Source organism: Streptomyces sp. NPDC001070, from assembly GCF_053598835.1.
The window spans coordinates 169,026-222,693 of record NZ_JBSFLB010000010.1; the positions used below are offsets into that span (position 1 = coordinate 169,026).

The 53,668-nt window shown below is 73.0% G+C and carries 53 protein-coding genes and 7 pseudogenes; 26 read left to right on the top strand and 34 right to left on the bottom strand.

The window, feature by feature from the left end:
• The first annotated feature begins 141 nt into the window (after positions 1-141).
• Positions 142-594, top strand: a complete 453-nt coding sequence (locus ACWDAS_RS14860) for an ATP-binding protein (protein WP_450389931.1) — start codon at positions 142-144, stop codon at positions 592-594.
• 403 nt (positions 595-997) lie between these two features.
• On the opposite strand, the gene ACWDAS_RS14865 is transcribed toward ACWDAS_RS14860, so the two are convergent.
• The 3 genes from ACWDAS_RS14865 to ACWDAS_RS14875 form a co-directional block, all read right to left on the bottom strand.
• Positions 998-1,186: a bleomycin resistance protein gene (locus tag ACWDAS_RS14865; RefSeq protein WP_450389933.1), complete on the bottom strand. Its 189-nt coding sequence runs from the start codon at positions 1,184-1,186 to the stop codon at positions 998-1,000.
• 559 nt (positions 1,187-1,745) lie between these two features.
• A complete protein-coding gene (locus ACWDAS_RS14870; RefSeq protein WP_450389936.1) occupies positions 1,746-2,804 on the bottom strand; it encodes a zinc-dependent alcohol dehydrogenase family protein in 1,059 nt (352 codons plus the stop codon).
• Between the two features lie 323 nt (positions 2,805-3,127).
• Positions 3,128-3,571: a hypothetical protein gene (locus ACWDAS_RS14875; RefSeq protein ID WP_450389937.1), complete on the bottom strand. Its 444-nt coding sequence runs from the start codon at positions 3,569-3,571 to the stop codon at positions 3,128-3,130.
• 131 nt (positions 3,572-3,702) lie between these two features.
• On the opposite strand from ACWDAS_RS14875, the gene ACWDAS_RS14880 reads away from it, so the two are divergent.
• Positions 3,703-4,593, top strand: a complete 891-nt coding sequence (locus tag ACWDAS_RS14880) for a LysR family transcriptional regulator (RefSeq protein ID WP_450389940.1) — start codon at positions 3,703-3,705, stop codon at positions 4,591-4,593.
• Positions 4,594-4,805: 212 nt separating this feature from the next.
• Here ACWDAS_RS14880 and ACWDAS_RS14885 read toward each other — a convergent pair.
• A pseudogene (locus ACWDAS_RS14885) lies at positions 4,806-4,994 on the bottom strand (class I SAM-dependent methyltransferase); the annotation flags it as partial.
• A 77-nt stretch (positions 4,995-5,071) separates the two neighbouring features.
• On the opposite strand from ACWDAS_RS14885, the gene ACWDAS_RS14890 reads away from it, so the two are divergent.
• Positions 5,072-5,338, top strand: a complete 267-nt coding sequence (locus tag ACWDAS_RS14890) for a hypothetical protein (RefSeq protein WP_450389943.1) — start codon at positions 5,072-5,074, stop codon at positions 5,336-5,338.
• On the opposite strand, the gene ACWDAS_RS14895 is transcribed toward ACWDAS_RS14890, so the two are convergent.
• The 7 genes from ACWDAS_RS14895 to ACWDAS_RS14925 all read right to left on the bottom strand — a co-directional run bounded on the left by ACWDAS_RS14895 (position 5,339) and on the right by ACWDAS_RS14925 (position 12,074).
• On the bottom strand, positions 5,339-6,178 hold the full coding sequence (locus tag ACWDAS_RS14895) for an oxidoreductase (RefSeq protein WP_450389945.1): 840 nt from the start codon (positions 6,176-6,178) through the stop codon (positions 5,339-5,341).
• A gap of 228 nt (positions 6,179-6,406) precedes the next feature.
• Positions 6,407-6,967: a TetR/AcrR family transcriptional regulator gene (locus ACWDAS_RS14900; RefSeq protein WP_450389948.1), complete on the bottom strand. Its 561-nt coding sequence runs from the start codon at positions 6,965-6,967 to the stop codon at positions 6,407-6,409.
• A gap of 141 nt (positions 6,968-7,108) precedes the next feature.
• A complete protein-coding gene (locus tag ACWDAS_RS14905) occupies positions 7,109-7,537 on the bottom strand; it encodes a MarR family winged helix-turn-helix transcriptional regulator (RefSeq protein WP_450389951.1) in 429 nt (142 codons plus the stop codon).
• A 30-nt stretch (positions 7,538-7,567) separates the two neighbouring features.
• Positions 7,568-9,412 (bottom strand): asparagine synthase (glutamine-hydrolyzing), encoded by a 1,845-nt coding sequence (gene asnB / locus ACWDAS_RS14910; protein WP_450389954.1) that lies wholly within the window; start codon positions 9,410-9,412, stop codon positions 7,568-7,570.
• A gap of 151 nt (positions 9,413-9,563) precedes the next feature.
• Complete coding sequence (locus ACWDAS_RS14915) at positions 9,564-10,301, bottom strand: polysaccharide deacetylase family protein (RefSeq protein ID WP_450389957.1); 738 nt, start codon at positions 10,299-10,301, stop codon at positions 9,564-9,566.
• Positions 10,301-11,236, bottom strand: a complete 936-nt coding sequence (locus ACWDAS_RS14920; RefSeq protein ID WP_450389960.1) for a DMT family transporter — start codon at positions 11,234-11,236, stop codon at positions 10,301-10,303. The genes ACWDAS_RS14915 and ACWDAS_RS14920 overlap by 1 nt, the downstream gene beginning before the upstream one ends.
• A 4-nt stretch (positions 11,237-11,240) precedes the next feature.
• A complete protein-coding gene (locus ACWDAS_RS14925; RefSeq protein ID WP_450389962.1) occupies positions 11,241-12,074 on the bottom strand; it encodes an SDR family NAD(P)-dependent oxidoreductase in 834 nt (277 codons plus the stop codon).
• Positions 12,075-12,361: 287 nt separating this feature from the next.
• Between ACWDAS_RS14925 and ACWDAS_RS14930 the strand changes: the two genes are divergently transcribed.
• Both ACWDAS_RS14930 and ACWDAS_RS14935 read left to right on the top strand, forming a co-directional pair.
• Positions 12,362-13,495 carry an MGDG synthase family glycosyltransferase gene (locus tag ACWDAS_RS14930; RefSeq protein WP_450389965.1) on the top strand — a complete coding sequence of 378 codons (1,134 nt, stop codon included), beginning with the start codon at positions 12,362-12,364 and terminating at the stop codon, positions 13,493-13,495.
• Between the two features lie 61 nt (positions 13,496-13,556).
• Positions 13,557-13,907, top strand: a pseudogene (locus ACWDAS_RS14935) (permease); the annotation flags it as partial.
• Positions 13,908-13,959: 52 nt separating this feature from the next.
• On the opposite strand, the pseudogene ACWDAS_RS14940 reads toward ACWDAS_RS14935, so the two are convergent.
• A pseudogene (locus ACWDAS_RS14940) lies at positions 13,960-14,181 on the bottom strand (alpha/beta hydrolase); the annotation flags it as partial.
• Between ACWDAS_RS14940 and ACWDAS_RS14945 the strand changes: the two are divergent.
• The 6 genes and pseudogenes from ACWDAS_RS14945 to ACWDAS_RS14970 all read left to right on the top strand — a co-directional run.
• Positions 14,176-14,304 (top strand): annotated as a pseudogene (locus ACWDAS_RS14945) (AraC family transcriptional regulator); the annotation flags it as partial. The pseudogenes ACWDAS_RS14940 and ACWDAS_RS14945 sit on opposite strands and share 6 nt — an antisense overlap.
• 58 nt (positions 14,305-14,362) lie before the next feature.
• On the top strand, positions 14,363-14,755 hold the full coding sequence (locus ACWDAS_RS14950) for a helix-turn-helix domain-containing protein (RefSeq protein WP_450389968.1): 393 nt from the start codon (positions 14,363-14,365) through the stop codon (positions 14,753-14,755).
• An 80-nt stretch (positions 14,756-14,835) separates the two neighbouring features.
• Positions 14,836-15,246 (top strand): VOC family protein, encoded by a 411-nt coding sequence (locus tag ACWDAS_RS14955; protein ID WP_450389970.1) that lies wholly within the window; start codon positions 14,836-14,838, stop codon positions 15,244-15,246.
• A 719-nt stretch (positions 15,247-15,965) separates the two neighbouring features.
• A pseudogene (locus ACWDAS_RS14960) lies at positions 15,966-18,289 on the top strand (glycosyl hydrolase 2 galactose-binding domain-containing protein); the annotation flags it as partial.
• A 94-nt stretch (positions 18,290-18,383) separates the two neighbouring features.
• Positions 18,384-18,953, top strand: coding sequence for an N-acetyltransferase family protein (locus ACWDAS_RS14965; RefSeq protein WP_450389973.1), 570 nt, complete (start codon positions 18,384-18,386; stop codon positions 18,951-18,953).
• A 32-nt stretch (positions 18,954-18,985) separates the two neighbouring features.
• Positions 18,986-19,762, top strand: a complete 777-nt coding sequence (locus ACWDAS_RS14970; protein WP_450389975.1) for a hypothetical protein — start codon at positions 18,986-18,988, stop codon at positions 19,760-19,762.
• Here the strand turns inward: ACWDAS_RS14970 and ACWDAS_RS14975 are convergent.
• The 3 genes from ACWDAS_RS14975 to ACWDAS_RS14985 are packed head-to-tail and all read right to left on the bottom strand — an operon-like array spanning position 19,743 to position 22,500.
• Entirely contained in the window at positions 19,743-20,303 is a 561-nt protein-coding gene (locus tag ACWDAS_RS14975) for a cysteine hydrolase family protein (RefSeq protein ID WP_450389977.1), read from the bottom strand. The genes ACWDAS_RS14970 and ACWDAS_RS14975 overlap by 20 nt on opposite strands.
• Positions 20,279-22,054 carry an MFS transporter gene (locus tag ACWDAS_RS14980; protein ID WP_450389979.1) on the bottom strand — a complete coding sequence of 592 codons (1,776 nt, stop codon included), beginning with the start codon at positions 22,052-22,054 and terminating at the stop codon, positions 20,279-20,281. The genes ACWDAS_RS14975 and ACWDAS_RS14980 overlap by 25 nt, the downstream gene beginning before the upstream one ends.
• On the bottom strand, positions 22,051-22,500 hold the full coding sequence (locus tag ACWDAS_RS14985; protein WP_450389982.1) for a MarR family winged helix-turn-helix transcriptional regulator: 450 nt from the start codon (positions 22,498-22,500) through the stop codon (positions 22,051-22,053). Before ACWDAS_RS14985 ends, ACWDAS_RS14980 begins: the two co-directional genes overlap by 4 nt.
• 258 nt (positions 22,501-22,758) lie before the next feature.
• Between ACWDAS_RS14985 and ACWDAS_RS14990 the strand changes: the two genes are divergently transcribed.
• From ACWDAS_RS14990 to ACWDAS_RS15005, 4 genes are all read left to right on the top strand, one after another.
• Positions 22,759-23,814 (top strand): ABC transporter substrate-binding protein, encoded by a 1,056-nt coding sequence (locus tag ACWDAS_RS14990; RefSeq protein WP_450389985.1) that lies wholly within the window; start codon positions 22,759-22,761, stop codon positions 23,812-23,814.
• 118 nt (positions 23,815-23,932) lie between these two features.
• Positions 23,933-24,937, top strand: coding sequence for a FecCD family ABC transporter permease (locus ACWDAS_RS14995; RefSeq protein ID WP_450389988.1), 1,005 nt, complete (start codon positions 23,933-23,935; stop codon positions 24,935-24,937).
• Positions 24,934-26,025, top strand: coding sequence for a FecCD family ABC transporter permease (locus ACWDAS_RS15000; RefSeq protein ID WP_450389991.1), 1,092 nt, complete (start codon positions 24,934-24,936; stop codon positions 26,023-26,025). The genes ACWDAS_RS14995 and ACWDAS_RS15000 overlap by 4 nt, the downstream gene beginning before the upstream one ends.
• Positions 26,025-26,834 (top strand): ABC transporter ATP-binding protein, encoded by an 810-nt coding sequence (locus ACWDAS_RS15005; protein WP_450389994.1) that lies wholly within the window; start codon positions 26,025-26,027, stop codon positions 26,832-26,834. The genes ACWDAS_RS15000 and ACWDAS_RS15005 overlap by 1 nt, the downstream gene beginning before the upstream one ends.
• Before the next feature lie 119 nt (positions 26,835-26,953).
• On the opposite strand, the gene ACWDAS_RS15010 is transcribed toward ACWDAS_RS15005, so the two are convergent.
• Positions 26,954-27,523 carry a hypothetical protein gene (locus tag ACWDAS_RS15010; protein ID WP_450389996.1) on the bottom strand — a complete coding sequence of 190 codons (570 nt, stop codon included), beginning with the start codon at positions 27,521-27,523 and terminating at the stop codon, positions 26,954-26,956.
• A 203-nt stretch (positions 27,524-27,726) separates the two neighbouring features.
• A complete protein-coding gene (locus ACWDAS_RS15015) occupies positions 27,727-28,875 on the bottom strand; it encodes a HEAT repeat domain-containing protein (protein ID WP_450389998.1) in 1,149 nt (382 codons plus the stop codon).
• Between the two features lie 167 nt (positions 28,876-29,042).
• Here ACWDAS_RS15015 and ACWDAS_RS15020 point away from each other — a divergent pair, with 167 nt between their 5' ends.
• Entirely contained in the window at positions 29,043-29,660 is a 618-nt protein-coding gene (locus ACWDAS_RS15020) for an LAETG motif-containing sortase-dependent surface protein (RefSeq protein ID WP_450390001.1), read from the top strand.
• A 113-nt stretch (positions 29,661-29,773) separates the two neighbouring features.
• On the opposite strand, the gene ACWDAS_RS15025 is transcribed toward ACWDAS_RS15020, so the two are convergent.
• Entirely contained in the window at positions 29,774-30,370 is a 597-nt protein-coding gene (locus tag ACWDAS_RS15025) for a GNAT family N-acetyltransferase (RefSeq protein ID WP_450390004.1), read from the bottom strand.
• Positions 30,371-30,564: 194 nt separating this feature from the next.
• Between ACWDAS_RS15025 and ACWDAS_RS15030 the strand changes: the two genes are divergently transcribed.
• Positions 30,565-31,437 carry an alpha/beta fold hydrolase gene (locus tag ACWDAS_RS15030; protein ID WP_450390007.1) on the top strand — a complete coding sequence of 291 codons (873 nt, stop codon included), beginning with the start codon at positions 30,565-30,567 and terminating at the stop codon, positions 31,435-31,437.
• A 113-nt stretch (positions 31,438-31,550) separates the two neighbouring features.
• Positions 31,551-32,477: a pyridoxamine 5'-phosphate oxidase family protein gene (locus ACWDAS_RS15035; RefSeq protein ID WP_450390009.1), complete on the top strand. Its 927-nt coding sequence runs from the start codon at positions 31,551-31,553 to the stop codon at positions 32,475-32,477.
• A gap of 6 nt (positions 32,478-32,483) precedes the next feature.
• Here the strand turns inward: ACWDAS_RS15035 and ACWDAS_RS15040 are convergent, their stop codons facing one another.
• Both ACWDAS_RS15040 and ACWDAS_RS15045 read right to left on the bottom strand, forming a co-directional pair.
• The gene (locus ACWDAS_RS15040; RefSeq protein WP_450390011.1) at positions 32,484-32,699 is read right to left on the bottom strand and encodes a hypothetical protein; all 216 of its coding nucleotides are present in this window, start codon (positions 32,697-32,699) and stop codon (positions 32,484-32,486) included.
• Complete coding sequence (locus tag ACWDAS_RS15045) at positions 32,696-33,373, bottom strand: RNA polymerase sigma factor (RefSeq protein WP_450390013.1); 678 nt, start codon at positions 33,371-33,373, stop codon at positions 32,696-32,698. The genes ACWDAS_RS15040 and ACWDAS_RS15045 overlap by 4 nt, the downstream gene beginning before the upstream one ends.
• Before the next feature lie 145 nt (positions 33,374-33,518).
• Here ACWDAS_RS15045 and msrB point away from each other — a divergent pair, with 145 nt between their 5' ends.
• Together msrB and msrA are read left to right on the top strand one after the other, a co-directional pair.
• Positions 33,519-33,986: a peptide-methionine (R)-S-oxide reductase MsrB gene (gene msrB, locus ACWDAS_RS15050; RefSeq protein WP_450390016.1), complete on the top strand. Its 468-nt coding sequence runs from the start codon at positions 33,519-33,521 to the stop codon at positions 33,984-33,986.
• Position 33,987: 1 nt separating this feature from the next.
• Positions 33,988-34,500 (top strand): peptide-methionine (S)-S-oxide reductase MsrA, encoded by a 513-nt coding sequence (msrA, locus tag ACWDAS_RS15055; protein ID WP_450390018.1) that lies wholly within the window; start codon positions 33,988-33,990, stop codon positions 34,498-34,500.
• Positions 34,501-34,591: 91 nt separating this feature from the next.
• Here msrA and ACWDAS_RS15060 read toward each other — a convergent pair whose 3' ends face one another.
• The 4 genes and pseudogenes from ACWDAS_RS15060 to mdlC form a co-directional block, all read right to left on the bottom strand.
• Positions 34,592-35,107 (bottom strand): CGNR zinc finger domain-containing protein, encoded by a 516-nt coding sequence (locus ACWDAS_RS15060; RefSeq protein WP_450390021.1) that lies wholly within the window; start codon positions 35,105-35,107, stop codon positions 34,592-34,594.
• Positions 35,108-35,156: 49 nt separating this feature from the next.
• A pseudogene (locus tag ACWDAS_RS15065) lies at positions 35,157-35,402 on the bottom strand (hypothetical protein); the annotation flags it as partial.
• A gap of 65 nt (positions 35,403-35,467) precedes the next feature.
• Entirely contained in the window at positions 35,468-36,145 is a 678-nt protein-coding gene (locus ACWDAS_RS15070; protein WP_450390022.1) for a GAP family protein, read from the bottom strand.
• Positions 36,146-36,311: 166 nt separating this feature from the next.
• Positions 36,312-37,922 carry a benzoylformate decarboxylase gene (gene mdlC / locus ACWDAS_RS15075; RefSeq protein WP_450390024.1) on the bottom strand — a complete coding sequence of 537 codons (1,611 nt, stop codon included), beginning with the start codon at positions 37,920-37,922 and terminating at the stop codon, positions 36,312-36,314.
• Positions 37,923-38,447: 525 nt separating this feature from the next.
• Between mdlC and ACWDAS_RS15080 the strand changes: the two genes are divergently transcribed.
• Positions 38,448-39,059 carry a TetR/AcrR family transcriptional regulator gene (locus tag ACWDAS_RS15080; protein WP_450390025.1) on the top strand — a complete coding sequence of 204 codons (612 nt, stop codon included), beginning with the start codon at positions 38,448-38,450 and terminating at the stop codon, positions 39,057-39,059.
• Positions 39,060-39,684: 625 nt separating this feature from the next.
• On the opposite strand, the gene ACWDAS_RS15085 is transcribed toward ACWDAS_RS15080, so the two are convergent.
• The 6 genes from ACWDAS_RS15085 to ACWDAS_RS15110 form a co-directional block, all read right to left on the bottom strand.
• Positions 39,685-40,053: a hypothetical protein gene (locus tag ACWDAS_RS15085; protein WP_450390027.1), complete on the bottom strand. Its 369-nt coding sequence runs from the start codon at positions 40,051-40,053 to the stop codon at positions 39,685-39,687.
• Between the two features lie 155 nt (positions 40,054-40,208).
• Complete coding sequence (locus ACWDAS_RS15090; RefSeq protein ID WP_450390028.1) at positions 40,209-40,586, bottom strand: hypothetical protein; 378 nt, start codon at positions 40,584-40,586, stop codon at positions 40,209-40,211.
• Positions 40,587-40,633: 47 nt separating this feature from the next.
• The gene (locus ACWDAS_RS15095) at positions 40,634-41,389 is read right to left on the bottom strand and encodes a ferredoxin reductase (RefSeq protein ID WP_450390030.1); all 756 of its coding nucleotides are present in this window, start codon (positions 41,387-41,389) and stop codon (positions 40,634-40,636) included.
• Positions 41,359-41,958 (bottom strand): sulfite oxidase-like oxidoreductase, encoded by a 600-nt coding sequence (locus ACWDAS_RS15100; protein ID WP_450390033.1) that lies wholly within the window; start codon positions 41,956-41,958, stop codon positions 41,359-41,361. The genes ACWDAS_RS15095 and ACWDAS_RS15100 overlap by 31 nt, the downstream gene beginning before the upstream one ends.
• A 174-nt stretch (positions 41,959-42,132) precedes the next feature.
• Entirely contained in the window at positions 42,133-43,188 is a 1,056-nt protein-coding gene (locus ACWDAS_RS15105) for an aldo/keto reductase (protein WP_450390035.1), read from the bottom strand.
• A 90-nt stretch (positions 43,189-43,278) separates the two neighbouring features.
• On the bottom strand, positions 43,279-44,772 hold the full coding sequence (locus tag ACWDAS_RS15110; RefSeq protein ID WP_450390037.1) for an MFS transporter: 1,494 nt from the start codon (positions 44,770-44,772) through the stop codon (positions 43,279-43,281).
• Between the two features lie 249 nt (positions 44,773-45,021).
• Here ACWDAS_RS15110 and ACWDAS_RS15115 point away from each other — a divergent pair, with 249 nt between their 5' ends.
• Positions 45,022-45,669 carry a TetR/AcrR family transcriptional regulator gene (locus tag ACWDAS_RS15115; protein WP_450390040.1) on the top strand — a complete coding sequence of 216 codons (648 nt, stop codon included), beginning with the start codon at positions 45,022-45,024 and terminating at the stop codon, positions 45,667-45,669.
• A 20-nt stretch (positions 45,670-45,689) separates the two neighbouring features.
• On the opposite strand, the gene ACWDAS_RS15120 is transcribed toward ACWDAS_RS15115, so the two are convergent.
• Both ACWDAS_RS15120 and ACWDAS_RS15125 read right to left on the bottom strand, forming a co-directional pair.
• Entirely contained in the window at positions 45,690-46,952 is a 1,263-nt protein-coding gene (locus ACWDAS_RS15120; RefSeq protein WP_450390042.1) for an FAD-dependent oxidoreductase, read from the bottom strand.
• Between the two features lie 172 nt (positions 46,953-47,124).
• A complete protein-coding gene (locus ACWDAS_RS15125; protein WP_450390045.1) occupies positions 47,125-48,366 on the bottom strand; it encodes an RNA-guided endonuclease InsQ/TnpB family protein in 1,242 nt (413 codons plus the stop codon).
• A gap of 172 nt (positions 48,367-48,538) precedes the next feature.
• On the opposite strand from ACWDAS_RS15125, the gene ACWDAS_RS15130 reads away from it, so the two are divergent.
• A complete protein-coding gene (locus tag ACWDAS_RS15130) occupies positions 48,539-49,690 on the top strand; it encodes a serine hydrolase domain-containing protein (protein WP_450390047.1) in 1,152 nt (383 codons plus the stop codon).
• Between the two features lie 145 nt (positions 49,691-49,835).
• On the opposite strand, the gene ACWDAS_RS15135 is transcribed toward ACWDAS_RS15130, so the two are convergent.
• Positions 49,836-51,278 (bottom strand): hypothetical protein, encoded by a 1,443-nt coding sequence (locus tag ACWDAS_RS15135; protein ID WP_450390050.1) that lies wholly within the window; start codon positions 51,276-51,278, stop codon positions 49,836-49,838.
• Between the two features lie 60 nt (positions 51,279-51,338).
• Here ACWDAS_RS15135 and ACWDAS_RS15140 point away from each other — a divergent pair, with 60 nt between their 5' ends.
• Positions 51,339-52,079: a TetR/AcrR family transcriptional regulator gene (locus ACWDAS_RS15140; protein WP_450390051.1), complete on the top strand. Its 741-nt coding sequence runs from the start codon at positions 51,339-51,341 to the stop codon at positions 52,077-52,079.
• Between the two features lie 95 nt (positions 52,080-52,174).
• Positions 52,175-52,366 carry a DUF4236 domain-containing protein gene (locus ACWDAS_RS15145; protein ID WP_450390054.1) on the top strand — a complete coding sequence of 64 codons (192 nt, stop codon included), beginning with the start codon at positions 52,175-52,177 and terminating at the stop codon, positions 52,364-52,366.
• Positions 52,367-52,462: 96 nt separating this feature from the next.
• On the opposite strand, the gene ACWDAS_RS15150 is transcribed toward ACWDAS_RS15145, so the two are convergent.
• On the bottom strand, positions 52,463-53,065 hold the full coding sequence (locus tag ACWDAS_RS15150) for a GNAT family N-acetyltransferase (protein ID WP_450390057.1): 603 nt from the start codon (positions 53,063-53,065) through the stop codon (positions 52,463-52,465).
• A 141-nt stretch (positions 53,066-53,206) separates the two neighbouring features.
• Here ACWDAS_RS15150 and ACWDAS_RS15155 point away from each other — a divergent pair.
• A pseudogene (locus ACWDAS_RS15155) lies at positions 53,207-53,610 on the top strand (YybH family protein).
• Positions 53,611-53,668: the final 58 nt, after the last annotated feature.

A 53,668-nucleotide genomic window follows, 5' to 3' on the forward strand; every position in this document is an offset into this window, starting at 1 on the left:
ACCCTGTCAGCGATCCCGCCGAGCGCCGACGCGACGGTCAACTCCCTTCTTTACAGGCGGAGTTGACCGAGCCTGGATGCTCGGGCCACAGATCCGCCGGATCCTGTCACGGCGCACGTCCCCCGATGGAAGGCGACCACCGTGTCCCCCCACACGACTCCCTCCCCCCACCTCCTGGGCGCCGCGCCCCCGCCCGCGGACAGAGCGCACTGGCTGGAGCTCCCCGCGGAACGGGCCGGCGTCAGGCTCGTCCGGCACACGATGGGCGAGCGGCTCGCCTCGTGGCGCGTGCCCGGTGAGGCCCGCGCGGACGCGGTCCTGATCCTGTCCGAACTCGCCACCAACGCCGTTCTCCACACCCTCAGCACGCGGATCCTGTGCGGCGTCGAACTCTCCGTGGACGGCTTCCTCCGCCTCGAGGTGCACGACCGCGACCACCGGAACCGCAGTCTGCCCCCGTGCACCCCGAGCCCGGAGGACGAGAGCGGCCGCGGCCTGCTCCTCGTCCGGCAGATCGCCCACAGATGGGGCGTGGCCCGCTCCATCCGCACCGGTGGCAACGTTGTCTGGGCACTCCTGCGCGCCGCGGCCTGAACACGGCCCGCGTTCCGGCGCTCCCGCCCGGGTTCCCCGCCGGAACCCCGCTCCTCAGCTCCCCGGCGCCGGGGCCGCGGCCGCGGGCCTCCCGCTGCGCTGGACGGACCGCATCACCTGTTCGCACTCCGCGCCGGCGGCGTTCGAGCGGCTCGCCGCGAACCGTCCGGAGGCCGGCGGCGATGCGGACGGCTACGCGCCGCGGGGGACTCCGCGGCGCCGAGCCACGCGTTGACCCGGTCGGAGGCCCTCACCCGCGCTCTACGGCGTCACCGGCACACCCACCTGGGTCATCGCGGACCGGGCGATCTCCGGACTGTGCCTCGGGCAGTGGTTCCACGACCGGGCCGCCGCGCTCACGCCCTGAGCGCCGGGGGCGCCACGACGACATCGCGGACGTTCGTCATCGCCTCAGGGTCTCCATGTGGGCCGCGGCGTCGGCGGCAGCCTCGTCGGGAGTGCGACCCTGCTCACGGGCGACCATGTACGCGGCATACCAGTCCGACCAGTGGTGCTGGGGGGCGGTCGCCTCGTAGGAGCCGTGGTGCTCCTCGGTCTCACGCAGGAGCGCTGCCAAAGCGGAGATCTCCATGGTGAACCTCCTCGGTCGTGCGGGACTCGTCGCTGTCCGGGGCATCGCATCCGGCCTCACCGTCCACGCCGCCTTGCGACCACCCGGAGTCTCACCGTCCGCGAGGACGACGTGCCCGCGCAACTCGGGACGCCGGTGACCATCACGCCCCGTCATGTCGTGGGCATGAAAGCTCCTCGTCAGCCGCGGTCTGCATCGCCCGGCGGGGCAGCGAAGTACTGGGCGTACCGCGTCCCGGCGAAGTGCTCGCCCAGCGGACGGGAGAAGAGGGACCGACGACAGCGGACGGTGGTTCACCACAAGATGGCACCGTGCGAACGTCCTCCGCCCCCCCACACGACCCTGTCAGCCATCTTCCAGCCTTTCCGGCAAGGGGACGGCTCCCTGCCGGGAGCGGCCCCCACGAGGCAAACGAAATATCGCGTACGACGAGCCGAACCTGATCGCGGACGCCGGCCGGGTGCCCCTGTCCGGCTGACCGAGCATCGCGGCGCTGCGGGCGTTGCCTGCCTTGTCCCGCCGCAGCCGCACCGCCGCCGGCACCGGCAAGGGCCGCGTCCTACCTGTCGTCGTTGTCCCGGACGTCTTCGAAGACGAAGAATGGCTTGGCTCCACGTGCGGGTGTTTCGGCGAGCGCGATGGCCTCGGCGAAGCGTTCGAGCGGGAACGGCCGACCCCGGGGGATGCTCAGCACTCCATCAGTGACGAGACCGCGAACCTGGGACAGTGCGCGCAGCGCATCCTCTGGTGAGGCCGTGCCGAACCAGCGGTTCAGCCAGAAGCCACGGACTGCTTTGGTCTCGTAGATGACCGAGCGTGCCTGCAGCGGGATCGTCAGCGCTGCCGGGTCCGTCTGCCGATGGGTGGAGAGCGCGCCGTAGACCACGACCTCTCCTCCCGGAGCCAATGCCCGGGATACCTGGGCACCCACGTCGCCCGCGACGCAGTCGATGGCCTTGCGCACGCCGGCCGGTCCCGCGATCTCAGCCACACGCTGCGACAGGTCCTCGTCCTCGGTGCAAATGACCTCGTCGCCACCGAGCGCCCTGATCTCCTCGACGGCATCGCGCCGCCGCACGACATTGATCGTGCGAATACCCAGATGCCCGGCCAGCTGAATGACGAGCCGGCCGACGGTGGAGCCCGCGGCCGTCTGCAGCAACCATTCACCCGGCTGTACGTCGAGTTCGTGAGTCACGAGGAGCAGCGCGGTCAACGGGTTGACGGCGAGTTGACAGGCCTCGGAATCGCTCAGATGATCGGGGACGGGCAGGAGCCTTCGCGTATCGGCGACAAGGTATTCCTGCCAGGTGCCGGCCACCTGCGGCCCGGGTACCGCCGGGATCGCGACGTGCACCACGCGCTCGCCGATCTTCAGCCCGCTGGTATCCGGGCCCAGGGCCTCGATACGGCCCACGCATTCCATGTGACCACCGACAGTGGGAAACTCGGGGGAGAAACCGTAGCGGCCACGCAGTACGTGCAGATCGCTGGCGTGAATCGGTGTCGCCTTCACACGGATCAACGCCTGCCCGGCTTCCGGCGTGGGAACAGGCCGGGATTCCAGCCGCAGGACATCGGTAGGCTCGCCGACCTTTCCGGCTACGAGCGCGCGCATTGATTGAGGCATGAGTGACCTTTCGTCTCTCAGCGCCCGACGAACTCGTCGGGCGTTCTCGGCAAAACGATGCTGGTGCTGGGTTCGCGCGGCCCACTGAGGTCCGCGAGGCCGCTCGCCGCAGCGCACTACTCCAAGTTGGGATTATCGATCTGTCTTTTCGGGATCGCTCTGCCCGGCCCCGGAAGGATTCCCGGCGGCGGATAATTCCGCGTGGCGCGAATGCCAGCCGCGCCGGTTCGGGGCCCAGGAGGCCGCCGGGTCGAGGCCGTCGATCAAGTGACGTGTCCTCCCCATCACAGCAGAAATGGGCGGGAATCCGTTCAGTCGCGGTCGCCGTCCGACGCGTCAGCGACGTACTTTGCGTACTCCGTGCCGGCGAAGTGTTCACCCAGCTTCCGTGAGAAGTAGTTGAGCATCTGCAGCGGACGGTGGTTCATCACAAGATGCTGCGTCTTCCCCTCTTCGTTGAAGTAGACAACGGCGATGTTTGCGATCGGCTTACCGTCTACCGTTGCAGCGTAGTCCTCGACGAAGCCGTTCTCCCCGTACTTGCCGATATAGATGAAGTCCTGGAAATCGTACAGAGTGCGCGCGTAGGACAGAATCGCAAAGACGTCCTTCGCCCCGTGGACGGTCCCCTTGAAGACCCCGGCCTCCAGCGTCACATCGTCGGCAAGATTGTCCAGCCAAGGGGGGTAGTAGTCCGTGCGCTGCCGCGCCGGGTCGCCGCTGCCCAGATATGTCGGTGGCGTCTTGTAGGTCATCTTTCGGCCTCCTGTATCGGTTGAACTTCCAACAGAATCGCCGAACGCAGCAGGCGCGGTCCAACGAAAGTCAGAGACTGCCGCCATCTCGCCGAGAGATACCTCGGGGCTCGCTGAGGGATACTCGGAGGGTGGAACTGCGCCAACTCGAGTACTTCGTCGCCGTCGCCGAGGAAGCGAACTTCACCCGTGCCGCCGCTCGGCTGCACGTCGTCCAGTCCGCGGTCTCCACCACCATCAAGAACCTCGAGCGAGAACTCCGCACGCCGCTGCTGGAACGCACCCCCAAACGCGTGCTGCTCACCGATGCCGGTGCCGCCCTGCTACCGCGCGCCCATGCCGCTCTCGACGCCGCCCGGGAGGCCGCGGACGCGGTGGGCGAGGTCCGCGGCGGACTGCGCGGCACACTGCGACTGGGCGCGACAACCACGGTGGGGCTCATCGACCTTCCCGTGTTCCTCGGCGAATTCCACCGGCGTCATCCCGGCGTGTTCCTGCAGACCAGCGCCGCCCCCTCCGGCTCCCAGGGCCTGGTCGAAGCCCTCCTCGAACGGCGGCTCGACCTCGCCTTCGTTTCGGGGCCCGGACCGCGCCCGTCAGGCATCACGCTGACCGCCCTCGCCACCTCGGTGCTCGACCTCGTCGTGCCGGCCGCCCATCCGCTCGCGAAACGCCGCGCCGTGTCGATCACCGAACTGGCCGGCCTGGACTTCGTCGACTTCCCCGCGGGCTACAGCAACCGGACCGTCGCGGACCGGGCCTTCGCCGCCGCCTCCGTCCCCCATCGCGTCGCCATCGAGATCACCGACCTCACCACCGGCGTGGCCTACGTGCGAAACGGCCTGGGTGTGGCGCTGCTGCCACGGGTCGCCCTCGGCCGGGGACAGGACGTCGCCACGCTGACCGTCGACGACGCCGACCTGGAATGGCAGTTCTCCCTGGCCGCCCCGTCCGAGCGCACGCCCGGTGCTGCGGCACGTGCCATGATCGCCATGGCGCACGAGTTCCTCCGGCAAGGGTGAGCATCGCCTCGGCGGGCGTTGTCGGTTGTCGGTTGTCGGTTGGAGGGGTGTCCTGATCGTGGACGAGACCGGCTTCCCGATGAGGGGCCGCGCCTCTGCACGCGATCCGGGCCATGGCCTGGTCGAACAACGCCGGCCGGGCGAGCCGGATCCACGCTGTGGCCCGCGGCCACCGCGCGATCTTCAAGAGTCCGCACAACCCTGGGCGGCCACTGCAGGTCCGCACCCTCATCGAGCCGACGCCGGGCCAGCTCCAGCATCCCGACACTCGCATCGAAGCCGCTCACGAGGGCGCCACGGTCACGCAGCGCCGCGAACAGGGGCCCGGAGCCGCCGCCGGCGTCGAGGATCCGCCGACCGGCCACGTCCCCGGCGAGGGCCAGCATCGCGGGACGCTCGTAGCTGGTCACGCCTGTCTGCGGGGCGTCTGGGCGTGCTCTCCGGGTGCGTGACGTTGTCGATGCCGAAGATCGCCTAGATGGTCGGCGGCGACTGTGCGAGCCCCCGTGCCCCGATCCGCATCGTGATGGACATCGCCGGCCCCGGCGTCGAGTCGCACATGAACGCCGTGCCCGGTCACGTTCGCTTCGTGGTGCAGCCCGTCCTGAGAGAAGACCTCACCCGGTGCAACGCGTACGGGCCGGTACTGCAATTGGCGATGCCGGACGCGGGTGTCGTCCCGAGTCGGGAGGCCGTCGAGGATGCCCGCGGCCGTCTGCGGCGGGCCCTGGCCGCCGGCCGGTAGTCAGCCGCGCGCGACGTAGTCCGTCGAGACGGCCAGTTCGCGCCAGGTGGCGAGTTCGGCGGCCACGAAGTCGAGCTTGTCCTCCATCGCGGCCACCGAGTCCGTGCCGAGGGGGATGCGCAGGGGCGGGTGTTCCGCCTCGGTGATGTCGAGGATCGCGGAGGCCGCCCTGGCCGGGTCGCCGGGCTGGGCGTGGTTGACCTGCTGGGCGACGTTCCGCATGCGGCCGGAGGTCTCGGCGTAGTCCTCGATGACCCGCGTGCCGGTGGTCAGACTGGTCCCGTCGAGGAAGTCGGTGCGGAAATAGCCGGGTTCGACGATCGTGACGTGGATGCCCAGGGGCCGTGCCTCGACCGCGAGGGCCTCGGAGATCCCCTCGAGGGCGAACTTGGTCGAGGCGTAGATGCCCCAGCCCTCCGCGCTGCGGAAGCCGCCGACGGAACTCATGTTGACGATGCGCCCGCCGCGCTGGGCGCGCATCACCGGGAGCACGCCCCGCAGCATGTTGAGCACGCCGAAGACATTGGTCTCGTAGACCGCGCGCACGGACGCGGCGTCCGCCTCCTCGACGGCGCTCAGCAGCCCGTGGCCGGCGTTGTTGACCAGGACGTCGATGCGCCCGAACCGCTCGGTCGCCGTCATGACGGCGGCGCGCACCTGGTCCTCGTCGGTGACGTCCAGGGCGACGGCGAGCAGGGCGTCGCCGGCATAGAGGAAGCGGTCGCGAACGCTCTCGGCCCTGCGAGCGGAAGCGACGACCTGGTGCCCCCGGGCGAGGGCTTCGCGAACGATCTCGGCGCCGAATCCCCGGGAGGAGCCGGTCACGAAGTAGACAGCCATGGTGCTTTGTCCTCCGGTCGTGTGACGGGGCCCTCCGTCGCTCCGCGGGCCGCCATCGGCGGCCTCCGCGACGTCGTTCCGTCGTTCCCGCACCCGACGGCCGGGACGCGTACTCGGCGCGGGCACGCTCCGACCGGCCCGGCCGCGGATCCCGATGTCTCCAGTCAAGCACCGGACGGCGGGACCTTCAGGGCGGCGGCCTCCGGGCGGGGCCGACCGGCCCGTGCGTCAGGTGGAGGGGCGCAGTCCGTCGACGACGAGCTCGATGACGCGGCGTCCGCGTTCCCGTCCCCGGCTGTCGCCGCCGACGCGCCATAGGAATCCCATCAGGAGGAGGACGTCCTCGGGGTCGAGCCCGGGGCGGACGCCGCCGTCCTCCTCGCAGGCGCGCAGCAGTGCCCCCACCGCCCGCACGACCGGGGCGTACGTCTCGTTGGCGGCGTCGTGCGCCGCCGCGGTGTGCAGTGCCTTGCCGAGTCCGTGCTTGACGCGGACGTAGTCGGCGAGCGTCTCGAACCACGTCCGGAAGGCGTCGAGCGGGGTGTGCGCGGCCAGGACGTCCTCCACCGAGTCGACCAGCCGCTGGACATCGTGCCGGTACACGGCCAGGATCAGGTCCTCGCGGGTCGGGAAGTGCCGGTACATGGTGCCCGCGCCGACGCCGGCCCGCTTGGCGATGACGTTGAGCGACGTGCCGCCCGACTCGGCGAAGGCTTCGTGGGCCACCTGGAGGATGTGCTCCCGGTTCCTGAGCGCGTCGGCGCGCCGGCGTCCGTCAGGACCGGTCACGGGCCCTCCCCATCGCGTCGTGGTGGCCGGCGCGGCCTGCTCCGCCGTGGCCGCGCGTCCTTGGAGGACTCCCCGCCCGGAGCGCACTCCAGGCCCCCTCCAGGGCCGGGATCACGCGGCCGGACGATGCCCGTGCGGTTGTCAGTCGGCGTCCGTGAGCCGGCGCAGCAGGTGGCCGACCTCCAGGACCTTCCGCACGTCCTCGGGCGGCAGGGCACCGAGGCGGCCGGCGAGCGCCTCGGCCTCGCTGTGGGCGACCCTGGACAGCGCCTGCGCGCCCGGGTCGGTGAGGACGACGCGGATGGCGCGGCCGTCGGCGGGGTCGGGTTCCCGGCGGACCAGCCCCGACGCCTCCAGTTGGGCCACCGCGGCGGTGACCGTCGGCTGGGTGCAGGCGGCGCGGCAGGCGAGGACGCCGATGCGCGCGGGACCGTGCTGGTGCAGCAGGGCCAGCACGATGAGCGGGGTCGGTTGCAGACGCGGCTCGGGGCGGGCCCTGCGCAGGATCCGCAGCAGGCGGTGGAGGGACACCACGAAGTGCAGTGCCTCGTCCTCGTTGACCGCCGCCATCGTCCTGCCCCTCTCATCGTCGTCCTCGGGTCAGGGAATCCCGATCGTGGGCGAGTACAGGTCCATCCACAGCGCGAGGTCGAGGGCGCGTTCCAGGCCGTGCCGGGAGGCGAAGCTGCTCCCGGAGGTGTCCGTCCTCACCGCGTCCTCCAGCCATGTGCGGCTGACCAGGTCGAACACCGGGTGGGAGGGCTGGGCCAGCAGGTCCTTCGCGTTCTCCTGGAGCGCGCCGGCGTACGCGGGGTCCTGGGTGGAGGGGTAGGGGCTCTTGACCCGGTCGTAGACAGAGCGGGGCAGCAGGTCCGCGGTGGCCTCGCGCAGCAGGCTCTTCTCCCGGCCGTCGAAGGACTTCAGCGCCCACGGGGCGTTGTAGACGTACTCGACCAGGCGGTGGTCGCAGTACGGCACCCTGACCTCCAGGCCCACCGCCATGCTCGCGCGGTCCTTGCGGTCGAGGAGGATGCGCACGAAGCGGGTGAGGTGGAGGTGGCAGATGACGCGCATCCGGTACTCGAAGTCGCTCTCGCCGTCCAGGCGCTGGACGCCGGAGACCGCCCGGCGGTAGCTGTCGTGGATGTAGCCCTCCAGGTCCAGGGACTTGGCGACCTGGTCGGTGAGGATGCTGCCGTCGTCACCGAACTGCTGGGCGTACCGCACCAGCCAGGGGAAGGTGTCGGCCCTGCGGGCTTCCTCGTCGAAGAACTGCTGGTAGCCGCCGAAGACCTCGTCCGCCGACTCGCCCGACAGGGCGACGGTGGAGTGCTGCCTGATGGCCTTGAACAGCAGGTACAGGGAGGCGTCCATGTCGCCGAGCCCGGCGGGGATGTCCCGGGCGCGGATCACCCTGGCCCGCACCTCGGGGTCGGCGAGCTGGTCGGAGTCGAGGACGATGTCCTGGTGCTCGGTCCCGCAGAGGGCGGCGACGTCGTGGACGTAGGGGGTGTCGGGGGTGCCGCGCAGGGCGTCGGGGACGAAGTTCTCGGTCCGGCCGACGAAGTCGACCGCGAAGCTGCGCACGGTCTCGCCCTGGCCGGCGAGCCGGCGTGCCGCGAGCGCGGTCATGGCCGAGGAGTCCAGGCCCCCCGAGAGCAGGGTGCAGCGGGGCACGTCGGAGACGAGCTGGCGGCGCACGATGTCCTCCAGCAGTCCGCGCACGTGCGCGATCGAGGTCTCCTTGTCGTCGGTGTGCCGCTCGGTCCGCAGGGACCAGTAGACGTGGGTGCGGAGGCCGTTGCGCCCCACGGTGACCACGGTGCCGGGCTCGACCTCGCGCATGCCGTCCCAGATCGCGTGGCCCGGCGTCTTCACGAAGGCGAAGAGCTCGCGCAGCCCGTCCAGGGTGACCTGGCGGGGGACGAGCGGATTGGCGAGGATCGCCTTGGGTTCCGACCCGAACAGCACTCCGTCGTCGGTCGGGTAGTAGTAGAACGGCTTGATCCCCATGCGGTCGCGGACCATGACCAGCTTCTGTTCGCGGCTGTCCCAGATGGCGAAGGCGTACATGCCGTTGAGCCGGTCGGCGACGCCCTCGCCCCACTCCAGGTAGCCGCGCAGCACCACTTCGGTGTCGGAGGTGGTGGTGAAGCGGTGGCCGCGTGCGCTCAGTTCCTTGCGGAGCTCGGTGAAGTTGTAGGCCTCACCCGAGTAGACCATCGCCACCGCGCCGCCCCCGGCGGCCTCGGCGCTCATCGGCTGCCGGCCGCCCGGCAGGTCGATGATGGCGAGCCTGCGGTGGCCGAGCGCGGCCGGCCCGTCCACCCAGGTGCCGCGATCGTCCGGCCCGCGGCAGGCCATCGTCTCGGTCATCGTGTCGACCGTTGCTTGCTCGTTTCGCAGGTCCCGCTCGAACGAGATCCATCCGGCGATTCCGCACATGCGTCTGCCTCCGGCTGTAGCCGTGCCCGACCGTCGTCGGCGGCGTCACGAGTCGGTGGGCCCGGGCCGGCTCCGCGGCGCGAGTGTGTTCACTCTCGGTGATATGTATCGGGCATCTATCAATCGAGTCTCCGTCGGTGCGGGTCGGCCGTCAAACGCCCGTGCTCCGGCCGTGCCGTGCGAGGGGACCGACCGTCAGGCCGGCCTCCTGGCAGGTCCTGACCAGGGCGGGGAGGGCCGCGAGGGTGGTGCGCCAGGAACCGGGGGCCGATGCGTGGTCGCTGTCGTGGAGCAGGACGGTGGCGCCGCCGCGCAGGTCGGGCCTGAGCGTCGCGAGCACCGACTCCGGCGTGGCGCCGGCCGTCCAGTCGCGGCCCCAGGCGCTCCACAGCACCGGGGTCAGTCCGACGCGCTCGGCCGCCGCCCAGCGGCCGCCGGTGAGGATGCCGTACGGCGGCCGGTACCAGACCGGCGCGGTGCCGCAGGCCTGGCGGATCGTGCGGGTGGCACGCGCCAGGTCGGCCAGGTCGCGCGCGGGCCCGGGGAGCCACGGGCGGTCGTGGGTCCAGCCGTGAACGGCGATCTCGTGGCCGCGGCGGGCGGTCTCGCGCACGATCCGCGGATCGCTGTCCACGCGGGCGCCGAGGACGAAGAAGGTGGCCCGCACCGAGAGTTCGTCCAGGGCGTCCAGGAAGCGCGGGGTGGAGTACGGATCGGGCCCGTCGTCGAAGGTGAGGGCCACGTGGTCGGCGCGCCCGAGGCCGGCCAGGGCGGGGAAGGCCCGGCGGCGCAGGCCGGGCAGCCAGGTCGCGGCCGGGACCACGTGGGTGGCCGCCAGGACTCCCGCCGCCGCGGCGGCGCGGCGCGCGGTGCCGCCGCGGGGGCCCATCACGAGCCGCCGTGGGCGGTGCGGTGACGGGCCTCCGGCGAGCGCCGCCGGTGCGCCTCGGGCACGTCCCACCCCCCGGCGACGGCCGGTGAGCGCGACAGGCCGACGGCGCCGACGGCCATCAGGGCGAAGCCCGCCGCCTCGGGAACGACGTGGGCGCCCAGCGCGATCCGTTCCTCGAAGAGCACCCAGCCCAGCGCCACGCTCACCACGGCGTCGCCGATGGTCAGCGCCGGCTGGGACGCCGCGAGGCTGCCCGCCCGCAGGGTGACCTGCAGCATCAGGAGGCTGAGCAGCCCGACCGCGCCCACCGCGTACAGCTGCCAGGAGGCGAGCAGCGCCGGAAGGCCGTCGGGGATCAGGCCCGTGACGTCCTTGATCAGTGCGGCCGTGCAGGCGAAGGAGGCCGCCGTCGCGCATCCCAGGACGCAGGCCCGGGCGCCGTCGGTCAGCGCCCGCCCGATGAGCCACAGGACGAGGACCAGCAGGGCGAGGGGTACGCCGGCGCGCGGCCAGGCGCCCGGCACGGCCGTCGGCTCACCGCCGGACGGGGTCGCGGTGCCGAGGAACAGCGCCAGGCCCCCGGCCAGCGCCAGGAACCACAGCCAGGTCCCGCCGTCCGGGCGCCGGGAGAACGCGAGGCTTCCCGCCATCAGGGTGAAGAGCAGTTCGGTCGCCATCAGGGGCTGCACCACGGACAGCTGTCCCACCGCCAGCGCCGTGGCCTGCAGGATCCCGGAGACCACGAGGGCGGCCATCCCGGCCACCCAGAAGGGCCGCCGCACCAGCCGCACCAGGTGCCCGAGCCGCCCGCGCACGCCGTGCCCGGTGCTCCCTTCCTCCTCCTGCTGCAGGGCGGCGCGCCGCTGGAGCGCGGAGGCCGCGCCGTTGGCGAGGGCCGCCAGCAGCGCCAGCACGACGGTCAGGACGGGCACCGCGTCAGCCGTACTTCCCCGCGAGGCGCCGGTACAGCCACGGCGCGATGCCGCGCACCGCGACCGGGATCCGCAGCCAGCGGGGGACGTACACCTCGTCCCGCCCGCGGCGCACGGCGTCGCTCACCACCCGGGCGACACGCTCGGCGGGCATGGGCCGCGGACGGGAACGGGTGTAGGCGACGCCCCGCGTCGCGAAGAACGGCGTGTCGACGACCCCCGGGATGACATGGGTGATCCGCACCCCGCTGCCGGCGATCTCGTAGCGGAGCGAGTCGGCGAAGGCTCCCAGCGCCGCCTTCGCCGCGGAGTAGACGGCCTCCTCGCGGACGCCGACGCTGCCCGCGAACGAGCCGATCAGCACGATGTGGCCGCCGCGCCGGGCCAGCATGCCCGGCAGGACACGGCGGACCAGTTCCATCGCCGCCATGACGTCCACCATGAAGATCCGCTCCATGACGGCGTGCGGCATCGAGACGAAGGGGCCCGCCCAGCCGATACCCGCCCCGGCCACCAGCAGGTCGACGCGGCCGCCCGTCACCAGGGTCGCGTCGCGCACGAGGCGGCCGGTGCCGTCGGGGTCCTCCAGGTCGGCCGGCAGCGCGGTACCGGAGGTCCGCTCCGCGACCGCCCGCAGGCGCTCGCGGTCGCGGCCGCTGACCAGCAACCGCCATCCCTCGGCGGCGAGGCGGTCGGCGATCGCGGCGCCGATGCCCGACGACGCCCCGGTCACCAGCGCGACCGGGGCCGGCCCGCCGGCCGGTTCCGCCGGGCCGCGCGCGGCTTTGCCGCGTACGGCCTTGCCGCCGGAGACCGCTTGGGGAGGGTGAGAGGTCATGGCACCGCTTTCTGTCCCTGCCGCTGCCGCCCGGGAGCGCCAGTGCGGCTCCCCCGGGGCACGTCCCCCTCCGGTCTCAGTAAACCGCCCGATCGCCGGACCGGCTCTGTGGGCGACCCTGCCGGGACGTGCGGAGTCGCCCCCGGCCGGTGGTGCCGGGAGTTCGTTTCAAGAGGGGGCAAATCGGTTAGATCCGAGTAGTCCGCAACTGGTGTGCGAGGTGATCACGTGCCGGATGTGCTCCCGGCGGCTCCGTCCGTTTCCCCCCGGCGGGCCGCGGTGACGCGGTGACGCACAGCGAGCGGGCGAGCCCTCCGCCCCGGCGCTTCCTCGTGCTGAGCGCCGCCATGGGTGCCGGTCACGACGCCGTCGCTGACGAGCTGGTCGCGCGGCTCACGGCCCGCGGTGGGCACGCCCGCCGGACCGACGTCCTGGACCTCCTGCCGGCCCACGCCGGCGCGGCGCTGCGCTCGTTCTACCGGGCCACCGTGCTGCACCTCCCGCTCCTGTACGCGGGCATCTACGCGGCATTCCTGCGCCCGGGAGGAGCGCACCGCACCCCCGGCCCGGCCGGGCTCGCCGGGCTCGCCGAGCGCGGGCTCGCCGAACTCGTCGGCCGTGAGCGGCCGGGGCTGGTCGTACCGGTATTCCACCTGGCGGCGCAGCTCACCGGAAGGATGCGGTCCCAGGGCACGCTGGCGGTGCCGAGCGCGGTGGTGGTCACCGACTTCGACGTGCACAGCCAGTGGCTGCACCCCGGCAACGACCTGTACTGCTGCCTCACCGAGGCGGCGGCACGCCGGGTGCGGGCGGCCACCGGCCGCCCGGCCGCCGCCACGGGGCCCCTGGTGGCGTCCCGGTTCCTCGGGCCCGCGCCGGAAGCCGGGCTCTGGCACCGGTTGTTCCGGTCCCGGGCGCCGGACAGGCCGGTCGTCCTGCTCTCGGCCGGCGCGTGGGGCGCCGGCACGCACCTGGCGGACACCGCGGCGCTGCTGGTCCGGGCCGGATACCTGCCGGTGGCCCTGTGCGGCGAGAACCGCCGCCTGCGTGCCCGGCTGGCCCGTGTCCCCGGCACCCTCGCGCTGGGCTGGGAGCAGGACATGCCCGGCCTGATGAGCGCGGCCGACGTGCTGGTGGACAACGCCGCCGGGCAGACGGCACTCGAGGCGCTGGCCATGGGACTGCCCGTCGTGGGCTACCGCCCCATCCCGGGCCACGGCAAGGCCGGGGCCCACCAGATGGCGGCGCTCGGCCTGACGCGGTTCGCCCGCGACTCGTGGACGCTCGTCGACACCCTCGACGGTCTCACCCGTCCGCGCCGCGCGCGCCGCGCCCCCTCACCCGCGGCCGCCTCGCTGTTCGCCTCCGACACCGCGACCCACCTCATGGAGGCCTGCGTCCGGACCCCGGTCGCGGTCTGACCGTTGATCGGCGGCGGTGTGGCGCCGCGTGCGCCGAGTGCCGCGGCGGGAGACTGCGCGCATGGACGCCGTACTGCGCGCACTGTCGATCACGGCTGCCATGACCTGGGACACCACCTGGGCGCTGATCCTCGGGTTCGCGCTGTCCGCCGTCGTCCGGGCCGTGGCGCACAAGGAGGGCGTCGTCGGTCTGCTCGGCGACGACCGCCCGCGGACCCTGGTGATCGCCGCGGGCCTCGGCGCGGCGTCCTCCTCCTGCTCGTACGCGGCCGTGGCGCTGGCTCGTTCGCTCTTCCGCAAGGGGGCGAGCTTCACGGCGGCGATGGCCTTCGAGATCGCCTCCACCAATCTGGTCATCGAACTCGGCGTCCTGCTGGCCCTGCTGATGGGGTGGCAGTTCACGGTGGCGGAGCAGTAGCCGTACCGCTCTGTCGGGTGCCGGTGAGCCGCCGTGGCGGTGGCTTCTACGGGGCCGTGGCGGAGACCGGCGCGAGGATCCGCCCCAGCCAGTCGCTGCGTACCCGGCGTGCGGAGGCCGAGAGGGCCGCGCGGGGGAACAGCGCGTCGAAGCCGTGGAAACCTCCGGCCCAGACGTGCAGTTCGGCCTGGCCGCCGGCCGCCCAGATCCGGGTGGCGTAGTCGACGGCCTCGTCGCGGAAGACCTCGGCCGAGCCGGCGTCGACGTACGCGGCCTCGGTCACCGGGTCGGCTACGACAGCCCGTCCCAGTTCAGCCGCGAGTACCGCCGCCAGTTCGGCGTACCGCCCAGCCGCGACACCGTCCGCACCGCCGCGACCGCCCTGCCCTGAGCGATCACCGGGCCGGGCTCCACGCGGTGGCGCCCCTGGACTGTGGTCTGATGACACCGTGAGCCGCGCCGCAGAAGAGACCAACCGCCGCATGCTCCGGGCACGGGACGCGATGGACCGCGCCTACGCGCAACCGCTGGACGTACCGGCCCTCGCCCGGATCGCCCATGTGTCGCAGGCGCACTTCACGCGGACCTTCCGGGCCACGTTCGGCGAGACGCCGCATCGCTACCTCCAGCGCCGCCGCGTCGAACGGGCGATGTCCCTGCTGCGGGAGACCGACCGCAGCGTGACGGACATCTGCTTCGAGGTCGGCTTCGGCAGCCCCGGCACCTTCAGCCGCACCTTCCGCGACATCGTCGGCAGCTCGCCGCGGGAGTACCGCAGGGAGGCGACGGCCATGGACGTGCCGACGTGCTTCGCGAAGGCGTGGATGCGGCCGCACGCCTGACCGCGGATGCCGTCCGGCGGGTCCGCGGCCGAGCAGTTTTGGATAAGTTTTCGTCCGGCCCGCCCAGTAGCGTGATGCCCATGTTCAACGCCATCACGCACTCGCAGATCTACGTCCTGGACCAGGACGAGGCCCTCGACTTCTACGTAGGCAAGCTCGGTCTGGAGGTGAACGCGGACGTCGAGCTGGGCTTCATGCGCTGGCTCACGGTCAGTGTCCCCGGCCATCCGGAGCGCCAGATCCTGCTGGAGAAGCCGGGCCCGCCGGCGATGTCCGAGGAGACGGCGCAGCAGGTCCGCGAGCTGGTGACCAAGGGGGCGGCCGGCGGCCACCTCATCTTCAGCACGGACGACTGCCGCAAGACCTACGAGACGCTGCGCGGCCGTGGCGTCGAGTTCACCGAGGAGCCGACCGAGCGCCCGTACGGAATCGACTGCGGCCTGCGCGACCCCTTCGGCAACAGCATCCGCTTCACCCAGCCGAAGGCCTGAGCCGGGGCCGGAGAACGGCGCCGCAGCACCGGCGGGCCGATCGCGGTGGCGGGATGCCTCCCCGCGGTCGGCCCGCCGGTCCGTGCCGTCCTCCGCCGTCGTCCGCAGAGTCCCGTGGCGCCGGCTTCCGGTTCCAACCGGATGCCCCTCCGGACGTCTGTACGCACGTCCTGCCCGGCGGCACGCACGCGTCCACAGACGTCCACGGACGCGTGGCCGCCCGGGCTCGTGGCCAACGTCCTGGGGAGCAGCTTGCCGGCACGTCAGATCCTCGGTTCCGCGCACGCCCCTCGCCCGCTGCTGGCGGGCGCCCTGATCGCCACGCCCTGGGCGGCGTCCGCCGGACCGTCCCGCCCTCGGAGCGCGGTCGCCGTCGACGGGGCCGGGAAGTCAGCGCCGCGTCGGCAGCGGCATCCCGTACCAGCGCTCGGTCAGCCGCGGTCGTCACGGCCCGCGACCATGGCCTGCCCCTTTGAGCGCGTGGCGCCGGCCACGACTGTGGGCCGGGCCCTGCGGGACGGCAGGCTGACGATCGGCCTGGCCGGCATGTGACGGGTCTCGGTCGAGCCGGACGCGCGCGTCGCCACCATCCGGGGCGGCGCCCTACGGGCTGACCGCTGCCACCGGGCACGGAAGGGCGACGCGCGAGGCCCCGGTGGGCTCAGGTCAGCGAGCGGGCGGGCAGCGCCGCCTCCGTCACGGCGCCGTCCTTCCCGCGCATGGACGACTGGGCCGGCGGCGAGGGCGCGGAGCTGTCGCAGCCGTCCGTGGACACCAGTCGCTGGCTGCCCGCGACGGTGCCCGGAACCGTGCTGTCCTCACTCGTGAGCGAGGGGCATCTGCCCGATCCGGTGGCCGGCTTCGCCAACCTCCACATCCCGGAGGCCCTCTCCCACCACTCCTGGTGGTACCGGCGCGAGTTCAGCCTCCCCAAGGGCCTGCGCACCGGCGCCGGACGCCGCGTCTGGCTCGAGTTCGACGGCGTCAACCACGAGGCGGACGTCTGGCTCAACGGCAAGCAGGCCGGCACGCTCACCTTCCCGTTCGCCCGTGCCGCCTACGACGTGACCGCCCTGCTGGCGGCCGACGGCGCCCAGGCCCTCGCCGTGCGGATCTCCCCCATGCCGTTCCCCGGCAGCCCCGGGGACAAGGGTCCCGCCGGTCTCGCGTTCGTGGACGCCGGCGCGAACATGATGAACCGCAACTCCCCCACCTACCTGGCCTCTTCGGGCTGGGACTGGATGCCGGCGGTACGCGACCGGGCCGCCGGCATCTGGAACCGCGTTCGGCTGCGCTCCACCGGGGACGTCGTCCTCGGCGACCCCCGCGTGGACACCACGCTGCCGGACCTGCCCGACACGCGCACCGCCGAGGTGACCGTCGTCGTCCCGGTCCGCAACGCGGCCTCCGACGCGACAGCCGTCACCGTGGCCGCCGCCTTCGACGGCGTGCGCGTGCGGCAGACGGTCACCGTGCCGGGCGGTGAGAGCGCCGGCGTCGTCTTCAGCCCGGCCTCGCACGCGCAACTGCGGTTGCGCGACCCGAAGCTGTGGTGGCCCAACGGCTACGGCGAGCCGGAGCTGCACCGGCTGACCCTGACCGCGTCCGTCGCCGGGCAGGAGAGCGACCGGCGCACCACGCGCTTCGGCCTGCGCCAGTTCGGCTACGAGTACGACGTGCCGCTGACGTTCCAGTCCGGCTCCGACGCGTACGCGCAGACGGTCACCTTCGCACGCCGCAAGGCCCGGTACGTGCGCGTCCTGTGCCGGACGCGGGCGACCGACTGGGGCTCGTCGATGTGGGGCCTGTCGGTCGCCGACAGCTCCGTGCCCGACGTCGACCTGGCCCTGCACAAGGAGGCCGCCTCCTCCTCCGTCGACGACGGGATGCGCGCCGCGGTGCGCGCGGAGCCGCCCGGCCTGCTGTACCAGAACAACTCGGCGGGCGGCATCGTCTCCGGTGGCGGCCCGTACGGCTGGGTCGAGCCGGAGCGGTACTACTCGGCTTCCACCTACGGCAGCGGCAACTTCGGCTTCCACACCGAGATCGGGACGCCGGTCGTGTCGACCGCCGAGACGATGCGGCGTCTGGCCGGCGACGAACCCGAGTGCCCGTCGGCGGTGTCTGGTACCACCACGACTGGAGCACCCGCGGCAACCAGGCGCCGCAGAACTACCGCGCGGCCGTCGAGGGCCGGCTCGGCGCCGCCGAGGACCTCGACGACTTCTGCCGCAAGGCGCAGTTCGTCAACTACGAGAACTTCCGCGCCATGTTCGAGGCGTGGAACGGCCGCCTGTGCGACGACGCCGGCGGCCTGATGCTGTGGATGTCGCACCCCGCCTGGTACAGCACGGTGTGGCAGACCTACGACTACGACTTCGACGTCAACGGCGCATACTACGGGGTCCGCAAGGCCGCCGAACCAATCCACGTGCAGGCCGATCCGGTGAGCGGGCAGGTCGTCGCGGTCAACCACACGCCCCGGCCGGTCACGGGCGCCACCGTCTCGGCGCGGCTGTACGACCTGTCCGGCCATCCGCTGTCCGCGGAGCGGCACGGGACGGTGGACGTCCCCGCGTCCGCCACGGCCGACGCGTTCTCCGTCGCCTGGACGGACGCCCTGCCGGCCTTCCATCTGCTGCGGCTGCGGCTGCGGCTGACGGACCGTCATGGCGAGGTGCTGTCCGAGAACGTCTACTGGCGCTACCGCAAGCCCGAGGACATGCAGGCCCTGAACAAGGCCGCGCAGACCCGGGTCGCCGCGGACGTGACGGACACGGACCTCTCCGGAGGCCGCCACGGCCTGACCGCGCGGGTGGGCAACCGGGGTGCCTCGGTGGCCGCCCTGGTCCGGCTCTCCCTGGTCGACGCCAGGCGCGGCGACCGGGTGCTGCCGACCCTGTACAGCGACAACTACCTGTGGCTCCTCCCCGGCGAGAGCCGTACGGTCACCCTGTCCTGGCCCGCCGGGGCGCTGCCGTCCAAGCGCCCGAAGCTGCGGCTCGACGGCTACAACGTGCCCCGCACCACGGCGCAACCGTAGGCGGTGGCGGCCGCGGCGGTCACCTGACCGGTGACCGCCACGGCGGCCGGCCCCGGCGGGAACCCCGTCCCACCATGCGGACGTCTGACAGCAGGTGACGAATTCTCCAGCCCTCATCCGCCCGGCGCGGTTCGGCGACCTGGCGGCCATCGTGGACGTGCACACCCAGGCACGTGCCGCTTACTACCAGGCGGGCGGCGTGCCCGGGTCCGAGATCGACAGCCCCGGCGGGTCGGCCCGCCGCCGCGCGTCCTGGGCGCGTGCCGTCCAGTCGAGCACGATGACCGTGCTGTGCGCCGTCCAGGACACCGAGGTGATCGGCGTCGTGGCCATGGGCCCGCCCAAGGACGACGCCGACGCCCCGTCGGCCTCCGGCGAGCTGCACTGGATCCATGTCCGCCCGGACCGGTGGGGCCACGGGGTCGGTGCCCGGCTCCACGCGGAGTTCGTGCGGTTCCTCCGCGACGCGTCCCTGGACACCGGGCTGCTGGACGCCTGGGAGCGCAACAGCCGAGCCCTGGCCTTCTACGCGCGCCACGGCTGGGTCCCGGACGGCGGGCGCCGACCCGGCCCCGGTGGCGCGGACTTCGTACGGCTCCGCCTCGACCTGCGCGGTCGCGTGCCCGCCGCCGCGACGTCGGTCGGCGCCGTACCGCGGCCCTGACCCGGCCCGCGGCGCGTGGCATCCTTGCGCGCGTGCTGATCAAGGGATACGACTACGGACCGCTGACGGCGGGGGAGCCACTCCTGGCCCGGCCCGGTTTCTGGGCGAACCATCTCCTGGGGTGGTGCGCGGCCGGGCCGGGCGGAGAGCGGCCCGAGCCGGAGTGGTTCGGGGACGACGGGGCCGACACGGACGCCATGGTCGAGGTGGTGTTCGACGAGGGGGCCTGGCCGGTCTTCCGGGTGCCCTTCGGGGACGGGCACTGCGCCGTCGTGGTGTACCGGAACCTCGACGGTGACGCGGGGCTCGACTTCCTGCTCACGCATCCCGACTGGGCCCGCGCGGAAGTGCTGTCCTCGTACGACGGAGACTGGTACGGCACCGGTCCGAACTGGCGCGAACTGGCCCACGTCGCCGGGGCGGTGCCGCGGTCCGGGACCGTCCCGGGCGTGCTCGATCCCGCCGCCCGGCTGCTGCTCCTGCTGCCCTTCCTCGTCGACGGCGACCGGCACGCGGCGGAGGCAGGGCCTGGGATCGCCGGCGCGCTCGTCGGCGTCGGGGCTCCGGAGGAGACCGCGGCGCTCACGGCCGGGTGCCTCGTCCGGGGACTGAGGAACGAGGTCTGGCACGACCCAGCGTGGGGCTCGCCGCTCAGCGGTGGCGGTGCGCCCACGCCGGTGGACACCGCGTTGCGGGATTCCGGGGTGCTGCGGAACGCCGGCGTCACCGTCGCCCAGTGGGAGCGGCTCGCCCGCGCCCTCGGCGGGCACGGAAAGCCTCACGCCGGGGTCAGTGCGCGACGGACGTGATCCACTCCTCCACGCTGACGACATCCGCCTGCCGGGGGAACACCTTCTCGGTGAGCACGCGGTGCACCTCGGGGTCGGAGTCCAGGCACCCGTCGGCCAGGACGGTGAGGCCGTAGTCCAGGTCGGCGGCCTGACGCAGCGTGGAGAGGACCACGCCGCCGGTGGCGATGCCGGTCAGGACGAGGCTGTCGACGCCGCCCGCCCGCAGGACCATGTCGAGGTCGCTGCCCGCGAAGGCGCTGACGCGCTTCTTGGTGACGACGATGTCGCCGGGAGCGGGGGCCACGTCCGGGTGGATCTCCGCGCCCGGGTCGCCCGCGGCGAATCCGCCCGTCCGGGCGAGCGCCCCGAAGGCCTTGTTGCGGGGGCTGATCTCCGGGTGCCCGGCGCGGAATCCGATCACCACGTGGATGACGGGGACGTCCGCGGCACGGGCGGCGTCGATCGCGTCACGCACCCGGGGGAGGTATCCGGCGTCCCCGGTGAAGCGGTCCGTGATGGCCCGCTGGACGTCCATCACGAGGAGTGCGCTGTGCGCCATGCCTGCCGTCCTTCGTGCGTGTCGTGCGTGTCGTTCGCGTCGTCGCCGGGACGGCTCGCCGCGGGGGTGTTCCGGCGGCCGCGCAGCGCCGAGGCGAGCGCGGCGGTCACGGCCATGACGGTGGCGGCGCCGAAGACGGTGACGAGCCCGTGGTGGAAGGGACCGGAGACCAGGGTGGGGAAGAAGGCCGTACCGGTCAGGGTGTGGACCTGGTGCTCGGGCAGGGTGCCGAGGACTCCGCTCGGCCCGAGCAGATGGCTGATGGGGTTGTTGCCGAGGAAGGTGGCGAACAGCGTGCTCACCGGCGGCAGTCCCGCGACCTGCCCGGCCGTGCCGGCGGGCACGCCGTTCGCCCGCAGTCCGCTGTCCAGCGCGTGCGGCAGCGAGCCGGCCAGCCCGGAGACCATCAGCGAGAAGCACAGCCCGATGGAGAGCGCGGTGCCGGAGTTCTGGAACGTGGAGCGCATGCCGGAGGCCACGCCACGCTGTCCGGGCGCGACACTCCCCATGATCGCCGAGGTGTTGGGGGCCGAGAACATGCCCTGACCGATGCCGCTCACCAGCAGCAGTGCCGCGAACGCGGGGTACGGGAAGTCGACCGGGAGCGCCAGCAGCCCGACGAACGCGGCCGCCACCAGGAGCAGTCCGGTGGTGGAGAACAGGCGCGCGCCGAAGCGGTCCGACAGGTGCCCGGACAGCGGGCCCGCGATGAGGAAGCCCACGGTCAGCGGCAGCATGAAGACGCCGGCCCACAGCGGGGTCTGCTCGAAGTCGTAGCCGCGCAGCGGCAGCCAGATGCCCTGCAGCCAGATGATGAGTGTGAACTGCAGGCCGCCGCGGGCGATCGCGGTGAGCAGCACCGCGATGTTCCCCGCGGCGAACGCGCGGATCCGGAACAGCCCGAGCTGGAACATCGGCTCCGCGACACGGGTCTCCGCGGCGCAGAACGCCACGAGCAGCAGCACGCCCGCGGTCAGGCCTCCGAGCACCCAGGGGTTGGTCCAGCCGGTGGGGTGACCGCCGTAGGGCTGGATGCCGTACGTGATGGCGGCGAGCAGGCCGCCGGCCCCGGCGGTGAACGTGAGGTTGCCGATCCAGTCCACGCGGCCCGGCTTCCGCGCGCCGGTCTCGCGGAGACTGCGGTACGACCAGACGGTGCCGACGATGCCGATGGGGACGCTGACCCAGAACACGGCGCGCCAGTCGACGGTGGCCAGCAGCCCACCCGCGATGAGCCCGAGGAACTGGCCCGCGAGCGCGGTGATCTGGTTGATGCCCAGCGCCATTCCGCGCTGCCGGGCGGGGAAGGCGTCGGTGAGGATGGCCGCCGAGTTCGCCGTGAGCATCGACCCGCCGACGGCCTGCACGATCCGGAAGCCGATCAGCCAGAGGGCCCCGCCGCCGCCTTTGAGCGGGTCCAGGGAGAGCGCGAGCGACGCGCAGGCGAAGATCGCGAAGCCCAGGTTGTACATCCGGACCCGGCCGAACATGTCGCCGAGCCGGCCGAGCACGACCACCAGGACGGCCGAGACCAGCAGGTAGCCGAGGATCATCCAGAGCAGATAGCCGATGTTGCCGGGGGCGAGCGGGTCGAGGCCGATGCCGCGGAAGATCGCCGGCAGGGAGATGATCACGATCGAGGCGTCGATGGTGGCGATCAGCACGCCGAGCGTGGTGTTCGACAGCGCGACCCACTTGTAGCGGCCCCCGTCGTCGCGCGGGGCGGCCGCCGTCGCCGGTGCGGGGGTCACAGCTTCTCCGAGAGGCGGTCCAGCAGGGGCAGCACGTCCACCAGCTGCCGCCGTTCGCCGGCGCTGAACTCCTCGTTCAGCACCGCGCCCAGCCGCTGCACCGATTCCGACCGCCGGTCAGCGAGCACCTTGCGCCCCGCGTCCGTCACCGTCATCACGACGCGCCGTTTGTCGGAGGCGTCCGGCCGTCTGCTCACCAGCCCGCGCTCCTCCAGCCCGGCCAGCGTCGTCGCCATCGCCTGCGGGCGCACCCGCTCCAGTTCGGCCAGCGATCCCGGCGAGTCCGGGCCGTCCCGGTCCAGCCGGGCGAGTACCGACACCTCCGACAGTGTGACGTCCCCGACGGCGTGCGCCTGCCGCAACCGCCGGGCGATCCGGCCGACGGTCAGCCGCAGCGCGGCCCCGACCTCGGTCGGGTCACCGGCTTCGAGTGCCTTCGCATCCATAAGTAATAACAATAGCTTAATCAATCTGATGTAACTACCTGCACGCCGGGTCGGCCATCCGGGGCGGCGCCGGCCACGCGGCAAACTCTCGCCCCCCTGGGCGCCCGGGACTTGGGCGACCGCGCCCCACCGGCGCCGCGACACCGCAGGGGCGCGCGGAGCGCAGGGACACCCCCCTTGCGCTGGACTCGCAGGCTCCACATAAGGTTAGGCTCGCCTAATACTTCAAAGGTGAACCACAGCTACAGGAGCCTTCACATGTCTCTTCGGCGCCGCGGCACTGCCGCCGTCGCTGTCGCCATCGCCGCCGCGCTGTCCCTGGCGGCCTGCGGCGGGTCCAGCAGCAACGGGAAGGAGAGCAGCGCGGCCGCTTCCGCGACCGCGGGGGCCAAGGACGCGAAGTCGGTGGCCCAGGGCGGCGAGGACTTCGCGGACGCCGCGGAGAAGACCGCCGCGATGGGCACCACCGCCAAGCCGGGCGAGTGGCCGCGCACCATCACGCACGCGATGGGCAGCACCGTCCTCAAGGCACAGCCCAAGCGGGTCGTCGTCCTGGACGTCGGCGAGCTCGATAACGTTGTCTCGCTCGGCGTGAAGCCGGTCGGCCTCGCGCCCACCGAGGGCTCGCCGGAACTGCCGTCGTACCTGAAGGGCGACGCGGGCAAGCCCGCGAACGTCGGCACCGTCAACAGCCTCAACCTCGAGGCGATCGCCGCGCTCAGGCCGGACCTGATCCTCGGCAGCCAGCTGCGCGCCGCCGACTCCTACGACGAGCTGTCGCAGATCGCGCCGACCGTCTTCTCCATCCGCCCCGGCTTCACGTGGAAGCAGAACTACCTCCTCAACGCGGCGGCACTGGACAAGACCGCCCAGGCCAAGGCGAACCTCGCGGCCTACGAGAAGAAGGCGCAGGCCCTCGGCGCGAAGCTGGGCGCAGACAAGCCGACCGTGTCGATGGTGCGTTACATGCCCGAGGGCAAGATCCGCCTCTACGCGAACGACTCCTTCATCGGCACCATCCTCAAGGACGTCGGCATCCCGCGGCCGAAGAACCAGGACATCGAGGACCTGGCCGCGGAGATCAGCGCCGAGAACATCGACCAGGCCGACGCGGACTACATCTTCACCGGCGTCTACGGCGACCCCAAGGCCACCGACAGGACCAAGGCCCAGGGCAACCCGCTGTGGAAGAACCTCAAGGCGGTCAAGGACGGCCACGCCTTCGACGTTCCCGACGAGACCTGGTACCTCGGGCTCGGGGTCACCGCGGCCAACGCGGTCCTCGACGACCTGGAGAAGCACCTCACGGCGTGAGCCCGCGAGGCCGTCGAGTGCCGGGCGCCGGCGGGCCGCTGTGCCCGCCGGCGCCCTGCGCCCGTACGACCCGGAACGTGTAGGACCGGAAACCGGAAAGAGAGAGTGAGCGCGGCGCATGGCGCGACCGACCCGTCGCCGTATCGCCTGGCTGGTGGGATGCGCGGTGATGCTGCTGATCGCCGTCCTGCTGAGCCTGGCCGTCGGCAGCCGTCAGATCGCCCCCGGCGAGGTGGTCCAGGCTCTGCTGCACGGCGGCACCAGTGACGACGCCCAGGTGGTACGGGCGCTGCGCGTGCCGCGTACCGTCATCGGCGTACTGGCCGGCGCCGCCCTCGCCGTCGCCGGGACCGTGATGCAGGGCATCACCCGCAACCCCATCGCCGAACCCGGCATCCTGGGCGTCAGCCAGGGCGCGTCCGTCGGGGTGGTGTGCGCGATCGCGTTCCTCGGCGTGCACACGCTCACCGGCTACGTCTGGTTCGCCTTCGTGGGCGCGGCGCTGGCGGCCGTCGCCGTCTACGCCGTCGCCGCGGGCGGGTACCGCGGGGCCTCCCCCGTCAAGCTCGCGCTCGCGGGCGCGGCGATGAACGCCTTCCTCGCCTCGGTGGTCTCCGGGATCGTCACCACCGACGCCCGCGCCCTGGACGAGTTCCGGTTCTGGCAGGTCGGCTCGATCAGCGGCCGCGGCAGCGACGTCATCGGCCGGATCTGGCCGTTCGTGGCAGTCGGGTTGCTGCTGGCCGCGGCGATGGCCCGGGGCCTGGACGCGCTCGCGCTCGGCGACGACGCCGCCAAGGGCCTCGGCCACAACGTCGCCCTGCTGCGCGTCCTCGGCGCGGTGGGGGCGACCGTGCTGACCGGCGCGGCCGTGGCCGCCGTCGGGCCGATCGCCTTCACGGGCCTGGCCGTTCCGCACATCGCACGGGCCCTGGTCGGCGCGGCGCACCGCTGGGTGCTGCCGGTGGCCGCCCTGCTCGGACCGGTGATGATCCTCGTCTCCGACGTGCTCGGCCGTATCGTCTTCCCGCCCTCGGAGGTTCCGGTGGCCGTCATGACCGCCCTGCTCGGCGTGCCGTTCCTGATCGCGCTCGTGCGGCGCCGGACGGTGGTCGCCGCATGAGCCGCACGAGCCGCACGACCGCGCCCACGCCCGTCCCGGTGTCCGTGCGCCCTGCCGGGCACGCCCTGCTGCGCCCCGGGCGGGGCAGTTTCCTGGTGCACCGCCGCGCGGTCGTCGTCGCCCTGGTGCTCGCCGTGCTGCTGCTGGCGGCCGTCGTGGCGTACCTGTGCGTCGGCGAGTCCTTCGTCTCCCCCGTGGAGGTCGTGAACGTCCTGCTCGGCCGGCCCAGCCCCGACCAGCTCGTGGTCGGCACGCTGCGCCTTCCCCGCCTGGTGGTGGGCCTGCTGGCCGGGGTCGCCTTCGGGGTCGCGGGCGCCCTGGTCCAGACCGTCGCGTGCAATCCGCTGGCCAGCCCCGACGTCATCGGGGTGACCCACGGCGCGGGCGCGGCGACGGTCGCCGCGATGAGTTTCGGTCTCGTCTCGTACAGCGCGCTGCCGTACGTGTCGATCACCGGCGGTCTCGCGGCGGCGCTGCTGGTCTACGTCTTCGCCTGGCGGCGCGGTCTGCACGCCTCGCGCTTCGTCCTCGTCGGCATCGGCGTCTCGGTCGCCCTGGGCTCCCTGACGCAACTGTTCCTCACCAAGGGCGACTTCCTCGTCGCGCAGCAGGCCAAGGTCTGGCTGACGGGATCCCTGAACAGCCGCGGCTACGACCAGGCCGCGCCCCTGGCGACGGTCCTGCTGCTCGCCGTTCCGGCGGCGCTGTGGGCGGCCAGGGCCCAGCGCGGGGCGGCCTTCGACGACGACACCGCCACCGCGCTCGGCATCCGGCTGGACCGGGTGCGGCTCGGCCTGACCGCACTCGGCATCGTCCTGGCCTCGGTGGCGACCGGCGCCACCGGACCGGTCGACTTCGTCGCCCTCCTCGCCCCCCAGATCGCCCGCCGGCTGACCCGTACGGCGCAGATCCCGCTGCTGTCCTCGGCGTTGACGGGGGCCCTCGTGGTCGTCGTGGCGGATCTGCTGGCCCGGCGCCTGTTCTCCCCCGTCGAACTCCCCGTCGGCGTCGTCACCGCAGCGGTGGGCGCGCCGTATCTGATGTGGCTGATCGCCCGCACCCGCAGCCGTTCCGGAGGCACCACCTGATGAGCCGTACGAGCCGACTCACCGCCCAGGCCCTGACCCTGGCGTACGAGGACCGGACCGTCGTCGACGGCCTGGACCTGGAGATCCCCGACGGCCGGGTCACCGTCATCGTCGGCCCCAACGCCTGCGGCAAGTCCACGCTGCTGCGCGCGCTGGGCCGGCTCCTCAAGCCGCGCGCCGGCACGGTCCTGCTCGACGGCACCGAGCTCGCCCGGATCCCCGGCCGGCAGATCGCCCGCACCATCGGCGTGCTGCCGCAGAGCCCCACCCCGCCGGACGGCATCACCGTCGCCGACCTCGTGGCGCGCGGGCGGCAGCCGCACCAGAAGTGGTGGCAGCAGTGGTCCGAGGCCGACGAACGCGCCGTCGCCGAGGCGCTGGAGCACACCGCGACCGCCGACCTCGCAGACCGGCCGGTGGACGAACTGTCCGGCGGACAGCGGCAGCGGGTGTGGATCGCCATGGCCCTCGCCCAGGACACCGATCTGCTCCTGCTGGACGAGCCGACCACGTATCTCGACATCGCCCACCAGGTCGAGGTGCTGGACCTGGTCCGCCGGCTCAACCACCGGCGCGGCCGCACGGTCGTCGCCGTGCTCCACGACCTCAACCAGGCCGCCCGCTACGCCGACCACCTCATCGCCATGAAGTCCGGCCGGATCGTCGCCCAGGGCCCGCCGCGTGACATCGTCACGGCGGAACTGGTCCGCGAGGTCTTCGGTCTGACCTCGGTCATCGTCCCCGACCCGGTCACGGGCAGCCCCCTCGTCGTCCCTGGCGTCCCCTGGCAGCCCACGGCGGCGGACTGACGGCCCGCCAGGGGGCGCCTGGGGCGCGACCCGGGCCGGCCGACGTCCGCCGAGGCGGAACTGCGCCGGCTGGTCGCCGACCACCACCGCCGTCACCTCCCCCGCCGGCACCGGAGCCGTCAGGCGAGCACCAGGGCAGGGCCCTGCGTGCGACGCCACGCCAGGTGGAAGGAGTGGCCGACGAGTGCCCTCAGGACGTCCTCGGGCGCTGCCGGATGGCGTGCCAGCCCGTGCGCCCACAGCACGGACAACCGCTTCGTGGGTCGCGGCCCCCGCAGCAGCGAGGTCCAGGCGGTCTCGCGTTCCTGCGGGGTTTCCCGCGCCTCCGCCTGCGCGGCGGCCTCCTGTCGCCCGCCCAGGCGGTCCAGCGCGACGACCCAGACCTCGTACTCCTCGCTCGTCACTCCGAGCAGGGTGTCGCCGTCGGTGGACAGGGTGACGAACTCCGGCTGTCCCGGGCGGTCCCCGAGAACACCGGCGAGGTCCCACTCACCGGTGAGCCGCACCCGGGTCCAGCGGCGGGGCCCGGGCCCGGCACGGTCGCCCGCCACGTCGAGGAGGAACACGCCGTGGGCGTCGATGACGCCGTGCCGGGTCGCCAGCGCGTGCCACCGGGCGTTCACTTCGCCGACCAGGTCGTCGTGGTCGGCGGGTACGGATGCGGTCGGCACCGTACTGCCCGCGATCACCCCGCCACGCGACGCGGGGCGGCAGGACGTCCTCGGTCCCCTCGCCCCGCTCCCCCACGATCTCCAGCCCGGCCCGCGCGAGCAGCCGCGCGAGGCCGTCGCCCCCGCCCCCGTCGTTCACGGCGTCCATTCTTCCCGGCCTCTGCCGGGTGCCCGCACCGGGGCGGTGCGGCAACGCCGTTGGGCGGACCGAGCCGTGCTCTTCAGCGGGGGCCGGGCGGCGCCGCGGCGAGGAGGTCCCGCAGTGGCTCGCGCCGCGTGGGCAGTCCCGCGGCCCGCAGCCAGGAGTCGCGGTTGGCGATGTGTCCCCAGCAGGCGTCGCGATCCACCAGGGCCTGCAGGAAGGCACGCTGGGCGGCCGTCAGCGGGACCTCGGGGGCGTACGGGGCCGGGAAGGCGGAGGCGAGGAGCGGGCCCCACTCGCTGTCGACCGTGTACTGGCTGCACATCGGCACCAGCGCGAGGGCGGCCGGCAGGACCTGTTCGAAGTGCCCGGCGCGGTCGAGCAGTCCGCGCAGCAGCGTGAAGCGGAACCAGCCGTCGAACTGGGGCAGCGGCTCGTCGAACCATGCGTCGGCGGCCACCGGGTCCGCGAGCGCGTCGAGCAGGACCGGCACGGCGCCCGGACGGTCGCTGCCCAGGGCGGCGCAGGCGCGCACCGCCGGGTCGGCGTCCGTCAGGAAGTCCCCGGTGTCATGGCCCCAGGTACCCAAGGCCAGGAGGGCGGCCGCCCGTTCGCGGCGGTCTCCGCCGCCCCGGGCGACCCGTTCCAGCCGTTCGGCCACGGTGTGTACGCGGCCGGCGAGTTCGGGCGCGCGGAGCAGATGCGTGACGGCGCCGAGGGCCGCCTCCCTGACGGTGGCGTCCGCGTCGTCCAGCCACGGCGTGACGGCGTCGAACAACTGCGGCCGCACGGCCCGGCACGCCTCGATCGCCGCGATCTCCTCCGCCCACTCCTCGTCCTCGCCCTCGCCCTCCTCCCCGTCCTCGTACGCCGCGGAATCGGCGACCTCACCCAGCCACTCCAGGAGCGCGCCGCGCAGCGGGCGCACCCGGTCGTCCCAGGGGAAGAAATCCTCGTGAACGGCGAGCGTCCGGGGGTCGTCGAGGATGCCCGCCACGAACAGCGCGGCCGGCGGGGTGGCGGAGTACAACGACCCTTGGTGCAGGACGGACATCTCCAGCCGGCCCAGCGACTCGGCCTGCACCGCGGGGTCGTCGTGCAGCAGACCGAGGAGGTCCTCCGGGGTGCCGTCGGCGGGCCCGTAGGCGTGGGCGAGCGCGGCCCAGTCGGTCTCCAACAGCAGTGCGGCCGGGGCGGGGAGGGCGGCGGTGGCGTCGTTCGCGGACATGGCGGCAGTCTTCAGCAGGGGTCTGACAACGCCCGTGCGCATCCGGCGAACCGGGCCCTTTCGCCCGCGTTTCCGCGTTAGCTGTGGGGCGGCAGTGAGCCGTGAGGAGAGGGGGAGTACATTGCGGCTGCCATCGGCATCGGATTTAACGACAGCCTGGAGAACTTGTGACCGCATCCCCCCGCCGTGCCTGGTACCGCCCCGGCACCCTGATAGCAGCCGCCGCCACCGGCGTGATCGGCCTCGGCCTCTGCGCCACCCCGGCGTCCGCCCACACCCGTGACTGGACCGTGGACTGCTCGAAGGTGGAGCTCCACCTGAGGGCCTACAACGGCGACGTCAAGAACACCGTGAGCGTCACCGCGGACGGCAAGGTTCTGCTGGCCGAGCAGACCTTCGGCCGCTCGTTCGAGGACACCATCGACCTGCCCGCGCACACCGCCGAGGTGAAGCTGCACCTCAGCGTGAAGGCGGGCGACAGCGACCAGTACTCGTTCGAGGACGACAAGACCGCCCCGGTCTGCGAGGGCCAGACGGCCACGCCCACGCCCACTCCGACGGAGACGAAGACCACCGCGTCCCCGTCCCCCAGCGAGTCGGCGAGCACCGCCCCCTCCGCGGCGCCCTCGACCCCGTCCACCGACGAGTCCCCGGCCGGCGACCTCGCCGAGACGGGTGCCTCCAGCTCCACCCCGCTGCTCGCCGGCGGTGCCGCCGTCGCGCTGCTCGCCGGTGGCGGTCTGCTCTTCGCGAACCGCAAGCGCCGCGCCGCCGCCCGTCACTGACCTCGGTCGCTGACGACGGCGCGGGAACGCGCCGTACATGACGCAAGGGTGCCGGACCGTGCTCCGTACGGTCCGGCACCCGGCTTTTCGGGACCCGGATCCTCCGGGCCGCGTCAGGCTCCCGCGGCGGCCGCGCCGGAGGCCTCGAACTCACCCTTGCGCAGCCGGTACACCTGCAACCGCAGGTCGTAGTACTTCTCGGTCTCGCCGACCCATTCCATGCCGACGCTCCGTGCGGTGGCGGCGCCGCGGTCGTTCCGCGGGCGCACCACGGCGAAGAGTTCGTCGACGCCCGACGCGAAGGCATACCGCGCCAGGGCGCGTCCGGCCTCGGTGGCCAGGCCCCTGCCCCAGACCCGGCGGGCCAGTTGCCAGCCGATCTCGAGGTCGACCCCGTGCGGCGGCAGCGGCAGGACGGTGGCACCGCCCACCAGTTCAGCGCTCTCGCGCAGCTCGACGGCCCAGCGTCCGGCGGGTCGTTCCAGGGTCGTTCCGCCCGCCTCCCACGACCGCAGCAGCTCCCGCATGGAGGCGACGTCCGGCTGCCGGGTCATCGCCGGGGCCAGCCAGCGGGTCACGTCCTCGGTTCCGTAGACGGCCAGTGCCGCCTCGGCGTCATCGGCGCGCCATGGCCTCAGGACCAGCCGGGGAGTGACGATCCGGGTTTCCTCGATGCCCTTCGCGCGCTGCGCGGTGGCCGTGACAGTCATCTGCGTCTTCCGTCCCTGTCGCGGGCTCCGCCGGCCGTACGTCCGGCGGGGCCCCAAGTCCCCTGTGGCCATCCACAACACCAGGGGGCCGCCGTCACTTCCCATCTCCATCGCACTAACCCCCATAACCGGCTTGACAGGTTACACCTACCCTGCTTCCATATAACCATCGAAGCGAATCCAAGGGGTTAGACATGGTCACCGTGCACCACCGCTACGCCGAGGTCCAGGGGCACCGGCTCTTCTACCGCGAGGCGGGCGCCGAGGACGCCCCCGTGATCGTGCTCCTCCACGGCTTCCCGACCAGCTCGTTCATGTTCCGCGACCTGATTCCGCGGCTTGCCGGCCGCTACCGCGTCATCGCGCCCGACCACCTGGGCTTCGGCCTCTCCGACGCCCCGGCCGCCGACGCGTTCGACTACTCCTTCGACGCCCTCGCCGGCCTCACCAAGGGCCTTCTCGACCGGCTCGGCGTCACGCGCTACGCGCTCTACGTCCAGGACTACGGAGCGCCGATCGGCTGGCGCCTGGCGCTGAACGACCCCGAGGCCGTCACGGCGATCGTCACCCAGAACGGCAACGGGTACGAGGCCGGGTTCGTCGAGGAGTTCTGGGAGGGCGTGCGCGCCTACCAGCGCGAGCAGACCCCCGAGACCGAGGCCGGCGTGCGCGGGGCGCTGACCCTCGAGGGCATCAAGTGGCAGTACGTCACCGGGGTGGCGGACGAGAGCACCGTCAGCCCCGACACCTGGCACCACGACTTCCAGCTGGTCTCCCGGCCCGGCAACGACCTCGTGCAGCTCACGCTGTTCCGCGACTACGCGACGAACATCCCGCTGTACCCGCGCCTGCACGAGTACCTGCGCACCCACGCGGTACCCGTGCTCGCCGTCTGGGGCGAGCACGACCCCATCTTCGGGCCCGACGGCGCCCGGGCGTTCGCGGACGACGCGCAGCAAGCGGAGGTGCACCTCCTCGACGGGGGCCACTTCCTCCTGGAGACCCACGTCGAGCCCGTCGCGGAGCTGGTTCTCGGCTTCCTCGACAAGGCCGGGCTCACCCGCTGAGCGGGCCCCGCACCCCCGTGCCGTCCGGCCACCCCGACCGGCCGGACGGCACGGACACGCGCACGCACACGAACACGGACACAGCACGCCACCGCACGAGGAGAGCGAGCGAGATGACCCGCCTTTCCGGATTCCACGAGGGAGAACTCGCCGTCCAGCGACGCGCCGGCGTCGCGCTCGAGGCCGCGCGCCTGCGCGGCATGCTCGCCCCGCCCCGGCTGGACGGCGGAGTGAGCCGCTTCCTGGCCGACCGCGACCTGGCGGTGCTCAGCGCACGCGACGGGAACGGCCGGCTGTGGGTCTCACCCGTCGTCGGCGCCCCCGGTTTCCTCAGCACCCGGGACGACGTCCTGCGCGTCGCCGCCCGGCCCGGCGCGGACGACCCCCTGGCCGGACTCCCGGACGGCGGGCAGGCGGGCCTGATCGTGATCGACTTCGCGACCCGCCGCCGGCTGCGGCTCAACGGCACCCTCACCGCCACCGAGGGCGGCTTCGAGCTCGCCGTCGACCAGGCCTACGGGAACTGCCCTCAGTACATCCAGCAGCGCCGCCTCGACCCCGCACCACCTGGCGTCACCGGCGCCGAGGACACGCCGGCGGCCGGACCTCGGACCACCGACCGGCTCGACACCGCACAGGCGGCGCTGGTGCGCCGGGCCGACACCTTCTTCCTCGGCACCGCCCACCCCGAGCGGGGCGCCGACACCTCCCACAAGGGCGGCTCGCCGGGCTTCGTCCGCGTCGAGGCCGACGGCGGACTGTGGTGGCCGGACTACCCCGGCAACAACATGTTCAACAGCCTCGGCAATCTGGCCTCCGACCCGGCCGCGGCCCTGCTCTTCGTCGACTTCGCCACCGGCACGGCGCTGCAGCTGTCCGGCACCGCGGCCGTCGACTGGATCACGCCGGGGGCGGCCGGCGACGACGGCGGCACCGGCCGCCGGGTCCGCTTCACCCCGCGGCGCGTCGCAGTCGGCCGGATGCCGGTCCACGCCGCCGGCGTCGTCCCGTACCGCCTCAACCCGCCGCTCACCGCCTGACGGCGGTCAGGTGCCGGTCACCGCGGCCAGCAGGCCGCGGAAGTCCTCCTCGCACGCCGCGCAGCCGCGCAGGTGCGCCGCGACACCGGGGTACCGCTCCTCGGGCGCCGCGTCCGCCAGGAACAGCTCCAGGTAGACGTCCATCAGGTCCAGCGCCCCGTCGCAGCCGGGGTCATGGGGGTCGGTGCGCAAGAGGTCGTCCAGGCTCTGCCATTCGTTCATGAGCGCCTCGCCGTCGTCAGGGGCAGATGTCCATTGGCTGCGAGCCGCGCGCGGAGCTTACGTCGCGCGTCGAACATCGTCTTGTAGAGCGCGTTGCGGTTCGTCCCGAGCTCCGCGGCGAGCATCTCGGCGTCCACACCGTTGACCACCAGGGCGGTGAAGACCCGCCGCTGGCGTTCGGTGAGCTCCTCGTCGACGGCCTCGCGCAGCGCCTCGACCAGCTCGCGGGCCTCGCTCTGCCGTACGGGGTCCAGGCCCAGCCGGTCCGGGAGCCGCTCCCAGTGCTCGGGTTCGAACTGCACGCCGGACGTGCGCCAGAAGTGCCGGCCGACCTTGGTGGACACCTCGTTCATGACGAACTTGTACGCCCAGGTCGTGAAGCGGCTGTCGCCCCGGAACCCGCCGATCTTGCGCGTGATCGACAGCAGCGCGTCGGCCGCGGCCTGGTGGGCGATGTCGTCCAGCTCCGGCCCGGTGATGCCGTGCCGGGAACCGCGCCGGTTCAGCTCGGCGTACGCGATCCGCAGCAGCATCGCGTGCAGACGGCTGCTCGCCTCCTCGTAGGCCTCACCGCGCGACGACAGCGACCGCACCCACTCCGCGGACTCCGCGTCCATGGACCGGCCGCCCCCGCCCCCGTCACCGGCCTGTCCGTCGTGCTCTGCGGAACCCATGAAGCGCATCCTAGACGCGGCCGCCCGCACCTCCCGGGCGGCGCCCTCCACAGCGCGGAGATCGGCCGCTCCCGACAGGTAAGACCGGGCCGGTTCCCGCCACCAATGGGCGTACGGAAAAAAGCGCCCCGAGCGAGGAGGGACCGTGACCGAATACCGCAGGAACCCGGAGGCCGTCTCCCGCCTGTCACCCGAGCAGTACCGCGTGACGCAGGAGAACGGCACCGAGCGCGCCTTCACCGGCGCCTACTGGGACAACAAGGAGCCGGGGATCTACGTGGACGTGGTCTCCGGGGAGCCGCTGTTCGCCTCCGCCGACAAGTACGACAGCCATAGCGGCTGGCCGAGCTTCACCCGGCCGCTGGAGCGCCGGAACGTCGTGGAGAGGACCGAGCTGAGCCACCCGATCCTGGGCACCGAGGTCCGCTCGGCGGGCGGTGACAGCCACCTGGGCCACGTCTTCACCGACGGCCCCCGGCAGACGGGCGGCCTGCGGTACTGCATCAACTCGGCCTCGCTCCGCTTCGTCCACGCCGACGACCTGGAGCGGGAAGGTTACGGGGCCTACCGCGGGTTGTTCGACAATGGTGACACGACCAGTACGGAGGATTGACATGGCAGGACAGACACAAAGGGCCGTTCTCGCGGGCGGGTGCTTCTGGGGCATGCAGGACCTGATCCGCAAGCAGCCCGGGGTCGTCGGGACCCGGGTCGGCTACACGGGCGGCGACGTGCCCAACGCCACGTACCGCAACCACGGCACCCACGCCGAGGCGATCGAGATCCTCTTCGACCCGGAGAAGACGGACTACCGCGCGCTCCTGGAGTTCTTCTTCCAGATCCACGACCCGACGACGAAGAACCGCCAGGGCAACGACATCGGCCTCAGCTACCGCTCGGCGATCTACTACGTGGACGACGAGCAGAAGCGGGTCGCGGAGGACACCATCGCCGACGTCGAGGCCTCGGGTCTGTGGCCCGGCAAGGTCGTCACCGAGGTCGAGCCCGTCGGGCCCTTCTGGGAGGCCGAGCCCGAGCACCAGGACTACCTGGAGCGCTACCCCGAGGGCTACACCTGCCACTTCCCGCGGCCGAACTGGCGACTGCCCGCCCGCGCGAAGGACTGAGACCCCGTCGCGCTCGCCCTGGTGACGGGCTCGGGCGGCGCGGCGGCCCCCGCGCCCGCCCGGCCCTTCCGGGGCCCGGGCGGGCGCGGGCTCAACCGGTGGCCGCGGCCCGCGCTCGCTGGTGGTGGCGCCTGGCCTTCATCCGGTTGCCGCACGCGGCCATGGAGCACCAGCGGGCGGTGTTGGCCTTGCTGCGGTCCAGCAGGAACAGCCGGCACTCGTCGTTGGCGCAGGGCCGCAGCCGTCCCGGCCTGCTCTCCTGGAGCACGCCCCAGATCGTGACGGCCCGGGCGGCCGGCATGCGGTCGGCCGGGGCCTCGAGCGCCCAGTCGATGCCGTGCGCTGTCACCCGTGGTGCCCGGGCGACGCCGGTGAGCAGCTTCTGCAGGTCACCGGGCTCACGCGTCCCGCTCACGACGCCCTGCAGCGCGTCGCGCGCCGCCAGCAGGTGGCGCAGCTCCGGCGCCGTCCCCCTGCCGCCGTGCGCGCGCAGCCAGCGGCGGCCGTTTTCGGGGTCGGCCAGCTCGTCCACCCGGGCGCCGTCGACGACCGGGGTCGTGTTGAGCAGCTCCAGCAGGAAGTCCTCGTCCGTCGTGTCGGCCGCCATCCTCGACACCCCCCCATTCCCGGGTAACCGCTCAATACTCCTTTGCAGGTTACACCCTCGCGCGCGGTGCGGAGCGGGGGTCAGGCGCTTCGGGCCCGGCGGGAGCCGAGCCGGCCTCCATCAGCCGTCCGCCGGCCAGGCGCAGCCATCGGTCGACGCCGATCCCGGCGAGGAACCGCACGTCGTGGCCGACCACGACGAAGGCGCCCTCGCAGGCGTTGAGCGCGCTCTCCACCTGCCCCAGGCTGACGAGGTCGAGGTTGCTGGTCGGCTCGTCCAGCAGCAGGACCCCGGGACGCCTGAGCAGTTGCGCCGCCAGGCCGAGCGAGACGATCCGGCCGACGGCACCGGTCCGGTCCGTCAGCGGCCCAGTCCGCCGAGCCCGTCGCCGAGGATGCTCGCGCCCAGGACGAGCAGCACGATCACCGTGATCACGGTGCTGTTGGCCACCATGTAGCGGCGCACGCCGTACAGGAACGACCGCGCCCGCTCCCCGCCCGAGAGGTGGAGGGCGAGCGCGGCGAGCACGGCGGTGGACCCGATGAGCACGAACACGGCCGCGGCCGCGGCGAGGTCCCCGTTCTGCGCGCCGGTCTCCGCGATCGAAGCGGCGGCCGACGCCGTCAGGACGAGGTTCTTCGGGTTGGCACCCGACAGCAACACCCCGAGGAGCAGCGCCCGCCCGGCCGTCGCGTCGTCGAGCGAGGCCATCCACCGGGGCACCGGGGCCTCGTCACCGGCCCTCGGGCGCCGCCACCACTTGCGAGCCCCGAGGACGACGAGCGCGGATCCCGCGCACACCCGGCCCCAGTCGGCGATCGCCGACGAGGCGCTGTCGGGGTCGTGCGCCCCGCCGAACGCCACGGCGACGACGGTGACCACGACCACGAGTCCGGCGACCCACCCGGCCGCGAAGAGCGGGCCGTTGCGGCGACCGTCCGAGCCGCCCAGGATCAGGACGACGCCGATGAGCGGGAACGGGCTGAGCGCCACGGCGAGCGCCGCGGGCAGCACGGCCCCGATCGCCTGGATGAGCAATGGCCCTCCTCCCGAACCGCACGCCCGGCCACCCCGGGGCGCCCTTCCCGGACGGCACCGATCCGGCGGCCGTCCGGTGCCTCTGCTTCGCTGTTCCGATCCACGACGGCGAAAAGGGGGTTCCCCGGGCGGTGGTACGGGTGGGTGCGGAGGGGCACGCGATGCCTCAGAGCGCGATCTTCCGCGGCTGCGTGGCCACGACGATGACCGAGGTGACGCCGGACTCCAGCGCGGCCGTGAACTCCTTCTCGAGCTCGGCCGTGGTCTCCACCTCGACCGCCCGGCAGCCGAAGCCCCGCGCCACGGACACGATGTCCAGCCCGGGAAGGTCGAGCCCGGGCACGCCCGGTGTCCGTTCCAGCTCGGCGAAGGACTTGAGGATCGAGTACTCCTGGTTGCGCATCGCGACGTACACGATCGGGAGGCCCTGCTGCACGGCGGTCCACAGACCCTGGACCGAGTACTGGAACGACCCGTCCCCGATGAGGGCGACCACCGGACGGCCCACCCCGCGGTCCCGGTCGCCGAGGGCGACGCCGACGGCGGCCGGCAGGGCCCAGCCGATGCCGCCGCTGGCGGTGGCGAAGAACGAATCCGGCTCCACGGTGGGCAGCCACTCGGCGTGCTCGGCCATGGTCGACGTCGACTCGTTGACGAAGACGGCGTGCTCCGGGCGGACTTCGCCGATCGCGGCGTAGACCTCGGCCGGCGTGAGCGGGCTGCTCGGGGTCTGCGGCAGTCTGCGGGGGCGCGGCATGGGTTCCGGCTGCTCGCGGCCGCCGCCGTCGCCGACCGACGCGGTGAGGAGTTCGATCGACATCCGGGCGTCGCCGAGGAGGCTGTCCCCGACGCGGGCCGACGCGGCGACCGCCGGGTCGTGCGTGATCTGCAGCAGCTCGGTCCCGGGGGGCAGGATGTCCCCGGCGACGTAGGGGTAGTACCGGAACACCTCCGCGCCGACGACCACCACCAGGTCGTGTCCGACGAGCCGTTCGCCGATGGCCTTGACCGACATGCCCAGCGGGCCCTGGTAGAGGGGGTGGTTCTCGGGGAACGACGCGCGGTCCGACAGCGGTGGGCTGTAGACCGCGGCCTTCAGCTTCTCGGCGAGCGCCACGGCGGCGTGCCATCCGCCGGCGCGGTCCACGTCGGGCCCGAAGACCAGGGCGGGACGCCGGCTCGCCGTGATGCGCTCGGCGAAGCGCCGCAGGCGCTCCGGATCGGGCGCGTACGCCGTGCTGACGTCGCGCAGGACGGCGGGGCCCGCCAGGGGGTGGTTCCAGTCGTCGAGCGGGATGGACAGGAACACCGGTCCCGCGGGGGGCTGCACGGCCATCGCGTAGGCGCGCATGAACGCCTCGGGGACGTCCTCGGGGCGCAGGGGCTCGTAGGACCACTTCACCCACGGCTTGGGCATGGTCGTCGCCTCGCGGTTGCCCAGGTAGGGCTCGCCGATGACCAGTTCGCGGTGCTGCTGGCCCGCGGTGACGATGAGCGGGGTGTGCCCGTGGTAGGCCGCGACCAGGTTGCCGAGACTGTTCCCGAGCCCGGCGGAGGAGTGCACGTTCACCAGGGACGGGCGGCGTGTGGTCTGGGCGAAGGCGTCCGCCATCGCGATGACGGAGGCCTCCTGGAGGGCCAGGACGTAGGTGAAGTCGTCCGGGAAGTCCTGAAGGAACGTCTCCTCGGTGGATCCGGGGTTGCCGAAGACGGTGGTCAGCCTCAATGACCGCAGCAAGTCGTAGGTCACACCGTGGACGGTCGATTGCTTGCTCATGGTGGGCAGTCAGCTCCCGGAACCCAAGGAATGCCGAGGCAGGCCCGGGCCTGCCGGTGGCGGGGCGTCACACACAGCTACACACGGTGACGCTACTCGCGCGCTCCGCGTTGTCCAGCACATCGGGCGTGCCGCGCGATGCGCTGAGCCTCGCGGACGGCGGACGGCCGGCCGAAGGTCCGGCGAGCCGGGGCCGGGGCCCGTGCCGGTCACGGTCCGCATCCCCCGGGGCGCTGGTCACGAGCATGGTCGGCCTCACCTCTCATCGGCTGGGGCCCGTCCGGCGGATGTCCGCGGGGGAAGGAGCAGGGGTCCGGCGTCAGCGATCGGAGGACGGAGGGGGAAGCGACGCCGGGCGTCGGTCGACCGACGGGGCGCGGCGAGTACGGGTACCGGGGCACACGACGCCGCGCAGATCCCTCGGACAGGTCCTCCGCCAGTCAGCCCACCGAATCGTCCGCCGCGCTACCCGGGTCTCCGGCGACGGCTCCGCCAGGTAGGCAGAACGTTCTGTATGATTGCGGCGTGAATGCCGCGTCCTCTCCCGACACCAGCGTCACGGCCCGGCCGTCGCAAGCCCGCGCACGGCTGCTCGGCACTGCGGCGGAGCTCTTCTACACCGAGGGCATCCGCGCCGTGGGCGTCGACCGGGTGATCGCGGAGGCGAGCGTCACGCGGGCGACGTTCTACCGTCACTTCTCGGGCAAGGAGGCCCTGGTGGCCGCCTGCCTGGCGGCACGGGACGCGGCGATCCGGGAGAGGGCCGGCGCGGCAGCGCGGCAGACCGCGGATCCCGGCGAGCGCCTGGGGCTGGTGGTCGACGGCATCGGCCAGGAGATCTGCGGCCAGGGCTTCCGGGGCTGCCCCTTCATCAACGCCGCCACCGAGTACCCCGACCCGGACAACCCGGTCCACCGGGCCGTGCTCGAACACCGGGCCTGGTTCCGCGGGATCCTCGTGGAGATGTTCAGGGCCGGGGGCCATCCCGACCCCGAGCAGGCCGGCGACATCATGGTCGCCCTCCGCGACGGCGCCATGGTCGCCGGGTCCCTGGGCGACCCGGCAGCCGCTCGCACCACCCTGCTCAGGGGGACGGAGACGCTGATCGGCGCGGTCCGCGGGCGGAGCCGGGCCTAGCCCGGCTCACCGCTCGACCGGCACGGCGTCCGCACCCGCCCCCTTGCCTGGCCGCACCGCGCTCGCGGGCCGACGCGATCAGGAAGCCGAACAACTCACCCGTCAGGTACGAGGTCACACCCGTGGCCTCCACCACCGCCCGCAGGACGTCCGGGTACCCGACCCGGCCGCGCTCCGGGAAGCTGACCGGCCCGCAGTCGATCGCCGCCGGTACGTGGTGTCCGGACATCGCCCCCGCAACCACGACGAGCGGCTGCTCCTCCGCTCGTGAACCGGTGCGCAGGCCCCGCATTCGGCGCACGATCGCGTCGTCGATGCGGTCTCCCGCGAAGAGGTGGACGTCCGCGGACGCCGCGCACCGGGTCCCGCTCGTTCGCACGTCGGTTCGGGGACCGTCCGGAACCATGCGGCGGCGCCCTCCTCGGTGACGCTGTCGGACACCTCGACGAGTACCGGCACCGGTGTCACGATGTCCGGCCGGCGCGCCCCGCTGGCGGGGCGTCGCGAGAGCGGAGCGTCCGTCGGACGGGAACCCTTGGCGGTCGGCATTGGCGCTCCGGAGTCCGGCGAGCGGTCGTCGGCGTCCGGAGCCGGTACCGCGGCCTTCGCCGTGCTCGCGGACAGTTCACCAGGTGCCGGTGAGTCCGGAGACGACCGTCTCGGCGTGGCCCGATACCCGGCGGGAATCGATGCCGCCGGTCCTACGCGGCGTTGCGTACGGAGCCCGCGAGGTACGCCCACCCCAGGGGTTCCACAGGAGCCTGCGCACCTCGACCCCGTCGATCTCGGCGTCCCCCCTGGCCCGGCACTCGACGGAGTCCGCCGCGCGGGCCAGCGCGACCGCCACCGCCGACTCGGCGTCCGCCGCCTCGCCCACGACGTAGTAGTGGCGGCCCGCACAGCCTGCCGCGCCGCTGAACCGCAGGCCCACGAACCACCGGTCCTTGTCGCCGAAGGCACCGGGACGGCACTTCGGGGCCACGGTGGGAAGCATCGGATCGCACTCCTTGATCGCGTTCTTCGCGGGGCCGTCCGCCGGGCCACCCGCTGCCTCACTGCAACAGCGCCCCGGCGCCCGGCCATGGCCGCGCACCCGGCCACGGTGAACCCGGGACCGGCAGTACCACCCTCCTCGTCCGCCGCCGTGCCTCAGGCCCGGCCGGCCTCGCCGTCTCCCTCTCCGTCGCCGGGCCGATGACGCACCGCGCAGGTGAAGACCCCGGCGCCGGTGCGCTCGCACTCGACGTACGGGACGGTCCCGGCTTCGCCGGCGGGGGCCGTGGCGCCGGTACGGGCGCGCCAGGGCATCACGGCCTCCCCCGTCAGCAACGCGTCGAGGGTCTGCAGTCGCGGGTCCCGCGGGGCGGGGTGGTGCTCGTAGTCGGCGGCGCCGAGGGCGAGGGCGATGGCCATGCCGAGCAGGTTGACCTCGGTCGGCTGCTCGGGAGGGACGGTGGCCTCCGTCGGCTGGAGGCGGATGCCCTCGTCGGGTACCTCGATCACACGGGCCGCGTAGCGCTCGGACATGGGCGGGGTCGTCTCCTTCCGTCGGGGTGCCGCGCGGGGTGCGGCGGTCATCCCCCGCTGGGGCCGAAGCGCTCGGTGCGGATCCGGTCCGGGGAGTGGCCGAGGGCCACCAGGAGGGCGGCGGCCGTCTCGACGAAGCCGGTGGGGCCGCACACGTAGCAGGTGGGTTCGAAGTCCGCGGGCCAACCCCATTCGGCCAGGTCCCGCGCCTGGAGGCGCCCCGCGGGCCGCGGCCAGCCGTCCGGCGTGGCGCGGGTGTAGACGCAGGTGGTGTCGAGTCCGGGGGCGCCGCGATCGAGTTCGGCAGCGTACAGCCGGTCCTCGGGCGTCCGGACGGAGTACAGCAGCCGGAAGGGCTCCCGGCTGCCCGCACCGTCGCGTCCGCGGATCATCGACATCAGCGGGACGATCCCGGAGCCGCCCGCGACGAGCAGGACCGGTTCGGTCTGCTCGGGGCGCCAGACGAACCAGCCGCCCACGGGGCCGCGCATCTCGAGGGCGTCCCCGACCTCGAGGACGTCGGTCAGATAGGGCGAGACCTCGCCGTCCTCGACGCGCTGGACGGTGAGTTCGATGCGGTCGCCGTCGGGGGCGGAGGCCAGGGAGTAACTGCGCTGGGTGCTGTAGCCGTCCTCGGCCGTGAGGCGTACGTCGAGGTGCTGGCCGGGCACGTGGCCCTGCCAGCCGGGCACGTCGGACACCAGGGTCCGTGCCGCCGGGGACTCGGCGCGCCGTTCCACCAGCTCGGCGACCTGCCAGCGCAGGCGGTCGCCTAGTCGCCCTGGTACCGCTGTTCGCGCCATGGGTCTCCGTAGTCGTGGTAGCCGACGCTCTCCCAGAAGCCGGGTTCGTCGTCCATGAGCAGCTGGATCCCGCGGACCCACTTCGCCGACTTCCACAGGTATAGGTGCGGGACCAGCAGCCGGGCGGGGCCGCCGTGCTCGGGCGCCAGGTCCTCGCCGTCGTATGCGTGGGCGATCCATGCCTGCCCGTCGAGGAGGTCCTCCAGGGGCAGGTTGGTGGTGTAGCCGCCGTAGGAGTGAACGAGCGCGAACTCGGCGGCGGTCTCGACGTCGGCAAGGAGGACGTCCAGGGAGACGCCCCGCCAGTGGGTGCCGAACTTCGACCACTTGGTCACGCAGTGCAGATCGACCGTCGGCGTCTCGTCGGGCAGCGCCATGAGCTCCGCCCAGTTCCACCGGTGACGGGTGCCGTCCTCGGTGGTGACGCTGAACTCCCAGGCGTCGCGGGTGATCCGCGGAGTGGGGCCGGCGGACAGGACGGGGAAATCGAAGGTCTCGTACTGTCCTGGCGGCAGCTTCTTGCCCGACGTGGGGCGACGGCCGTGGAATCCGCGCGAAATGATGGCCATGTCGCGCCGTCCTTCCTCTACTCGCCGGTGCGGCTCGCCCGTGGTGGCCGTGGTGCGGAACCCCAGCATGCCCCGACCTGGGGAATCCGGTCCACCGGAACCGGCGGGGGCGCGGCCCCCGGTCCGCCGGCACCGGGGCCGGGAACGGTACCCGGGCCGCGCCGCCCGAGGAGGTCAGGCGACCGGACGCGGCGGTTCGGCCACCAGGGACGCGTCGCCGCCGCGGACCCGGGCCAGCACGCCGGCGGTCGCCTCGTGGGGGACTCCGAGGGGCACCGCGCTGACCTCGCTCAGCCGCGCGTACTGCTCGGGGGTGAGCGTCACGTCGAGCGCCCCCAGGTAGTCGTCGAGCTGGGTGAGGTTGCGCGGCCCGATGATCGGGACGAAGGAGGTCGCGGCGCGGGCGCCGCGCTCGCGGAGCCAGGCCACGGACACCTGCGCCGGGGTCGCGCCGGTCTCCTCGGCGACGGCCAGGACGGTGTCGACGACCGCGGTCTTCTGGTCGGACGACTCGGTGTGGACCAGCGTCTTCAGGTCGCTGAGCCGGCCCTCGGCGCCGCGCCGGTACTTGCCGGTGAGCAGGCCGCCGCCGAGCGGGGACCACAGGGCGGCGCCGAGCCCGAGGCTCTCGGCCATCGGCAGCAGTTCACGGTCGGGGGTCCGCTCCACGAGGCTGTACTCGACCTGGATGCCGGCGACGGGCGCCCAGTTCTTCAGCTCGGCGAGAGTGACGGCGCGCGAGACCCGCCACGCGGGGAAGTTCGACAGGGCGGCGTGGAGGATCTTGCCGGAGCTCACCAGGTCGTCCAGGCCGCGCAGGATCTCCTCCATCGGGGTCAGGTCGTCCGGGAAGTGCACCCAGTACAGGTCGATGTAGTCGGTGCCGAGGCGCTTCAGGCTGGCCTCCACCGAGTGGATCATGTTCTTCCGGCTGTTGCCGGTCTTGGAGATGTCCGTCTGCGGGGTCGCCGCGGTGCTGAACTTGCTGGCCACGACGAAGTGGTCGCGGTCGGCGGCCAGGAACTGGCCGAGCAACTGCTCCGACTCGCCGAACTGGTAGTTGTCGGCAGTGTCGACGAAGTTGCCGCCGGCCTCGGCGAACCTGTCGAACATCCGGCGGGACTCGGCCGGGTCGGCTCCGGCTCCCCAGCCGGTGCCGAAGTTGCCGGTGCCGAGGGCGTACTCGGAAACGCGGAGTCCGGTCCGGTGTCCGAAGGTCGTGTAACGCATCAGTCTCCTTGACGGGGTGGTGCTGTAGTGCGGTGGCGTGCTTGGGCGTATCGATGGGGGATTTACTGATGATTCGTCATCTTTGGCGACTCATTGCGCCTTTCCTTGTTCCGGCGACACCGGGGCTGTGTCCCCGCGGCGCCGGGCCGTGCGGGGGGTGATGCCCAGCGCGGCGAGGGCGCTCAGCACCACGACGCCGGCCGAGATCCACCAGGCGAGGGAGAAGGTGCGGGCGGGCCCGCCGGGCACTCCGGCCGCCAGGACGACGACCAGGCCGCTGACGCCGAGCACCGAGCCGACCTGGCCCGCCATGGTGACGATCGCGCTGCCGGTGGCCGCCCGGTCCTTGGGCAGGCCGGAGGTGGCCGAGGAGATCATCGTCGGGAGCGCCAGCCCCACGCCGATGCCGGAGACGAGCCAGCCCGGCAGGATGTCGGTGGCGTAGTGCAGTCGCTCGGCGGCGGAGACGGCGAGCCAGGCGGTGCCGAGGGCGACCAGTACCGACCCCATCGCCGCCACGACCCCGACCGGCACACGCCGGGCGATCCGCCGCCCGAGCGCCGAGGCGACGAACACCATGGCGGGACCGGGGGCGACCCCCAGGCCGGTCTGGATGGCCGACCAGTGCCAGACCTGCTGCAGCCACAGGGTCACGCCGAGCAGTTGGAGCCCGAAGGCCGCGTAGAACAACAGGGTGGCGATGTTCGCCCAGGCGAACACACGGTCGCGCAGCAGGCTCAGGTCGACGACGGGGACGGGGTGCCGCGCCGAGCGCAGCAGGCACACCGCGAGCGCCGCCGCGGCGACGGCGAAGGCACCGACGGTGGGTGCCGATCCCCAGCCCCACTCCGGCCCCTGGACCAGGCCCAGCGCCAGCGCTCCGATCGCCACCACCAGCAGGGCTCCGCCGAGGAGATCGGGCAGTCGGGCGTCGGTGCCGTGCCGTCCGCCCGGCAGGAGCCGTGCGGCCATGACGAGCGCCACGGCGCCGATCGGCAGGTTGAGCAGGAAGATCCACTGCCAGGCCGCCTGGACGAGCAGGCCGCCGACCACGGGGCCCGCCGCCGCGGCCAGCGATCCGCTGGCCGCCCAGATCTGGACGTACCGGGTGACCTTCGCGGGCGGCGCGGTGGTCAGCACGAGCCCCAGGCTGGCGGGGGTCAGGATCGCCGCACCGGCCGCCTGCAGGAAGCGGAACGCGACCAGGACCCAGAGGTCGCCGCTGAGGGCGGCGCCCAGGCTGGCGACCGTGAACACGCCGAGCCCGAGCAGGAACCCGGCCTTGCGCCCGTAGCGGTCGCTCAGCCGCCCGGCCGGGACCAGCAGCGCGGCGTAGACGATCGCGTAGCCGTTGAGGATCCAGCTGAGCCGGGACAGCGAGGCCTCGCCCACGCCGCGCCCGATGGGGGTCAGGGCGACGTTGACGACGAAGGCGTCGAGGGCGGAGAGGAAGACCGAGGTGGCGAGGACGGCGAGCACGAGACCGGGATGCGGCGCGCGGCGGGCGGGTGCCCGGGGTCCGGGGGCGGGCGGCCGCTGCTCGGCGGCGCCGCCGACGGCGGGATCCAGGGGGGATCGGGTCATGGGTCTGCTCCAGCAGGGGGCGTGGTCGCACCGCACACGGGCCGGAGGGCCCGGCGGGCGGGAGGTCGGCCGCACCCGAGGGGTGCGGCCCGGCGCGAAGGGGCCTGCCACGAGGGCACGGCCCGCACCGGCGGGACACGGGCGACGGGGGACTCCCTCACTCGCCCTAAAGTAAACCGATCGGTTTCCTTATGTGCTCCACCGTAGCAGGCGTGCCGGGCGAAGTAAAACGACCGGTATCCTTAAGGTATGAGCGACACACCCTCCCCCGTACGCCGGCGCAGTGGCCGAGGCGCTCGGGAGCGGATCCTCAAGGCGGCGACGGAGCTGTTCACCGCCCAGGGGGTCAACGCGACCGGGATGGACCAGCTGGCCACGGTCGCCAACGTGTCGAAGCGCACCCTCTACACGCACTTCGACAGCAAGGACGACCTCGTCCACGCCTACCTGAGCAACCTCGAGGACGGCCTGCTGCCCGCAGAGGTGGCCCCGGGTGAGGCCTGTCCGGACCCCCGGGCGCAGCTGCTGGCCGTCTTCGACTGGGCCCCCCGCACGTCGGACGAACCGCTGCGCGGCTGCCCGTTCCTGAACGCCGCCGTGGAGGTCCCCGACCCCGAGCACCCGGTCCACCGGTTGGTGGCCGCCTACAAGACCGAGTTCGCCCGCAGGCTCGCCGCCCTGGCGCGGCTGGCCGGAGCCCGCGACCCGGAGGAGCTCGGCGAGCGGCTCGCCCTGCTCTACGACGGCGCCGTCGCCCGCAGCACGGCCCTCAACAAGACCGGGCCCGGTGCCCACGCCCGCGCCATCGCGGCCGTGCTCATCGACGCCGCGACCGCCGACTCGGCCGCAGACGCCGACGTACGGGACGCGGCCACAGCCCAGGCCACGACCGCCTGAGCGGGCGCCGGAAGAAGGCGCTAACGCAGCCGGGTCGCCGCGCGGCGGCGGTCCGACAGCACCTCGCGGGCGGCGCGCGCGCCCGAGGCCAGCGCGCCCTGCAGCGAACCCGTCGCCCGGTGGTCGCCGCACACATGGCGTCCCGGCGCGAAGCGGGTGGTGCGGGTCAGCGGATGCGGCGCCGGCATCGCGGGCAGCGCCTCGCGCACGGTGCAGCGGTGCAGCGGCTCCCAGGCCGTCGCGTCACTGCCGTACGCGTCCGACAGCGCCGCCGCCAGGGCGGGCTCGTCGGCGGGGCCCGGCACGCCGAGCACGGAAGTGGCCACCAGGGCACGGCCGTCCGGGGACAGTCCGGGCTGCACCTCGGTCAGCACCACGGTGTTGAGGAACCGGCGGCGCGCGTCCACCATCAGCGTCGGTTCCGCGAGCGGTGAGCGGTCGGCCGCGTGGTAGAAGGTCGTCACGGTGCGCGTCCGCGGCGTCGTGAGGCCGGGCAGGAGGTGCGCGGCCGCGGTCGGGCCGGTGGCCACCACCACGACGGGTGCGGCGATGTCCGTACCGTCCTCCAGCAGCACCCCGTCGCCGGTCAGCTCGCGCACCGGGGCCTGCGTGCGGACCACGCCCTCGGGCAGCCGCTCTGCGAGCTGCGCGGGCACCGCGCCGATCCCCTCGGCGGGCAGGGCCAGGGTGCCGCGCAGCATGCTGCGCCACACGAAGTGGAAGAAGCGGCTGGAGGTCTCCAGTTCGTCCTCCAGGAAGACACCCGACAGGAACGGCCGGAACAGGGTCTCGACCAGCTCCGGCGAGATGCCAGCGGCGGCCAAGGCGGTGAGCGTCGTCGTGTCCGCGCCCGCGCGCACCCTTCCGGCCGGCAGCACCATGTCACGGGCGCTCAGGACGCCGAGCGCGGCCAGGTCGCGCCCCGACGCGAGCCGCCCCGGCAGCAGGTCGGCGGTCGCGTACGGCGGGCGGGTCGGGTCGGCGAAGCGCAGCCGTCCGCGCGGGGTGTGCACCAGGACGCCGGGGGTGAACGGCCGCAGCCGCAGCGGTTCCAGCCGGAGGCGCCGCTTCACCTGGGGGTAGGAGGTGTTGAACACCTGGAAGCCGCGGTCGAGGAGGAAGCCGCGGTGCCGGTCGGTGCGCATCCGGCCGCCGACGGCGTCCGAGGCCTCCAGCACACGCACCGCCAGGCCCGCCACGGACAGGTCGGCGGCGCACGCCAGGCCCGCTGCACCCGCCCCGACCACGATCGCGTCACAGCGGCCACCGCGCTCCTGCTGCATGGATCGGTGCCCTTTCCTCCGTGTACACCCCGATACGGGCTGCCATTTCGTACGCTACGCGGGTGCCCCGGGCCGCCCCGCGCGGCGCGCCGCCGAACGGGGGCGACACGGCGGCGAGAGGCCGATGAGTCCGCGCCGTGGCGGAAGTCCTCTCTTTGACATCCTCCCCGCCTTAAAGTGCGGGGATTCCTGGCTCACGTGGGCTGGGGACCAGCGGTCCACCAGCGCTTACACGATCGGCACCAGCCGGGTTGAGACCAGCCCGGACCAGCATCACGCGGGCGGAGTTCTTGTCCCTGGGAGAGACGACTGCGCACGCGGTGCAGGTGTAGGTACGTTCCGAAAGAGGAAGTGCGTGCTTGGTTCTCGCTCCGCACGACGCACAGTCCATGGTGGTGTGCGCGGGATGCACCAGGCGGACGTCCCGCCCGTGCTTGCGGCCCATCTCAATCAGGGCCGCCTTCGTCGCGCCGATCGCGGCGTCCGCCGCCTTGCGCGCCATGGTGGTCTTCGCGAGGAACTTCGGCCGGAAGTCCTCGACCGCGATCACGTCGTGATCCCGCACCACGCGCTTGGCCCACTTGCGGGCGGTGTCCTGCCGCCGGCGCGCCACCTTCTTGTGCAGCTTCGCGGTCTGCTGCTTCGCCTCGCGGTAGCCCTTGGACGCGGCCTGCCTCTTGGCAGGGCGGCGGCGAGCCATCATCCGCTGATACCGCGCGAGACGCTGCGCCGCGATTTTCCCATGCTGGGCGTGAGGGAGGTCGTGGGCGTCGGATGTAGTGGTCGCGGTCTCCTTCACGCCCCAGTCGATTCCGATCACCCGACCAGTCTGTGGCAGAGGCCGCGTCTCGGTTGCGACGACGAACGAGGCGTACCAGTGGCCGAGGCTGTCCCGGTACACGCGTACCGACGACGGCGCGGACGGCAGGTCGCGGGACCACACCACCTTCAGCACGATGCCGCCGGCCAGGTGCAGGCGTCTCTCCTTGAGCCTGAAACCGCGGGTGGTGTAGTTCAGCGTCGGTGCGGCCTCGCGCTTGCGCTTGATGCGGGGCATCCCGGCCCGCTGCCTCATGGGCAGCCGTGCCGTGATGTCCTTCACGGCTTTGGCGCGGGACTTCGCGAAGTCCCGGATGGTCTGCTGCTGCGGCACCGAGCTGCCCTCCCGCAGCCACGCCATCGACCGCCGGGCCTCGGTCAGCATCCTGTCCAGCTGCGCGGGGCCGCACGTGATCTTCTGCCCAGCGGTCTTGTTCAGGCCGTGGACCTTGCGGGACATGGCCACACACTCGTTCCACACCCACCGGCAGCGCGCCCACTCCGCCTCCAGGCCGGCACGCGCGGTGGACGACACCCGCAGCCGGTAGGTGTACCGGGCGCGCCCGGACCCCTGCCCGCTCACTGCTGCCGTCATGCTCGGGAACCTAACAGCCCCCACTGACAACGAAAGAGAACACAGGTCAGACCAGATGCGCAGAGAACTCCGCCGCTTCGCGGCTCCGGCCCAAGGACCCATTCCTCCCCGGCCTGAAGGCCCGGGCATCCTGGGAGAGATCAGGTGACGGCACACGAGAGAAGGTGGATCGATGGAGCGGCAGCTGCACGACATCCTGCAGGCGTTCGTGGACGACGGATCGGTACCGGGGGCGGTGGGCCTGGTGGCGCGCGGCGACCGCGTCGAGGTGGCGGCCGCCGGGACCCTCGGCGTCGGGGACCCCACCCCGATGGCCGGGAACTCGGTCTTCCGCATCGCCTCGATCACCAAACCGGTCGTCGCCGCGGCGGTGATGATGCTCGTAGACGACGGCCGCATCGCGCTGTCCGACCCGGTCGCGGAATGGCTGCCCGAGCTGGCCGAGCCCCTGGTCGTCCGCACGCCGGCGAGCCCGCTCGACGACGTGGTGCCGGCCGCGGCGCCCATCACGGTCCTGGACCTGCTGACGTCCCGAGCCGGGTACGGGTTCCCGCCGGACTTCTCCCTTCCCGCGCTCGCCCCGCTGTTCGGGGAGCTGAGGCAGGGACCGCCGCAGCCGCAGATGGTCATGGCACCGGACGCGTGGATGGCGACGCTGGCCGAGATCCCCCTGCTGCACCAGCCCGGCGAGGCGTGGCTCTACAACACGTGCTCCGACATCCAGGGCGTGCTGGTCGCCCGGGTGTCCGGCCGTCCGCTCCCCGAGTTCCTCGCCGAGCGGATCTTCGAGCCGCTCGGCATGAAGGACACCGGGTTCTCCGTGCCGCGGGCGGACCTCGGCCGGTTCGCCAGCTACTACCGGCCGGATCCGGCGGGCGGGCTGCAGCTGGTCGACGCCCCCGACGGGCAGTGGAGCACCCCACCGGCGTTCCCGTCCGGCGCGGGCGGCCTGGTCTCCACCGTCGACGACTGGCACGCCTTCGGCCGGATGCTGCTCGCGGGCGGCACTGCGGGCGACCGCAGGCTCCTGTCGGCCGAATCGGTACGGAGGATGACGACCGATCACCTGACGCAGGCCGAGCGGGACGCGAACGGGCTCTTCCTGGAGGGCCAGGGCTGGGGCTTCGGCGGCTCGGTGGACATCGCGGCCGTCGACCCCTGGAACGTGCCGGGGCGCTACGGCTGGGTCGGGGGCACCGGCACGGCGGCGCACATCACGCCGTCCACGGGCACGGTCACGGTGCTGCTCACGCAGGTGGGGATGACGGGTCCGACCCCGCCGGAGACGATGCGCGCGTTCTGGCGCTACGCGGCCGGGGCATGAGGCCGGGCACCCCCGGAGGCGGTCACGCGGGTCCGGTGGACCTTCCACCGGACCCGAAGGTCAAGCCCCGCGGCAGGGCGGCGCTCTTGCCGAGGGTGCCGGCGTCGGCCCTGACGACGTAGACCTCCCGGGGTTTGCGCCGGGCTCACCGCTCCCGGGGGTCCGTGGAGAGGAACACCGGGGTGACCGAGACCGGTACGAGGACACCGGCGCCCGTGCCGCCGGTGTCCTCGGTCCTGCGCACCGGCACCTCGGCGCCGAACGCGTCGACCGCGTGGACGGTGGCATGGGGCCAGGGCAGTTCGGCCGGGGTCGCGGGGGTCTCCTCGCCGGTGAAGGGATCACCGGCCCGCCAGAGGACGTGGAGCGGGCCGCGGCCCTCGCGGGACACCTCGAAGGCGTAGAGGCCGGACCCGTGCCCGGAGCCGAGGCGGCGCACCCCCGTGACGCCGTCGAGGTACGCGGCCAGGAGGGCGAAGGTGTCGGCCGCGGGATGGCGGCGGGTGAGGGCGGTGCCCTCGTAGTCCAGCAGCGCGAGCCTGCCGAAGAGGAAGCCCATGAGGTTGAGGCGGTCGCTGTAGCCGGGGATCTCCGGGGCCAGGTTCCAGCAGGCCGTGCGCTTCACGCCGGAGGCGAGGGCCAGGATGTTGCGGGTGACGATCTGGCGGCAGTTGATCCGGTCGCGGCGCGCGGCGAGCTCCGGCGGACAGTCCTCCATGAACATGCGCAACTGCGGCGGCAGTTCGGGTGCACGCTCGTAGAGCAGCCGCATGGCCGCGCGGTCCGGGGCCTCGCCCGGCTCCGCCGCTCCCGTGAACGCGGCCGTCATCGCCCGCTCGAACTCCCCCTGCGCCTGCGGGAATTCGAACAGCGTGGGGCCGTTGTACTCCCCCGCCACCACCGGGCGTTCGTATCCGTGCCGCCGCATCATCGCGCGCACCTGGTCGATCTGGTCCGGGACGGCGTGCGGGTCGCCGTAGAGGTGGACGGAGAAGAGGTCGAAGGCGTCGCGGCCGTGCTCGACGACGTGGTCGAAGAACCGCCGGGCCTCGCTGCCGGCGGGGCCGGACAGCACGTCGTAGCCGCAGCCGCCGAGGACGACCGCCGCGTTCGGGTCCGCCGCCCGCACGGCGCGGTGGAAGGCGACGAGCTGCTCGACGTACTCCCGTGCGGTGCCCGCCCACAACAGGCCGGTGTTGCTGGGCTCGTTGTTGCACTGCCAGTAGTCGACACGGCCCCGGCACCGGGTGACCAGGTCCGCGACGAAGCCCTCGTACCGGCCCGTGTCGAGGGCGGGTGAGGACGGCAGGAAGCCGGTCGGCCGCCGGGTCGCCCAGGGGGAACTGGAGCAGACGGTCACCCAGACCTCGGCGGCCGGGTCGAGCTGGCCGAGGATCGCGTCGACCACGCCCCAGTCGTACCGCCCGGGCTCCGGCTCCACCTGGCCCCAGTAGACGTAGACGCGCACCAGCGCGGCACCGAGCTTCCTCGTCTCCGGGACGAAGCTGTCCGGTGCCCCGAACATCCCGTAGCTGATGCCCCTGACGATGCCGAGGCGGATCCCGGTCGGGGCGGTGGACTGGTTCATGGCGGCTCCCTGGTTTTACGTATACGTCATATACTCTAGCTGACGAGATAAACTCCCGGCGTGAAGGAGAACCCGGGCGGCACACCGGCCCCCCTGATCTGGACCCGGCCCACGCCCCGGCGGCGCCAGAGTCCGCTGGAGCGGGACGACATCGTGCGCGCGGCGATCGCGGTCGCCGACGAGGGCGGCCCGCAGGCCCTGACGATGGCCGCGGTCGCCAAGCGGCTCGGGCCCTTCACGCCGATGGCGCTCTACCGCCACGTGCTCAGCAAGGACGGCCTGATCGACCTCATGCTCGACGCCGTCACGGCGGAGATCCCGTTGCCCGCCGAGCCCGGCGCCGACTGGCGCGCCGATCTGCACGCGGTGGCCTCCGCGAGCTGGGCCGTGGTCAAGCGGCATCTCTGGTTCGCCCAGCTCGCCCCCACGCGCCCGCCCCTGGGCCCGCACATGATGCGCCGCACCGAGTTCGTCCTCCAGGTGCTCGTACGCCGGGGCGCCGCCCTCGGCGAGGCCATGGCCTACGCGGCCCTGCTCGACCGGCACATCCTCGGCAGCGCGCAGCAGGAGGCCGAGGAGCTCGCCATGCGCCGCCGGTACGGTCTGCACACCCCGGAGCAGCTCGGCGAGGCCGTCACCGCGGTCCGCGACCTGGCCGCCGCGGGCGGACGGCACCCGCTGCTCGCACAGTGGATGGCCTCGCCCTCCGGCCCGGGCCTCGACGAGCAGTTCGAGCTCAGCCTCGGCTTCCTGATCGACGGCATCGCCTCGCGTCTGCCGCAGGACGGCGCCGCGGGCTGAGCGGTCACGCGCAACGCCCCCGGGAACAGGCCCGATGAAAGGCCGTCAGCAGGGCAGACGTACTCCAGACCGAAGCCCTCGGAAAGGAGCACCACATGCCTCTTCGCTTCCGCAAGTCCTTCCGGATCCTGCCCGGCGTCCGCCTGAACATCAACAAGCGCTCGCTGTCCGTCACCACCGGCAGCAAGGGCGTCCACCACACCGTCAACACCCGCGGTGAGCGCACCGAATCCGTCGACCTCCCGGGGCCCTTCTCCTGGCGGCGCACCTCGCGCAAGGGGCACTGACGCCCATGATCCGGACCGGCGCCCCGGGCCCGGCCGTGCGGGAGCGATGAAGGTCCGCCCCGCACGGCCGGACCGGGCAGCGCGGACGGGGCGTCGTCACTCCAGGATCCAGCCCGACATCCACCGCTCCCGCACGGCCGGCCACTCCGGGGCGACGAGCGAGTAGTAGACTGTGTCGCGCCACGTGCCGTCGACGCGGCGGCAGTGCCTGCGCAGCACGCCCTCGCGGATGCCGCCGATCCGGGACACCGCGTCCTGGGACGGCAGGTCGAGGTCGTCCAGGCGCCACTGGACGCGCCCGAACCCCAGGTCCTCGAAGGCGTAGTAGACCAGCATGAAATGGGTCTCCAAGTGCACCGGAGTGCCCCACAGGGCGGGATCCAGCCAGCTCCAGCCGATGTCCACGCGTTCGTCCACGACCGAGATGTCGACGAACGCGGCCCAGCCCGACGGCCGCTCCGTCGCGTGCGGCACGATCGCGAACACCACGGACTCCCCCGCCGCGGCCTGCGCCAGGCGCTGCTCCACCAGCGCCGCCATCTCGCTCGGCGAACCCGGCGGCGTCGTCGACAGCCACCGCCACATCCCGTCGTCGGCGCGCCCGGCCGAGAACAGCGCCGGGACGTGCAGCGGCGAGAGCGGGACCAGCCGCGCGTACCGTCCGTCGATGGTGACGGGGGCGGGGAAGCGTACTGCCATATCCGAACGCTAATCCGGCAGGCCCGCGCCCGCACCAACTCGCGCATTCCCGCCCGCGGGCCCCTTCCGCCGCACCACCCTGGGATGGCAGGGGTGCGCGGAACGTGATCGCGCCCCCACCGGCGGGGAAGGGCGGGCATCATGCGGGACGACGATGCGCGGATCCGGAGCCTGGTCGAGCGGTGGGCGGAGGCGGTGCACCGGGGCGACCTCGACGCCGTGATCGCCGATCGCGCCGGGGACATCGTGATGTCCGAGGTACCACCGCCGCAGGAGGGCGTCCCGGCATCGACGCGTACCGGGAGGTACGGCCGCCGTTCTTCGACCGGCAGGCGCAGTGCGCGTCGTTCGAGATCGTGGACCTGGAGGTCACCGGGGGCGACGAGGTGGCCTTCGCCCATGCCCTGCTCCGCTGCGGAACGCCGGAGGACTTCGCGAAGGACCCCGGACTGCGGCTGCGGCTCACGCTCGGGCTCCGCGAGGAGGGCGGACGGTGGGTGGTCGCGCACGAGCACCACTCGTTCCCCGCCGCGGGCGGCCCGTGACCGTCGGCGCCCGGCACGGTGGCGTCCCCGATCTGATCGACGAGCGGACCGGACCGGA

What these genes read in the sequence shown, in the direction of transcription:
- ACWDAS_RS14905 (WP_450389951.1), bottom strand. Translation starts at nt 7,537, where the DNA reads ATGGCGGCGGTCAACGAGGACGAGGCACTGCACTTCGTGGTGTCCCTC.
- ACWDAS_RS14915 (WP_450389957.1), bottom strand. Translation starts at nt 10,301, where the DNA reads ATGGGCCCCCGCGGCGGCACCGCGCGCCGCGCCGCCGCGGCGGCGGGA.
- ACWDAS_RS15135 (WP_450390050.1), bottom strand. Translation starts at nt 51,278, where the DNA reads ATGAACCAGTCCACCGCCCCGACCGGGATCCGCCTCGGCATCGTCAGG.
- ACWDAS_RS15035 (WP_450390009.1), top strand. Translation starts at nt 31,551, where the DNA reads ATGACCCGCCTTTCCGGATTCCACGAGGGAGAACTCGCCGTCCAGCGA.
- ACWDAS_RS15115 (WP_450390040.1), top strand. Translation starts at nt 45,022, where the DNA reads ATGAGCGACACACCCTCCCCCGTACGCCGGCGCAGTGGCCGAGGCGCT.
- asnB (WP_450389954.1), bottom strand. Translation starts at nt 9,412, where the DNA reads ATGTGCGGAATCGCCGGATGGATCTCGTTCGAGCGGGACCTGCGAAAC.
- ACWDAS_RS14985 (WP_450389982.1), bottom strand. Translation starts at nt 22,500, where the DNA reads ATGGATGCGAAGGCACTCGAAGCCGGTGACCCGACCGAGGTCGGGGCC.
- ACWDAS_RS14925 (WP_450389962.1), bottom strand. Translation starts at nt 12,074, where the DNA reads ATGACCTCTCACCCTCCCCAAGCGGTCTCCGGCGGCAAGGCCGTACGC.
- ACWDAS_RS15130 (WP_450390047.1), top strand. Translation starts at nt 48,539, where the DNA reads ATGGAGCGGCAGCTGCACGACATCCTGCAGGCGTTCGTGGACGACGGA.
- ACWDAS_RS14875 (WP_450389937.1), bottom strand. Translation starts at nt 3,571, where the DNA reads ATGACCTACAAGACGCCACCGACATATCTGGGCAGCGGCGACCCGGCG.
- ACWDAS_RS15150 (WP_450390057.1), bottom strand. Translation starts at nt 53,065, where the DNA reads ATGGCAGTACGCTTCCCCGCCCCCGTCACCATCGACGGACGGTACGCG.
- ACWDAS_RS15085 (WP_450390027.1), bottom strand. Translation starts at nt 40,053, where the DNA reads ATGCTTCCCACCGTGGCCCCGAAGTGCCGTCCCGGTGCCTTCGGCGAC.
- ACWDAS_RS15110 (WP_450390037.1), bottom strand. Translation starts at nt 44,772, where the DNA reads ATGACCCGATCCCCCCTGGATCCCGCCGTCGGCGGCGCCGCCGAGCAG.
- ACWDAS_RS15000 (WP_450389991.1), top strand. Translation starts at nt 24,934, where the DNA reads ATGAGCCGCACGAGCCGCACGACCGCGCCCACGCCCGTCCCGGTGTCC.
- ACWDAS_RS15105 (WP_450390035.1), bottom strand. Translation starts at nt 43,188, where the DNA reads ATGCGTTACACGACCTTCGGACACCGGACCGGACTCCGCGTTTCCGAG.
- ACWDAS_RS15090 (WP_450390028.1), bottom strand. Translation starts at nt 40,586, where the DNA reads ATGTCCGAGCGCTACGCGGCCCGTGTGATCGAGGTACCCGACGAGGGC.
- ACWDAS_RS15100 (WP_450390033.1), bottom strand. Translation starts at nt 41,958, where the DNA reads ATGGCCATCATTTCGCGCGGATTCCACGGCCGTCGCCCCACGTCGGGC.
- ACWDAS_RS15015 (WP_450389998.1), bottom strand. Translation starts at nt 28,875, where the DNA reads ATGTCCGCGAACGACGCCACCGCCGCCCTCCCCGCCCCGGCCGCACTG.
- ACWDAS_RS15045 (WP_450390013.1), bottom strand. Translation starts at nt 33,373, where the DNA reads ATGGGTTCCGCAGAGCACGACGGACAGGCCGGTGACGGGGGCGGGGGC.
- ACWDAS_RS14990 (WP_450389985.1), top strand. Translation starts at nt 22,759, where the DNA reads ATGTCTCTTCGGCGCCGCGGCACTGCCGCCGTCGCTGTCGCCATCGCC.
- ACWDAS_RS14865 (WP_450389933.1), bottom strand. Translation starts at nt 1,186, where the DNA reads ATGGAGATCTCCGCTTTGGCAGCGCTCCTGCGTGAGACCGAGGAGCAC.
- ACWDAS_RS14995 (WP_450389988.1), top strand. Translation starts at nt 23,933, where the DNA reads ATGGCGCGACCGACCCGTCGCCGTATCGCCTGGCTGGTGGGATGCGCG.
- ACWDAS_RS15005 (WP_450389994.1), top strand. Translation starts at nt 26,025, where the DNA reads ATGAGCCGTACGAGCCGACTCACCGCCCAGGCCCTGACCCTGGCGTAC.
- ACWDAS_RS14895 (WP_450389945.1), bottom strand. Translation starts at nt 6,178, where the DNA reads ATGGCTGTCTACTTCGTGACCGGCTCCTCCCGGGGATTCGGCGCCGAG.
- ACWDAS_RS15120 (WP_450390042.1), bottom strand. Translation starts at nt 46,952, where the DNA reads ATGCAGCAGGAGCGCGGTGGCCGCTGTGACGCGATCGTGGTCGGGGCG.
- ACWDAS_RS15040 (WP_450390011.1), bottom strand. Translation starts at nt 32,699, where the DNA reads ATGAACGAATGGCAGAGCCTGGACGACCTCTTGCGCACCGACCCCCAT.
- ACWDAS_RS14870 (WP_450389936.1), bottom strand. Translation starts at nt 2,804, where the DNA reads ATGCGCGCGCTCGTAGCCGGAAAGGTCGGCGAGCCTACCGATGTCCTG.
- ACWDAS_RS15025 (WP_450390004.1), bottom strand. Translation starts at nt 30,370, where the DNA reads ATGACTGTCACGGCCACCGCGCAGCGCGCGAAGGGCATCGAGGAAACC.
- ACWDAS_RS15125 (WP_450390045.1), bottom strand. Translation starts at nt 48,366, where the DNA reads ATGACGGCAGCAGTGAGCGGGCAGGGGTCCGGGCGCGCCCGGTACACC.
- ACWDAS_RS15030 (WP_450390007.1), top strand. Translation starts at nt 30,565, where the DNA reads ATGGTCACCGTGCACCACCGCTACGCCGAGGTCCAGGGGCACCGGCTC.
- ACWDAS_RS14975 (WP_450389977.1), bottom strand. Translation starts at nt 20,303, where the DNA reads ATGGCGCACAGCGCACTCCTCGTGATGGACGTCCAGCGGGCCATCACG.
- ACWDAS_RS15060 (WP_450390021.1), bottom strand. Translation starts at nt 35,107, where the DNA reads ATGGCGGCCGACACGACGGACGAGGACTTCCTGCTGGAGCTGCTCAAC.
- msrA (WP_450390018.1), top strand. Translation starts at nt 33,988, where the DNA reads ATGGCAGGACAGACACAAAGGGCCGTTCTCGCGGGCGGGTGCTTCTGG.
- ACWDAS_RS15145 (WP_450390054.1), top strand. Translation starts at nt 52,175, where the DNA reads ATGCCTCTTCGCTTCCGCAAGTCCTTCCGGATCCTGCCCGGCGTCCGC.
- mdlC (WP_450390024.1), bottom strand. Translation starts at nt 37,922, where the DNA reads ATGAGCAAGCAATCGACCGTCCACGGTGTGACCTACGACTTGCTGCGG.
- ACWDAS_RS14890 (WP_450389943.1), top strand. Translation starts at nt 5,072, where the DNA reads ATGGTCGGCGGCGACTGTGCGAGCCCCCGTGCCCCGATCCGCATCGTG.
- ACWDAS_RS15095 (WP_450390030.1), bottom strand. Translation starts at nt 41,389, where the DNA reads ATGGCGCGAACAGCGGTACCAGGGCGACTAGGCGACCGCCTGCGCTGG.
- ACWDAS_RS14955 (WP_450389970.1), top strand. Translation starts at nt 14,836, where the DNA reads ATGTTCAACGCCATCACGCACTCGCAGATCTACGTCCTGGACCAGGAC.